The organism is Haemophilus parainfluenzae, from assembly GCF_014931415.1.
GTDB lineage: Bacteria > Pseudomonadota > Gammaproteobacteria > Enterobacterales > Pasteurellaceae > Haemophilus_D > Haemophilus_D parainfluenzae_AF.
Genome location: NZ_CP063121.1, coordinates 576,413 through 633,627 on the forward strand (window position 1 = coordinate 576,413; position 57,215 = coordinate 633,627).

Consider the following 57,215-nt stretch of genomic DNA (forward strand, 5'->3'; position numbering starts at 1 on the left):
GGTTTCACAATAAAAATGAGTGAACTTTATCCTTGGTTAGTGCCTACTTATCACAAAATTAGCCAAACTTTTAGCGAAGGTTTGGGGCATCATGCATTATTGATTAAAGCTGATCAAGGTCTCGGTGCTGAAGGTTTGTTTGAGGCTTTAACAAAACGCATTATGTGTCAAACGCCAGATAATGTACCTTGTGGCCATTGTCATGCTTGCCATTTAATGGCAGCGCACAGTCACCCTGATTTTCATGTTTTAGCCTCTCAAGAAGGCAAAGATATTGGTGTTGATCAGGTAAGGGCAATTAATGAGGTTGTCAGCCAACACGCGCAACAAAACGGCAATAAATTAGTATATATTCAAGATGCAGAACGTCTTACGGAAGCGGCAGCTAATGCATTGCTCAAAACCTTGGAAGAGCCACGTCCGAACACGTATTTCTTATTGCAAACAGAACCTTCCTCTTCGTTGTTAGCGACTATTTACAGCCGTTGCCAAGTGTGGAATGTGCCTTTGCCAACGGAAGCAGAAGCCTTAACTTGGCTTTCTTCTCAATTTCAGGCAGAAACATCCGAATTATTGACCGCACTTGCGATGAATTTGGGTCGTCCACTGTTAGCATTGGAAACACTTCAACAAGGATTAATTGAACAACGGAAGAATTTCCTACGTCAATTTTGGCTGTTTTATCGTCGTCGTTCGCCTTTGGAAATTTTGCCTTTCTTTGAAAAAGAACGCACCGTACAGCAAGTAGATTGGATCTTAGCGTTTTTAAGCGATGCCATTAAATACAAACTCGAAATACAAAGTGGCTGGCAAACACTTGATCTTAAAACAGGTGTAACTCAATTTGCAGACGAGCAAACAGCGCTTGGGTTATTAACCGCAAATAAAATTATGCAAAAAGTACGCTCGGATTTACTCACTATCAACGGCATTAACACAGAATTAATGTTATTAGATGGTTTGACAAAGTTAATTACCGACGTATTTAAGGACTAAATAAATTATGTTTATCGTAGATTCCCATTGCCATTTAGATGCATTGGATTATGAAAATTTACACAAAGATATTGCTGATGTAGTGGCTAAAGCCAATGCACGAGATGTGAAGCATTTATTGGCGATTGGCGTAACATTAAGCCGTTTTGAAAAAGCTTACCCTGAGTTAGCAAAATTTCCGAATGTGTCTTTAGCTTGCGGCGTGCATCCATTAGATCTTGAAGAAGAACCTTACGATGCCGAGCGTTTATTATGTTTATCCCAAGATAAAAAAGTGATCGCAATTGGCGAAATTGGTTTGGATTATTATTACAGTGCAGATAATAAGGCATTGCAGCAAACGGTTTTTGCCGATCAAATCAGAATTGCTAATGAAGTGGATAAACCCGTAATTATTCATACGCGTTCAGCGCCAGAAGATACTATTGCCATGTTGAGTGAGCACCATGCAGAAAAGTGCGGTGGATTAATTCATTGTTTTACGGAAACCTTGGATTTTGCGAAAAAGGCACTTGATTTAGGGTTTTATATTTCTTGTTCGGGTATTATTACCTTTAAAAATGCGGAAAGTATTCGAGAAGCCATTCGTTATGTACCAGCAGATCGTTTGTTAGTTGAAACGGATTCGCCTTACTTAGCACCCGTGCCTTATCGTGGCAAAGAGAACCAGCCTGCCTATACGCGAGAGGTGTGTGAATATGTGGCAGCGTTAAAAGGGCTGTCTATGGAAGAATTTGCACAAATTAGTACACAAAACTTCGAGCGTTTATTTAAAATTAATGTACAATAAATCATCGATTTAAATGAGAGAGTGTTATGCGTAAGTTTTTTAAATACTTTTTATTTTTAGTGGTCTTTGTTTTTCACGGCTTTATGTTTGCTGTGGTGGACTACGTTTTCCCACACTATGATGTAACGCGAGTAACGGGTGTGGAAGTGAAACGTGTGGATAAAGATGGTCCGATTACAAAATCGAATCCGGCTGATGGTCCAACGCGCGATGTGTATTTTATCAATACACAAAATGATGATGGCAAAATCATGGTGTATCGTAATGAAGATACCCGTTGGGGTTTTCCATTCTATTTCAAATTTGGTTCAGCGAACTTACAGGCTCAAGTTCAAGCCTTGGGTAATGAAAACAAATTAGTACAAATCAAGTATTACGGTTGGCGGATGACGATGTTCGATGAATATCGCAATGCCGTTGCGGTGAAAGAAATCAGTGGCGATGTGACACCAAGCCATCCGATTTTATCTTGGGTATTCTATGCTTTCTTATTAGTTACTCTTTTCCTTTCTATCCAATTTGTACGTGGCTGGTTCGACAGCGAAAATTAGCGTTTCTCAAATATGGGGCGTCATAGAACGCCCTCACAATTTAATAATAACATTCCTAACCTAAAAACCAGCGGTAAATTGACCGCACTTTAAAACCAATAAAGAGAACATTATGAGTTTATCTGCAGCGATTTTTATTTTAATCGTATTAATTATTGTCAGTGCAATCTTGTCATCAGCTGAGATTTCTCTCGCGGGTGCAAGACGCATTAAACTACAAACGTTGGCCAATGAAGGCAATATCAAAGCGGAGAAAGTTTTAAAATTACAGGAACAGCCAGGGCGTTTCATTACTGTAGTACAAATTGGACTTAATATGGTTGCCGTACTTGGTGGTGTGATTGGTGAAGCAACCATTAGTCTTCACTTACAGAGTTTTTTACATGAATACACCACGGCTGAATGGGTTGAGCCAGCCTCCTCTTGGATTGCCTTTTTCATGGTAACCATAACATTTGTTTTATTAGCCGATTTAATTCCGAAACGTCTTGCATTGATTAATCCTGAAGGTGTTGCGTTACGGACTATTGGCATTATGCAAGCCTTTATTTTCTTCTTAAAACCTATTGTATGGTTTTTTGATGGTCTTTCTAATATCTTCTTCCGTTTAATGGGTGTACCTACTAAACGTGAAGATAACATGACGCCAGAAGACATTGTGGCGATCGTAGAAGCGGGAGCCGAAGCGGGGGTGTTAAAAACACAAGAGCATTATTTGATTGAAAATATCTTTGAAATGCAAGAACGCACCGTGTCTTCAACCATGACGACTCGTGAAAATATCGTATTTTTAGACCGCACTTTCACCCGTCAGGAAGTGTTGAATACCTTATCGGCAGACTCTCATTCTAAATTAGTGATCTGTGATAATGGTTTGGATAAGATTTTAGGTTATGTGGAATCACATACCTTATTAACACTCTATCTTCAACAAGAAGTGGTAGATTTAACGGATAGCCGTTTATTGCGTAAAGCGTTATTTATTCCTGATACGTTGTCGTTATACGAAGTATTGGAATTGTTTAAATCCACGGGTGAAGATTTTGCCATTATCGTCAATGAATATGCACTTGTAATGGGCTTAATTACTTTGAACGATGTGATGAGTATTGTGATGGGTGAATTGGTTTCTAACGAAGAAGAACAAATAGTTAGCCGTGATGAAAACTCTTGGTTGATTGATGGGGCAACGCCACTTGAAGATGTGATGCGTGCTTTAGATATTGAATCTTTCCCAGATGAAGAAAACTATGAAACCATCAGTGGTTTTATGATGTATATGCTACGCAAAATCCCGAAAAAAACCGATTTTGTGTTATACGATAAATATAAATTTGAAGTCATTGATACCGAAAACTTCAAAATTGATCAAATTTTAGTTTCTATTGTCAAAGACAGCGGAGTGAGCAAAGAATCAGCGTAGTGCTAGGCGTTTCCTTGCTTAATCCCCCATTCTAAGTATAATTAACGGCGGTTTTAACCGCCTATAAATAAGGAAAATTTAATGTTTAAAAAAATCTTGGTATTCTTTGTGGCAGTAATGCTTGCAGGTTGTTCTTCGATTTCAGATATGACCTCTTACATTCCGTTTATGGGTAAAGACAAAAAGGTCATTGATTTAGATAAAGATAAAATCGACCAAAAATCTTACGCGGCAGCTTATGAAGCCACAGTGGCAACCTATAAAGATCGTGTAACGAAAAATTTCTTTGTGGATAATTTTGCAAGTGGTGCAAATGACTGGTATCTCGGTCGTATTGTGGTGCCAATCAAACAAATTCAAGATAAACTCTACACAGGTGGTCATGACTCTGATGTGTATGCTTACTACAGTGGTGTGTTGCATGCAGAGGCATTACAAACCAACTTCAGCCGCTTAAGCGCGAATTGTTGGCAAAAAGTGGATTCACCAAGTGTGACACAAGGGATCTACGATGCAATGCGTGATTTGCAAAAAGGCAAAGAGCGCGGTGAAAATGACACTTACATTTCCCAAGGTAGCGAAATGCTACTCAAAGCCTGTACCGGCCAATAATCAATTTGAGCTGTTGATGAGCGATCTCATCAGCAGCTTTTCTTTTTTTAAATCATCAATGTGAAGGAGCAAGAATGTTAGAACTTTCGGAAAGCAACATTCATTTAAATGCTACGGCAACAAATAAGCTGCAAGCTATTGAAATGGCTGCAAGTGCGTTAGAGCAAGCTGGCAATGTTGAACAAGGCTATTTGCAAGGGATGCTTGGACGTGAACAACAAACCTCCACTTTTTTAGGCAATGGGATTGCAATTCCACACGGTACATTAGAAACCCGTTCGATGGTGAAAAAAACTGGTGTGCAAGTTTTCCAATTTCCACAAGGTATTGAGTGGGGAGAAGGCAATATTGCTTATGTTGTGATTGGTATTGCTGCCCGTTCTGATGAGCATCTTGCTTTACTTCGTCAATTAACGCATGTTTTAGGTGATGAAGACACTGCGGCACAGTTAGCGACATTAGCAGATGTTGAAAAATTCCGTGCTATTTTGTTAGGTGAAAGCGATGCTTTTAGCATGACTGAAGAAACATTAAGTTTAGATATTGAAACCCAAAGTTTGCTCACCCTTACTGCTATCAATGCAGGCAAATTACAACAGCAAAGTGCGGTTGAAAATAGCTTTGTTTCTGAAGTAGTCTCCAATTCTGCTCTGCCACTTGGCAAAGGGTTATGGGTAACCGATGCCGTATCAGGTAACGTGAAAAATGCGTTGGCATTCAGTCGTGCGAAAACTATTTTTAATCATAATGGCAAAGCGGTGAAAGGCGTATTGACGATTTCTGCTGTCAGTGACCAAATCAATGAGACATTAGCACGTTTATTGGATGATGAAGTACAAAATATTTTATTAAGTGGTAATACGCAGCAAATTTTGACCGCACTTAATGGCGGTAAAGTGCCAGCTTCGCCAGCTACTCAATCTGAAGACCAAATCGCGACAGGTGCAGTGATTGGTACCTTTACTATTCGTAATGAACATGGCTTACATGCTCGCCCAAGTGCAGTGCTTGTTAATGAAGTGAAAAAATTCGCCTCCAAGATTACCGTACAAAATCTTACTCGAGAAACCGCACCGGTTAGTGCAAAAAGTTTAATGAAAATTGTGGCATTAGGTGTCACTCAAGGTCATCGCTTACGTTTTGTTGCTGAAGGGGATGATGCAAAACAAGCCATTGAAGCCTTAGGTAAGATTATTGCGAGTGGGCTTGGTGAAAGTGTCTCTGCTGTGCCACCAGCTGAACCAGATACCATTGAAGTGAGCAGTGAGCACGTACCACAAATTCACGAAGAAAAAACAGGTTTACCAGCCGATGCTATTGAAGCGGTATTTATGATTCGTAATGAACATGGCTTACATGCTCGCCCAAGTGCGGTACTGGTTAATGAAGTGAAAAAATACAATGCGTCTGTTGCGGTACAAAACTTAGATCGTGACAGTCAATTAGTCAGTGCGAAAAGTCTGATGAAAATTGTGGCGCTCGGTGTCGTGAAAGGTCATCGCTTACGTTTTGTGGCGAGCGGTGAAGAAGCTCAACAAGCGATTGACGGTATTGGTGCAGTCATTGAAAGCGGTTTAGGTGAAGGTAAGGAGTAAGTGATGGCAAAAGTAGCAACAATTACCTTAAATGCCGCTTACGACTTAGTCGGGCGTTTGTCACGTATTGAAATCGGCGAAGTGAATACCGTAGAAACCCTTGGTCTTTTCCCTGCCGGAAAAGGCATTAATGTTGCCAAGGTGTTGAAAGACTTGGGCGTAGATGTCGCGGTTGGTGGCTTCTTAGGTGAAGACAACGTGGGTGATTTCGAAACCCTATTTAAAAAACAAGGCTTAGAAGACAAATTTCATCGCGTAGCAGGTAAAACTCGCATTAACGTAAAAATTACTGAAACCGAAGCCGATGTGACAGACCTAAATTTCTTAGGTTATCAAATCACCCCAGAAGCTTGGCAGCAATTTACAGCAAATTCTTTAGCGTATTGCCAAAACTTTGACATCGTTGCGGTTTGCGGCAGTTTACCACGTGGTGTCAGTCCTGAATTGTTCGCGGATTGGCTTAATCAGTTGCATCAAGCTGGTGTGAAAGTCGTATTAGATAGCAGTAATGCGGCACTTACAGCAGGATTAAAAGCTAGCCCTTGGTTGGTGAAACCAAATCATCGCGAATTGGAAGCGTGGATTGGTCATCCGTTAAATTCTCTTGATGAAATTATTGCGGCAGCCAAAAAACTTAAAGCAGAAGGCATTGCTAACGTCATTATTTCGATGGGCGCGAATGGTTCTTTATGGCTGAGTGATCAAGCTGTGATTCAAGCTCAACCACCTAAATGTGAAAATGTGGTGAGCACTGTAGGTGCAGGCGATTCTATGGTAGCTGGCTTAATTTACGGTATTGAAAAAGGCTTGTCTCAAGCGGAAACCTTAGCGTTTGCAAGTGCAGTTTCCGCTTTTGCGGTTTCACAAAGTAATGTAGGCGTGAGCGATACCGCCTTGCTTGAGCCAATTCTGGCGAATGTCAAAATTTCTGTGATTGAAGGATAATGTAATGAATTTGTTTTTAACTCAATCTCCGCAAATTGGTGCGGCAAAAGCCTATTTACTTCGCCAAGCATTGAGTGTGGTAGCGAAAAAAGCCAATCATACTGTGGTTGAACAAGCCAAAGAGGCGGATTTAGTGATTGTTTTCGGATCTAGTTTGCCAAACTCTGCTGAACTTGTGGGCAAAAAAGTCTTTTTAGCCAATGAAGATGCGGCGATTGCTTCACCTGAAGTCACGCTGACGAATGCACTTAATCAAGCAGTGGACTATGTTCAACCGGCTCAAAGTGCGGTTGGATTTGGTGGCGTTTCTGGCGTTAAAAATATCGTCGCGGTGACAGCTTGTCCGACAGGGGTTGCGCATACCTTTATGTCAGCTGAAGCTATTGAAACTTATGCGAAAAAACAAGGTTGGCAGGTAAAAGTCGAAACGCGTGGTCAAGTGGGCGCCGGTAATGAAATTACCCCTGAAGAAGTCGCTGCAGCAGATTTAGTTTTTGTTGCAGCCGATATTGATGTGCCGTTAGATAAATTCCAAGGAAAACCGATGTATCGTACTTCGACCGGTTTAGCGTTAAAGAAAACTGCACAGGAATTCGACAAGGCATTTAAAGAAGCGAAAATTTATGAAGGTGGCGCAGCAAAATCTTCTGCGAAATCAGAAGAAAGCGGTGAGAAAAAAGGTGTTTATAAACATTTGATGACCGGTGTGTCGCACATGCTGCCGTTGGTGGTTGCCGGTGGTCTATTAATCGCGATTTCCTTTATGTTTGGTATCGAAGCCTTCAAAGATGAAACAATTTTCCATGGTATTCCAAAAGCCTTAATGGATATCGGCGGCGGTGCAGCATTCCACTTGATGATTGCAGTATTTGCCGGCTATGTTGCCTTTTCTATTGCAGACCGTCCGGGGCTTGCGGTAGGTCTTATTGGTGGTATGTTAGCCACCACAGCGGGAGCAGGGATTTTAGGTGGTATTATCGCTGGTTTCTTAGCGGGTTATGTGGTGAAAGGATTAAATGCCACCATTAAATTGCCGGCAAGTTTAACCTCCTTGAAACCGATTTTAATTCTCCCGCTCTTTGGTACCTTGATTGTTGGCCTTGCCATGATTTATGTGATTAACCCACCGGTTTCACAAATTATGACAACCTTAAGTGATTGGTTAAAATCCATGGGGGAAGTTAATGCGATGGTGTTGGGTGCGATTATTGGTGCCATGATGTGTATTGATATGGGCGGTCCAGTAAACAAAGCAGCTTATACGTTCTCCGTGGGAATGTTGGCCTCTCAAGTTCACACCCCAATGGCCGCCGCAATGGCAGCTGGTATGGTGCCACCAATTGGGATGGCGATTGCAACTTGGATTGCACGCAGTAAATTTACCAGAAATCAACGTGATGCAGGTAAAGCTTCTTTTGTCTTAGGCTTATGCTTTATCTCTGAAGGGGCATTACCGTTTGTAGCTGCTGATCCATTACGTGTGATTATTAGCTCGGTGATCGGTGGAGCAACTGCCGGTGCGATTTCAATGGCATTAAATATTTCTCTGCAAGCACCACATGGTGGTTTATTTGTGATTCCGTTTGTTTCTGAGCCATTACTCTACCTAGGTGCAATTGCAACGGGGGCATTATTAACCGGTGTGGTTTACGCGGTGATTAAACCAAAGGCGACAGAATAGCCAATTCTTTGATTAAAAAAGTGCGGTAATTTTTAACTGCACTTTTCATTTATCAGGTATAATTACAATGATTTAGGGAGAAATTATGGATAAATACAATAAACTCCGCATTGAATGGGATTGTCGTCGAGGTATGCTTGAGCTGGATAAAATCATCATGCCTTTTTATAAAGCGCATTTTGACCAACTGACTGACGACAAAAAAGATATTTTTATTCGTTTACTTGCCGCCACGGATTTACAACTTTTTTCGTGGTTTTTTAATGGCAGTCAATCAGAAGATGCTGAAGTGCAAGCGATGGTTGAATATATCCAAGATGTGCAGAAAACGAATGTCCGTTAATTTTTTTGAAATTTTTTATACATAAGGAACTTTTCAATTTTAACTCTGTCTGATAAAGCAACAATAGCTTGCTGTCTTGAATATATGAAGGCGTGTTAGACGTAGCATAGGAGATATATGGCTGAACAGCTAACAGATCAGGCTTTGGTAGAAAGAGTGCAGCAAGGCGATAAAAAAGCCTTTAATTTATTGGTTTCTCGTTATCAAAATAAAGTAGCCGGACTTTTAACCCGCTACATTTCTCATAACGACATTCCAGATGTTGTACAAGAATCCTTTATTAAGGCCTATCGTTCCATTGAATCCTTTCGGGGCGATAGTGCATTCTACACTTGGCTATATCGAATTGCCGTTAATACGGCAAAGAATTACTTAACGGCACAGGGGCGCCGTCCACCGAGCGAAGATATTTTGGCTGAAGATGCCGAAAGCTACGATGTGGGAACCCATCTACGTGATGTAGATACCCCTGAAAACGAAATGTTATCTAGCGAATTGGAAAAAGTGGTTTTTGATACCATTCACAGTTTGCCAGAAGATTTAAGAACCGCGATTACCTTGCGTGAGCTTGAAGGGTTAAGTTACGAAGAAATCGCAGAAATAATGGATTGCCCAGTAGGCACTGTACGTTCTCGCATTTTCCGTGCTCGGGAAGTGATTGAGAACAAAATACAACCGCTTATGCAACGTTAAAATAAAGTCGGAGTTTATAAAATGCAAAAAGAGTTACTTTCAGCCTATATGGATGGAGAAGAAGTCAGTGCCGAGTTGACGGAACAACTTTGTCAGGATAAAGATTCACAAGAATCTTGGGCGGCATATCACACCGTAAGAGCAGTTATGCGTAAAGAGTCACCAGTATTATTGGGTGCTGATTTTACCGCGAAAATGGCTAATTTAATTGAATTAGAAGAAGTAAAACACGTTGAGATTACTGTTTCTCAACCAACGCCAGAAGAAGCAGACAGCTTACCATTCGTGCAAAAATTAAAAGCATTCTTTGCACCAATGACACAAATTGCGGTGGCTGCGGGGGTGTGTTTAGTGGCTGTAGTAGGTGTGCAATCATTTAATGCGAAAAGCACGTCGGTTACACCAGAAAACCCTGTTTTACAAACCTTACCATTTAACAGTTCAGTTCAAGAAGTAAGTTACAACGCTCCGACCAAAGATGTAGCCACTTCAGAACAGGTTGAACAAAAAAATCGCCGTATTGGTACGATGTTACAAAACTATGAATTACAGCGTCGTATGCATGCAGATAGCTTAAATGTGGGTAGCAACCAAGCGAAATAATTACAGCAATTAATCGATAATTCACCACCTTAGGCGTGGTGAATTTTTTTATGGATCAATTGATTTATTTATGAAAAAAACGTTTCTCAAATTAACCGCACTTTTAGGCTTATTCTTGTTGCCTTTCACGGCATTTGCAGAAGAGCCAATTCAGTCATTAAATAAAATGTCGCAAGCCATGCGAGATTTAAATTATGAGATTGCTTTTGTGCAAACGACACCAACGAATATGGACTCGTTCCGCTATCGCCATATTAAGCAAGGGCAAAAAGTGTATGCGCAGTTGGTGACATTAGATGGTGAGCAACAAGAGATCATCCAGCGCGGTAATTTAGTCAGCTATTTCCAGCCAGGGTCACGCGCTTTCACGATTAACAGTGGTGAGATTGTGGATGCACTTCCGGCAGTGATTCGTACTGATTTTAGCAAGCTGAGTCAGAATTATGATTTTATTAAGCTTGGAAAAGACCGAATTGCAGGTCGATTTGTTGATACCATTCGTATTGTGCCAAAAGACGATTTTCGCTATCAATATCTCGTTTTCTTAGATGAAGAAAATGGTTTGTTATTGCGTGGCGATATGCTTGATCGAGAAGGCAAGTTACTTGATCAGTTCCGTGTGGTGACGTTATATATCGATGATCGTCTGCGTGGTTTAACCGATTACCTTAATAAGGTATCAGTGCCGCCACTTTTAAATGAAGGAAAGCAAGAATCATCGCTTTCAATCAATTGGAAAACTGATTGGTTACCACAAGGGTTTGATTTAATTCGCCAGAATCAAGATGTGATAGATGGTGAAGTGATTGAAAATGCGTTATTTAGTGATGGTCTTTTCACTTTTACACTTTATATCAATAAAGCTGATAGCACCGCTGCAAAAGAAAACACGTGGAAACAAGGGGCTTACACGATTTACAGTGAAGTCATAGGTGATAAAGAAATTACCTTTATCGGACAGCTTCCAATTGCTGCAGCTAAACGAATTGTACAAGGTGTAACATTCCTAAAATAATTCAGTAGCAGTGAGAAAGTTGCTATTTTGTTTCCCCTTGCTATACTTTCTTCACCTAATGGATTTTGATAGCTAAACCCCGTCCTGCGGGGTTTTGTTTTATCAAGTGCGGTCATTTTTCTTAAGGTTTTTACAATGAATAATCCCCTTCCTCTTCTTGGCATTACAGGTTACAGCGGTAGTGGCAAAACCACATTGCTGGAAAAATTGCTTCCTCAATTAATTAAAAAAGGCCTACGTGTTTCAGTGATTAAACACAGCCATCACAACGCTCATGTGGATAAAGAAGGAAAAGACAGTTGGCGCATGAAAGAGGCGGGGTCTGCGCAAGTTATTATGGCTTGTGATAATCGTTGGGCATTGATGACAGAAACCCCTCAAGAGCCGGTTTCATTAACCTATTTAAGCCAACAATTTGATTGTCATTTAACGGATTTAGTTTTGGTGGAAGGATTTAAACAAGAACCCATTCCAAAGATTCTATTGCATCGACAAGAGATGACAAAACCGTTGCCGGAATTAGACGAAAACGTGTTGGCTTTAGCAACAGATTATTCGCTTGAAACTGACCGCACTTTATTAGATATTAATCATATCGAACAGATCGCTGAGTTTATTTATCAATGGTGGAAAAAGACGCAGTAATAGAACGTCAGCATTATAAAGGGCTGACTTGGGTGGCTTCCATGGCTTTGTTTATGCAAAGCTTGGATGCGACTATTTTAAATACTGCCTTACCCACCATCGCAACAGATCTGCAAACCCCTGTCTTTGAAATGCAAATGGCGATTATCGCCTATTCTCTTGCCGTAGCCTTATTTATTCCTTTAACCGCTTGGGCAGCAGCGAAATTTGGTACGCTTACGGTTTTCCGCTCAGCTGTTTTTACCTTTGTATTCGGTTCAGTCGCTTGTGCGATGGCAACGTCTCTCGAGACCCTTGTGCTTGCACGGATTCTCCAGGGTATTGGCGGGGCATTTATGATGCCTGTCGCTCGCCTTGCGATTATTCAAACAGTACCGAAAAATCAATTAATTAATGCCTGGAATTTAATGGCGACAGCAGGACTCATCGGCCCGATTCTTGGCCCGATTTTAGGTGGTTGGCTTGTTGTACATACGTCATGGCATTGGATTTTCTTAATCAATATTCCTATTGGTATGTTAGGCTTCTGGGCTGCCGCTAAAGTGATGGGAAATCATAAGGGTAATGCGAATAAGTTAGACTGGACAGGCTTTTTACTCTTTGCATTTGGTTTAGTCGGTTTAACGCTCGGGCTTGATTTACTGGGCGAAAGTCACCGTGACAATATGACTACATATAGTGCATTGTCGATTGGTATTGCATTATTGGTGGCCTATTATTTTTATGCAAAAGGTAATGAACGTGCCATTTTGCCTTTATCTCTTTTCAATACAAGAACATTCCGATTAGGCATTGCAGCCAATATCTTTATCCGTCTTTCTGGTTCGGCTGTGCCGTTCTTATTGCCATTAATGTTCCAACTTTCTTTTGGCTATTCAGCTGAAGAGTCAGGCTGGTTGCTTGCACCCATTGCGTTAATGTCTGTCGTATTTAAACGTTTTATTGGGCATATCTTAAATATCTTAGGTTATAAAACCACGTTAATTTTATCGTCACTTTTAATGGCAGGCTCAACGGTTTCCATGTCATGGCTTGATACCTCATCATCAACGACGTGGATTATATGTAATCTGATGTGGTATGGTGCCTGCATGTCGATGATTTTTACCTCAATTAATACACTTACCGTTGGCGATCTATCACAGGCTCAAAGTGGTGTAGGCTCAACGGTACTAAGCATTGTGCAACAAGTGGGTATCGGATTTGGTATCGCTGTGGCATCTATTATTTTGACGTTATATCGTCAATTTATGGGTAACGACGGCGACGCATTACAACATGCTTTCAGCTATACGTTTCTGACGACTTCCATTTTTGCTATCGCATTAGTTTGGATATTGAGCTATTTGCACAAAACAGACGGGGATCATTTACGGAAAAAACGCTGATATTGAATGTCTTAGTCTAATTGGTTATAAGAAAGATCTTTTTCTTATTTCGTAAAAGTTTGATTTGCTTATATCTTAGGTGAAATTTTATATTCATGTTTGGGTGTTTCACCCGATTAAAGAAGGAAAACTTATGAAATTAAAAGCGACCTTAACTCTTATTGCTGCCAGTTTGTTTTTAGCAGCTTGTGATCAATCTGGTTCTGCGGCAAAAGAAAATGCGAAAGCAGAAACAGCAAAACCTTCAGGTAATAATACATTTGTGTACTGTACAGCGAAAGCACCACTTAGCTTTAGCCCCGCATTGGTAATGGAAGGCACATCTTACAATGCAAGTTCACAACAAGTGTATAACCGTTTGGTTGAATTCAAAAAAGGCTCTACTGATCTTGAGCCAGCCTTGGCTGAAAGCTGGGAGATCAGTGACGATGGTTTAACTTATACTTTCCATTTACGTAAAGGGGTGAAATTCCATACGACAAAAGAATTTACGCCAACACGTGATTTTAATGCGGATGACGTTATCTTTTCTTTCCAACGTCAGTTAGATCCTAACCACCCTTACCACAATGTATCAAAAGGGACTTATCCGTATTTCAAAGCAATGAAATTCCCAGATTTATTAAAATCAGTTGAGAAAGTGGATGACAACACCGTTCGTATCACCTTGAATAAAAAAGATGCGACTTTCTTAGCAAGCTTAGGTATGGACTTTATCTCTATTTACTCAGCTGAATATGCAGATGCGATGTTGAAAGCGGGTAAACCAGAAACGATCGATAACAAACCAGTTGGGACAGGTCCGTTTATTTTTGTGGATTACAAAACTGACCAAGCGGCACAATACGTAGCAAATGAAACCTATTGGAAAGGTCGTACACCGCTTGATCGTTTGGTGATCAGTATCGTACCAGATGCAACTACGCGTTATGCGAAGTTACAAGCGGGTTCTTGTGATTTAATTTTATTCCCGAACGTGGCGGATTTAGCCAAAATGAAAACCGATCCAAAAGTACAGCTTTTGGAACAAAAAGGTTTGAACGTGGCATATATCGCATTCAATACGGAAAAAGCACCATTTGATAACGTGAAAGTGCGCCAAGCATTAAACTATGCAGTGGATAAAAAAGCGATTATTGAAGCGGTTTATCAAGGTGCAGGCACTGCAGCGAAAAACCCATTACCACCAACAATTTGGAGTTATAACGACGAAATCCAAGATTATCCGTATGATCCAGAGAAAGCGAAACAGCTTTTAGCGGAAGCGGGTTATCCAAACGGTTTTGAAACGGATTTCTGGATTCAACCGGTGGTACGTGCGTCTAACCCAAATCCAAAACGTATGGCTGAACTTGTGATGGCAGACTGGGCGAAAGTTGGCGTAAAAGCAAATCCAGTCACATTTGAATGGGCTGACTATCAAAAACGTGCTAAAGCAGGCGAATTAACAGCTGGTATTTTCGGTTGGTCAGGCGATAACGGTGATCCGGATAACTTCCTTTCTCCGTTACTTGCAAGTGCTAACGCTGGTAACTCAAACTTTGCGCGTTTCAAAAATGCAGAATTTGATGCCTTATTAGATAAAGCGATTGGCTTAACGAATAAAGAAGAACGTGCGGCGCTTTATAAACAAGCACAAGTAATTTTCCATGATCAAGCACCGTGGATTCCAGTTGCACACTCAGTTGGTTTCGCACCACTTAGCCCTCGCGTAAAAGGCTACGTACAAAGCCCATTTGGCTATGATGCGTTTTATGGCGTGAGTGTTGATGGTAAATAATTAACGGACTATACTAGCCCTTGCAACTGCAAGGGCTTTTTGTTTTCAAGCAAAAGGAGAAAGAAAATGGACTTACATGATATTCGTGAGGATTATTGCAAACAGGCGCTTTCTCAGCATGATTGCGATCCCAATCCGATAAAACAATTTGAAAAATGGCTCAACGAAGCGATTACGGCTAAAGTCAATGAGCCGACAGGTGTTAATGTTGCGACGGTCAATGAAGAGGGGCGTCCAACAAGTCGAATGGTGCTGTTGAAAGAAGTGAACGAACAAGGTTTTGTATTTTTCACAAATTATCACAGCCGAAAAGGTCGTGCCATAGAACATAATCCTTTCGTCGCCCTGACGTTCTTTTGGCCTGAATTAGAACGTTCTGTGCGTATTGAGGGCAAAGCCGAAAAAATCTCGCCTGAACAATCAGATGAATATTTTGCAACTCGCCCTTACACTAGCCGAATTGGCGCTTGGGCCAGTGAGCAAAGTGCGGTCATTTCTAGCCACAAATCTTTATTAGCAAAAGCGGCACTGATTGCAGCAAAACACCCATTAAATGTCCCACGCCCGCCACATTGGGGCGGTTATCTTGTGATTCCTGATCGCATCGAATTCTGGCAAGGTCGCCCAAGTCGTTTACATGACCGAATTTGTTATTTATTCAATGATGGAAAATGGGAAAGAGAGCGGTTATCGCCATAAACTCCTTAAAAACATGCTAAAAAACAACCGCACTTTGATTTTGTAACCAAAGTGCGGTTTATTTTTACGTTATTTTTATTTGCCGATGATTTCGGCTAAATCAACTTTGCGGTTTTCGTAACGAGAACGAGTACATGCATCGGCAGTGGCGATAGCGGCACGAGCAGCTTCACCGGTGAGTAATTTTACAAATTCCTCAGTTGGTTCCATACCATGAAGAATGTCATTTAAATAACGCATTTCTTTTTTCATGATAGAACTCAACCAGAGCGGTGTACGTTTACCCGGTTTACCGTATTGAATCGCACCGTCCATTTCTGTGCTGTTGTAAATACGGGTACGGTCATCATCTTCTTCTTGAGTTTCGTGAATGAGGAAATAGGTGTCTTTTCCATCCACGCGAAGGGTGCCTTTGGTATTGTACATATCAAGTTTGATCGCGCCTTTTTCCCCTTGAATTAATACATAATGTTCACCCCAACGGAAAGCAGAGCCCCATTCTAGAACTGCGAAGCGATTATCATCGTATTCCATGGTGACAAAAATCATATCGTCTTCATCACCAAATTTTTCGCCTTTGTGTGCAACATTAGCTGCCGCCATGGTAACGGTTTTTGGCATGCCGCCCATAATGAATTGTACGCAGTCTAATTCGTGAATATGGTGGTATAAGTGACCGCCAGATTTTTCACGGATTTTTTTCCATGAAATGGTTGGTTGTTGTTCTTCCCAGCCGTTACGTGCGGTGTGACAATAAAGCACTTTACCGATCACGCCTTGATTGATTAATTCTTTGGCGTGGTGAACACCGTTAAAGAAGTTCATTACATGGCCAGCCATAAAGGTAACACCATTTTCTTCGCAAGCGCGCACCATGTCGTCACAGTCTTGATAACTTAAGGCGATTGGTTTTTCACAGAAAACATGTTTTTTGTTTTTCGCTGCTAGGATTACCGGTTCTTTATGTAAGTAGTTCGGGGTGGCGACAATTACGCAATCCACATTAGGTGAAGTGACTAATTCTTCAAGAGATTTTGCCGCTACGCATTGTAATTCTTTAGCAATGGTTTCACCATTTTCAGGGTCATATACCATGGTAATCTGTGCATCATCAAATTCATTCATGAAACGGGCTAAATCCGCACCAAAATAGCCAACGCCAACAACACCATATCGCATCATAATAAACTCCTTATTTTTTCACTGAGATTTGTTTTTCCGTTACCATGGATTGCTTCGCTGCTTCTGCAACTTCGATGGCTTCAGTTAAACATAGACTTAATGGGCTGGTTTTTCCTTGCGTTAAGTGCTCTACCACGCTTTGCACTTCGATTTCAGCAGCTCGGCTTAACCAAAGTTGGCAAGGTGCATGGGTGACATTATATTGCTGTGTGCCTTTGGCACTTTCACGTAAAGATAAATCAGCCTCAAATTCATCAAATAAATCAACGTGTTCTATTTTTCCATCTAGATAATTAAACGTGACACTCGAGGTAAAGAAATTGACTTCAATCACACCGTTTTCACCATGAATTTGAATGCCCCATTGGTGTAATCGATAAGCCGTGCCCATTTCGAGCGAACCTAACACGCCATTTTTAAAACGTAATAGTAACTGCAACACATCACGGCTATCTGGCGTATCTTGATGCGCTTGATTAGCCGCTTGAGCAAAGACCGCCTCTATATCACCCAATAACCAACAGAGTAAATCCAGCTCATGAATGAGGTGGAAAAGCTCACCGCCCGTAAGATTGGCATCTAATTTCCACCATTCTTTGTTTGGTAGATTTTCAATCCAACGCTGACGCATAGCACGAGCTACGGTAATGCGGCCTAATTTTCCTTGTTCTAAAGCCGCTTTTACTTTTAACATGCCAGGTAATGTACGTTCTAAATGGCCCACAAAAATGAATTTGCCTTTTTCTTCGGCAAGACGGCGTAAATGTTGGCCTTGAGAAGAGCTTAAGGTAAAAGGTGTTTCAATAAAGACATGACAACCCGCATTTAAAGCCAAAATAGCCGGAGAATAATGGGCGTAGTTTGGTGTGGAGATAACCACTAAATCAGGTTTGGTTTCAGCCAACATTTCTTCCACACTAAAAAAGGCTTGGCTGCCATATTGATCTGCAAGTTTTTGTGCAAGAGAAGGGTTGATATCGGTCACCGCAATTAAGTTTGCTTGAGCTTTATCAAATGCTGAAGCCAACTGAACGCCAAAAAAGCCACAGCCGATTAAGGCAATGTTTAATCCATTAGTTTGCATCATGCCCTCCTTGTTGTAAGCGTTGGCGAATACTTTGGAAATATTGCAAGATCGCGCGTTGCATGCGTACCAAATCATGCGCTTCCACGGCATCAATTAATTCACGATGTTGCATGGCTAATTTTTCAGGCGAAAGTATTGGTGGCGGTAGGCCTTTTTCTACTTGCTGATAAATTTGCCAAAACGCATCTAAATATTGAATCAGTAACGGGTTATTTAATGGTTCATAAAGTTTTAAATGAATGTGGTATTCATCTTTAGGCGAAAATTTTTGCTCACGGGCATTTTTTTCCATATTGGCCACTGATTTTTGCAAAAGTGCGGTCTGTTCTTGGCTAATTTTTCCCAACACCATCGGAGCAAAACCGTATTCTAAAATTTCCCGAATATCCAAAATATTAATCAGCTGATTATGATCATTATGCAAATTCAGTTGGGTGTGAAAGCTTAATCCGCGAATCATTGGCACAAGAGATGATTCACTCACAAAAGTGCCGACGCCATGGCGAATGTCTAAAATGTGTAGCGCCTCTAAAGATTTAATGGCTTCACGTAAACTGGAACGGCTCACACCAAGCTGTTCAATCAGCTCATTTTCTGTTGGCATCAAATCGCCGGATTTAAGATTTTGTTTGATGATGAGCGATTTGATTTTATCCTGCAAAACGAGACTTGCTTCTTTTTTACTTGTTTTTTTCATTTCTGTTCTCATTTTCTAATCTATTTTCTGAATTTGTGATCCAGCTCTCATTCTCTCTAATTGACATAAGACATCATACGTCTTATCTTTATTTATGCAAGCAGAAATTAGCAGTGATTTTAAATTCTGTGATCTATACCACAAAATTCTCAAATACAAGGAAGGGAGGTTGTTATGGCAACATCATTACCATGGTATAAAGAAGTCAGTCCTACGCAAAAAAAAGCGTTATTTGCGGCTTGGTTAGGTTATGTTTTTGATGGCTTCGATTATATGCTTATCACTTACGTGCTTTTGGATATTCAAAAAGAATTCGCCATGAGCACAACGGAAACATCCACATTATTACTTGCAGCGTTCGTCGCACGTCCATTAGGTGGGGCGATTTTTGGTAGCTTTGCCGATAAATATGGTCGTCGTTTGGCGATGATTGTTTCCATTGTTACGTATTCCGTCGGCACATTCTTGTGCGGTTTATCCACCAGTTATATTTGGCTTTTCATCTTCCGTATGATTATCGGTATGGGGATGGCCGGTGAATATGCGTGTTCTTCCTCTTATGCCATTGAAAGCTGGCCACAACATTTACGTACAAAAGCCAGTGCATTCTTAGTGAGTGGCTTCTCCATTGGTAATATTCTTGCTTCTCAAGTGATTCCTTGGGTGTCTCAAACTTATGGTTGGCGTATGGCTTTCTTCATCGGTTTAGCGCCAGTTGCCTTAGTTCTTTACGTTCGTCGCCATGCACCTGAAAGTGAAGAATGGGCGCAAGCAAAAGCGGCGGGTAAAGTGAATAAAGTTCCACTTACTGACCTATTCACTAAAAAACAATTACCAATCACCTTAATTATTTTCTTAGTTTGCTATTCAATTTTCTCCGTAAACTGGCCGGTAGTAGGCTTACTTCCACTTTATCTCAAAGAAAACGGCTATGCTGAAAATGTGAAATCACTGATGTTCTGGGCAGGCTTTGGTATCCTCATCGGTACCTTAATTGCTGGCTTTATCGGGGATAAATTGGGTGAGAAGAAAACCTTTGTATATAGCTTATTATTATCGCTTTTCTTCCTCTTCCCAGTATTCTATTTGCCAGAAAATAATGTATTAGCACTTGGAGCGTTGCTCTTCTTCTTACTTGCAACAAACTTAGGGATTGCCGGTTTAGTGCCAAAATATATGGCGACTTTCTTCCCAGCTGAAATGCGAAGCACAGGTATTGGTTTCATCTATAACTTCGCTGCGATTGGCGGTGGGGTGTCTCCTGTGATTGCCGCTGCACTTAGCGAAAGAGTGGGACTTGGTTCAGCCCTTGTGTATGTCACCTTATTCTGGACAATTGTCCTTGTTGCTCTCGTTGGATTAAGATTGCCAGAGCGTATTCAAGCTCGTATGCAACAATAAAAAACGAAAGCAAAACAGACCGCACTTTTAGGTGCGGTTTGTTGTTTATACAAAAATAGTTTGAAGCGCATCACAAATTTGTTAAAAATATGTTTCAATTTTCTCTGTTAAATGCTAATTAATAATCTCCCCTATCGTTTTATAGGAGATTGTATATGCAAACTCAACAAACCTTTCTCTCTAAATATAAAAGTCTCATTATTCTTGCCTTAGACTTTGTCTTCATGTTGGTGTTAATCAAAATACTGCCGTTTTCTGCTCAAGAGAATCGCGGGCTAGCCTTGCTGATTTTTATTGGGATTTTATGGTTAACGGAAGCCTTTAATATTACCGTGACATCCCTCATGGTGCCTGTTGTTGCTATTGGATTAGGCTTGATTAATACACAAAAAGCCCTTGCCCCATTCTCCACGCCAATTATTTATATGTTCTTTGGAGGATTTGTGGTGGCTGCAGTGCTGCAAATTCAGAATCTAGACAAGATTATTGCGAATTACATTATTCGTTTGGCCAAAGGAAACTTAAAACTTTCTATTACCTACCTTTTCACCGCAACGACATTCCTTTCCATGTGGATTAACAACACCGCTGTGGCGGCGATGATGTTACCGCTCACGATGGGCATGCTAAAAGGTATCAATGCAGAGAAAAATCATCGATTGTATGCTTTTGTCTTGTTAGGGATGGCATTTAGTGCCAGTATCGGTGGTATTGGTACATTAGTAGGAAGTGCGCCGAATGCGATTTTGGCGTCTCAAATTCAAGTGACCTTCACGGAATGGTTAGGTTACGGTTTCCCAGTGATGGTACTGCTTGTGCCTTCAATGATTTTTTCTTTATGGGTGATTTTACGTCCAGACTTTTCTGTGGAATTTAATCCGTCACTTGAGAAAGTCAGCTTTAATCGAAAAAATATCATTACTTTGCTGATCTTTATCGGTATGGCGATTATGTTACTTTTCAGTTCCCTCTTGAATCCATGGATTAGTGCATTTCTTGAGTTACCGAAAAAAATCGAAAACTTTGATACGGTGATTGCGCTATGCGTTGTGATCTTTATTTGTGTTTCAGGTGTCGCAAGTTGGAAAGAAATTCAAGAACGTGTTGAATGGGGCGTACTCGTTTTATTTGGTGGTGGTTTAACACTCAGTATCGTGATGAAAGATTCTGGCGCCAGTAAAATTATGGCGGATAGTATTGTTCAGTTCGTACAAACCAAACCACTTTGGGTACTTTGCTTTGTCATAACGGCATTTATTATTTTCCTCACGGAATTTACGTCGAATACCGCCAGTGCTGCATTGATTATGCCAATTGTGATTTCAGTGGCACAATCCATGAATTTACCCCCTATCGCTTTAGCCGCAATTATCGCTTGTGGGGCAAGTTGCGCATTTATGTTGCCAATTGCTACACCGCCAAATGCTATTGTATTTGCAACAGGCAATGTGAAACAACTTGATATGGCGAAAGTCGGTTTGATTCTCAATCTATTCTGTATCGCCATCATCGGCAGCATGACTTATTTTGTGTGGTTGTAAATGTGGTTAAAACTGACCGCACTTTACTAACCTATAAAAGCAAACCGCACGTTAAAGTGCGGTTTATTGTTTATCTCGAAATAACCTCTTTTGTGAAGGCTTCCATTTCGGCTTTACGCCATGGCGTTGAGAAGAAAATAGTATCTTTCAAACCAGATTCACTGTTGAGTGGACGAACACCGAATTCTTGGTTTAATTTCTGTTGTACTTCAGGTGAGGTAATCCAATGCACGAAAACAAGTGATGCGGCTGGGTTCGGTGCATTTTTTGCTACGGTTACAACATTACCACCACCAGGCATTCCAAATTTTGGTACATAGAATTTTAAACGGTCAGTAATTGCACCTTGTTTTTGCAAGCTGAACAAGTGATCTTGCCATGCGGAGACAATTACTAACTCACCGTCGTTTAAACGGGTTAAACTATCAGCATTCGAAGCGGTACGGATTAGCGCATCTTTTTTACTGCTGAACCAATCCCAGGTTTTCTTCCAATTAGCAATCTGTGCTTCATCGATTTTATCGGTACGATAATCATAATCACCATTGATGTACACTAAAGCTCGTTGAATGAAGGCATTACCCGAGCTACCACCATTTGGGTCAGAATAGCCGAATTTTTTGGGATTTTTATCAATATAGCTTTCCATATCAGCCCAAGATTGTGGCAATTCCTCTTCTTTAATTCGCATAGGATCATAAGCTAGACCGGTTTGATTACCCCAGTAACCTACAGCCATATCGCCTAATTCAACACCTTGTAAGTGGTGATTTAATTTATCGAAATTTGGTAAGTTATTGAGTTTTACAAGAATGTCATTTTTCGCTACGTTGCCTAAACGGTCAGCATTTAACACAACCACATCCATTTTGCCGGTTTCTAGATTTTTTTCAGCAATCAGTTTATTGATATTACCGTCCAAGGTGCCTTCAGGTACTTTGACTTTAATACCGTATTGATTTTCAAACTCTTTGACAAAATTACGGAATTGCGGCTGCAAATACCAAACGCTAACTGTCAATTTTCCTTCTTTTTTAGCGAGTTCTTCGATTTCACTCCAAGATTTACCACTTAAGTCTGTGGAAGCCGAGGCGAAAGTGCTGACAGCCAAGGCGGCAGCGGTAAGACCAATGGATAGAAGTTTACGGATATTTTTTTGCATAAGATGCTCCTTGTGAAAATTATGCTTTTCCTGTGGATTGAGAGAGATAATTCCCTTTCAACAATTTTTCGATAATCATCATCAAAATAATGTTTGGTACCAACAAAATAATCGATACAACGGCCGCATTCGGACGAATAAAAGAATAACCGAGGAAAGAATATAAAATGGTTGGCACGGTAATAAAGTCTGGTGAGCCGATAACGAAAGCGATAGCAAACTCTTCAATACTTTTCACTAAACAGAAGATAATTGATGCTAAAAAACTAGGTTTTAACATCGGCATATACACGTCTTTGAAAACGGTAAATTTAGATGCACCTAAGTCACGGCTAGCATCAATGAGGTCTTGTGGTACAGAAGAAAAGCCCGCGGATAAAATCCGAATAGCATAAGGTAACGAGAGTACAACATGCCCAATAACAATGCCGATGAATGGATTGTTAATATTTAAATCCAATAACATACGGCTAAAGAATAGGGCAATAATCATGCCTGGAATAACCAATGGAATCAGTGTTAATAATTCGGCTAATTTTTTACCTCTAAACTCCATACGTCCAAATGCATAAGCTGTTGGGAGAGAGAGTAAAATAGTGATCAGTGAAACCGTAGGCGCAATGGTATAGCTATTAAACATTGCTTCAGGTAAAGAGGTGGTTTCCCATACAATTTTCCAACGCTCAAAAGATAATGATTGAGGGAAAATATCTGGATAACTCCACGGTTTAGCGGGATCTACCAATGACCATAAACCTGCCATTAAAAAGGGTAGGAACAACCAAATAGAATTAGCAAGAATAAAGAACGTTAAGGAAATACGTGCGATTAATCGACCATTTTTCGTTGTGATTTGTACGGAACTACTCATTTGACTTCTCCACGTTTGACGGCTAATGGTTTAATCAATAATGACACGAGGATGGTGAAGAAGGCAGAGGTCAACATAATCGTTAATGCCATGACCGCACTTTGATTCCATTCTTCAAATTCATAGGCAGACATTTGCATTAAACGCGCTAAAGAATAGGTACTGCGAGGACCGGCAATGCTATAAAAGGCGAAATCACCGAGTGCGCCGATAAATATTAAAATAAAGGAAACTTGTACCGCACTTAAGGTCAGCGGAAAGATGACATAACGAAAACGTTGCCAAGGGCTCGAACCTAAATTTGCAGCGGCATCTAATAAATCGGTTTTCAACGAATTAACCGCGCCACCAATAAGAATTAAAGCAAAAGGAATGTTTTTCCACATTTGTAAAATTACTACCCCCCAGCCAAATTCGTCATTTTGTAGGGTTTTCGGTTCGTCCCAAATGCCTAAATAAACAAATACCTCATTAAGAATGCCGTGGTAAGAAATCATATTGACGAATAAAAAGGCGGCAACCAATCCAGGTACCAACATAGGTGCCCGCAAAATGGTGATGATTGTTACCTTGGCAGGCAATTTTTTACGCAACCACATAGCAATGGGATAAGCCACGATGATGGATAAAATCGCCCCTAATAAAGACACTTTTACGGAATAAATATACGAATTTTGGAATACTGGGCTATTTAATACGGCTTGCCAATACTCTAAACTAAATTGACTTTCTTCCCCGCCCATACTGTATAAACCAAGGCTTTGAGAGATGACAATGTAGAATGTAGACCCCATTAAAAATAGGATCGTACCTAAACCACTGCATAGCAATAACCATGCTTTTACATCATTTTTGAGACTTTTCATTTTACGGACTCCAAGAATTTAATTGCATGGCGGGGAATCGTAAAGGTGAGTTTATCGCTCAAATTCGGGCATTTTGTCAGTTGCAGACGTAATTTTTTCTCTTCATCATTACGTTTAATGATGCCTTGCACTTCCGTGATATTGCCCATAAAAGCGGTGTTGATGATATCTACTGTAATTTGGTTTTCCGCTTCCGTTTGTGCGTTTGGTAACAATTCAATGTCTTCTGGTCGAAAGCAAATATAAATTCGTTCAGATTCCGGTTTTTTCTCAGAAAATACGGTGAAATCGCCAAAAATAGAACTCACAGAATACAGGTTATCACCGATGTTTTTCACATTAGCTTCCGTGATATTGGCAATGCCAATAAAATCTGCCACAAAGCGGTTTTTAGGATGATGATAAATATCTTGAGGAGAGCCAATTTGCTCAATAGAGCCCTTATTTAACACGATGATTTTATCTGACATAGTTAGGGCTTCAGCCTGATCGTGAGTCACATAAATACTAGTTAAATTATATTGTTTTGAGAGTTGCTTAATTTCAAAACGTACACTTTCGCGTAATTTGGCATCTAAGTTAGAAAGTGGTTCATCAAATAAAATCACATCTGGACGAGTAACCATGGCTCTGGCTAATGCGACACGCTGTTGTTGACCTCCAGAAAGCTCATTAGGTAATTTCAATTTATGAAATTCTAAATCCATTTGCTTCAATGCGAGATCTAAACGCTGTTTTTGTTCTTCAATATCAATTTTACGTTGCTTTAAACCATAGCAAATATTGTGAGAAACGTTGAGGTGAGGGAAAAGGGCATAAGATTGGAAACACATGGCTGTATTGCGTTTTTCTGGAGGAACATTGTTAACATTTTTTCCTCTGATAAGGATTTCACCTTCGTCAGCCACATGAAATCCAGCGATTAATTTTAATAAGGAGGTTTTACCACAGCCACTTGGTCCTAATAAGGTGACAAACTCGCCTTCTTCAGCGGTAAAAGTAATATTATTTGCTGCGTAAAAGTCACCAAATTTTTTTGTAATATTTTTTATTTCTAACTTTGCCATTTTTACATCCTCTATTTGGCTATACAACTATAGAGGTAACCATAAAACACTTGGTTATTTTTTCAATAAAATAAAAATATTTTTTATGAATTTGTGATGAAGATCACTCATTTAGATAAAATATGGTTTTATTACATTTTAATAATGCGGAGGCGGTGTTTCTTCCGCTTGGCTGGCAATATTAGAAGGTTGCATATCTTTTAATTTGCCGGCGAGATAGCGGAGTTGAAGTTGAATTTTATCCATATCAAACTGTTGTTGAACTAATGCTTGGTTTAGCTCGTCTAAAAGTTGTTCTTGAAACGCAATTTTCATTTCAAGTTCAGCAATGCGATCTTCTAAAATTTGTTGATTTTGCATAAAATTTCTCTAATTTTTAAAAAAATGTTGTGAATTTGGTCAATACGATTTAACCTATTCGCTATTCCGTTTCTATTATAAAGGATCAAGCAAAATGTTGAAAATTCAAAAGCTTTCTCTTGCTGCACTTATGGTAAGTGCGGTTGTTTCAGGTTCTGTTTTTGCAGAAGATAAAGCAGCGCCAAGCGCAAGTGATGCGTCTTATGCTGTAGGTGCATTAATGGGTAACCAAGTAAAAGATTTAGTGGATGCTCAAAAAGAAGTCATTCAATACGACAATGCGCGTATTTTGGATGGTTTAAAAGATGCATTAGAAGGTAAAGTTGATGTTCGTAAAGACGAAAAAATTCAAAAAACCTTAGATGGCATTCAAGAGCAATTAGTATCTGCGGCGAAAGCAAAAGTAGAGCAACAAGCGAAAGCAGCAAAAGAAGAAGGTGATAAATACCGCGCTGAATTTGCGAAAAAAGATGGCGTGAAAAGCACCAAAGATGGCTTACTTTACAAAATCACTGAAGCAGGTAAAGGTGATGCAATTAAAGCAACAGACACTGTAAAAGTACATTACACCGGTAAATTACCAGATGGTAAAGTATTTGATAGCTCTGTTGAACGTGGTCAACCGGTTGAGTTTAAATTAAACCAAGTGATCAAAGGTTGGACTGAAGGTCTTCAGTTAGTGAAAAAAGGCGGTAAAATCGAATTAGTGATTCCACCTGAATTAGCTTACGGTAAACAAGGTGCTGGCGATGCAATTCCACCTGATGCAACACTTTACTTCGACGTTGAAGTATTAGACGTTAATCCTAAAAAATAATCCTTAATTTAACCGCACTTTGTCCAAAGTGCGGTCATTTTCCCTACCAGATTTGAAAAATGATACTAACCGATAGACAACCTTTCACTGATGAAGATCGTGCTATTTTGATTTCCTATAAAGCAGTAGTTGATGGCGTGAGCGCGTTGATTGGCAAGCATTGTGAAATCGTCTTACACTCTTTGGAAGACATTGAGCATTCCGCCATTTGTATCGCCAATGGGCATAATACCAATCGCCAAGTGGGTTCTCCGATTACGGATTTAGCCTTGAAATCTTTGCGTAATATGCAAAGTGAAAGTGTGTCTAAGCCTTATTTTACGCGTGCGAAAGGCAATGTGTTGATGAAGTCTGTCACCATTGCGATTCGAAATAGCAAACAACGTATTATTGGTTTACTTTGTATCAATATTAATTTGGATGTGCCGGTTTCTCAATTTATGCAGGCCTTTATGCCAACGCAGGAACAAAATGAAACCTCTTCCGTTAATTTTGCAAGTTCAGTGGAAGAATTGGTGGCACAAACGGTAGAAAAAACCATTGAAGAAGTGAATGCAGATCGCTCGGTTTCAAATAATAATAAGAACCGTCAGATTGTGATTTCACTTTACGAAAAAGGCATTTTTGATATTAAAGATGCGATCAATTTAGTGGCTGATCGCCTCGCGATTTCTCGCCACACCGTGTATTTGTATATTCGTCAAATCAAACAAGAGCAAGAGTAATGAACTATGTTCTCGCTGTGAAAAGTCCTATTTATGGAAAACAAGGGGCTTTTCTTGCCTATCAACTTGCCCAGGCTTTACTTGAAAAAGGGCATGTCATTAACCAAATTTTCTTTTTCCAAGACGGTGTGAGTAATGGCAATGGTTTAGTTTATCCTGCCAATGATGAATTTAATCTCACGCAAGCTTGGCAAGCCTTTTCAGTGCAACATCATATTCCTTTGCATTTATGTGTAGCCGCTTCACAACGTCGTGGTGTGGTGGATGCACTTACGGCAAAAGAGACTGATAAAACGAATCTGGCAGAAGGTTTTGAGATTACAGGCTTAGGTGAGTTTATGGCGATGGCATTAAAAGCAGATCGGGTGGTGACATTATGAAGCTTGCATTCTTATTTCGTACCGCACCGCATGGAAACGCGATTTCTCGTGAAGGTTTAGATGCTTTGCTCGCGGCAACAGCATTTTGTGATGAAGAGGAAATTGGTGTCTTTTTTATCGATGATGGCGTATTAAATTTACTTGATGGGCAAAATCCTGAGTTATTGTTACAAAAAGATTTTATCCGCACCTTTAAATTATTAGATTTATACGATATTGAACAGCGCTTTGTCTGCGCCGATTCGCTCGACCAATACAATTTACAAGCTGAACAACTTATTATTTCTGCTGAAAAAATTGACCGCACTTCGCTGATCAATAAACTTAGCCAAGCCGAAAAAGTGTTTACGTTTTAAGGAATATTATGCTTTATACCTTTTCTCAAGCTCATTATTCTGAGACAGAACTTCAACGTTATTTAACTGAAATCACGGAAAATGATGCAGTGGTTTTATGGCAAGATGGCGTGTTGCTAGCGGTAAAGTACGGGGAAATGTTTACCCAATGCAAAGGGCAATGTTTTATGTTGGGACAGGATGTTTTAGCCCGAAATTTAACCGCACTTTTGCCAGAAAACAATCAAGTGCGGTCAATTTCATTAACAGATTTGGTGGATTTAACTGCTCAATATTTGCCTCAAATCGCCTTATAGCGGGCGTTCTTTAGGTAACAAGAGCGGTAATACCATAACAGAATAAAGCGCCAAACCTGCTGCCATTAAGCAGGTAATTTCTAATCCTCCAGCACGTAACCATTCGCCAAATCCCATATCATTCACTAGCGTTGCATAAAAGATCCCCGTTACGACGGTATAACAAAATCCAATTAATACTGAAATTAATGCGATGGCTTTTACGTGATAACTCGCATAACGGTGAAATGCAGCCCAAAGTGTAATGAGAAAAGTCGGTACCGCAGCCACGATAAAGACGGTAACCGCTGAAGACTGAAATCCATCGGCATCATTGTTTGCGAACATTAGGCCAATAGTGCCGATAATTTGAATAATCAACGGTAAAAGAATAAATGCTTTAAGATATTTTTTCATGAGATGTCCAGTTAATAGAAAAACGGAAACATTGTATCAATCAAATGAAAGACAACCAATCTTTTCTCTATTCGGTTTTTATTACATCCACTAATGTGGGCTGAACGATTGAGGCATAATCTTGCGTGTTAAGAATAATGGAGCGTTCTAACGTACCTGCATTAAATGCCAATTCATCATAACGAGAAAGTAAGCTAGGATCAGCAATTAATAACAAATCAGGATGAAAGCTAAAAGGCGGAATTGCACCAAATACACAGTCAGTCAGGGTATCCACTTCTGCAGGGCTGGCAAGGGAAGCTTTAGTTCCGCCCAAATAGGCGGCTACTTTACTTAAATCAGATTGTTGATCGGCCGGCAATATAACCAATACCGCTTGTTTTACGCCATTCCCTTTTACTTTGCATACCAAGGCTTTTGCCCCTTGTCCTAATTCTGTGCCACGGATTTTAGCCACTTCCTCTGATTTTCCTGCAGTGGGATGTTCAACCATGCGATAGCGTGATTGATGCTTATCTAAAAGTGCGGTCAATTTTTCAAATGTTTTGACAGACATGAGAGATTCCTTCAATAGCGATGTTTTTAATCAGTTTAGCAAGGATTGATGTATGTGAAAATCAAAGAAAAAGAATTCATCTTTTGAGTCATATTTATTATGAGATAGACAAATACCTTTATGCCCCGTACTATGTTTCTTTTTCTTTGGTATCGATTATGACTCGAATTAATCTTGTTCCGCCTGAGGAGCTTTGTGATCAGCATCTTTTAGCTGAACATCGTGAATTAACCCGTATTCCTAATGCAGTAGCGAAAGGTAAATATCACTTAAAAGGACAGCCTGCGGAATATAAGTTAGGTGAAGGGCATGTGCGTTTTTTCTTTAATAAATTGGCATTTTTAAAGAAACGGTATGATGCATTACATGCGGAATGTAAAGCCCGAGGCTTTAACGTGCAGTATATTTGGAATGAAACATTACCCGATGACCCAAGTTTATGGTTGGACTATGAAGCCACAGAGGCGGCGTTACAGATTAATCGGGAACGTATTCAGGAACGAATGCCATTAAAGGCGAGATTTACACCGCATCTTTCAAAGAGCGGTCAAAAATAAAGGGGTTTTCACTTCCCCTGTGGGGAAATTATAGGGGAAGTGAATGGGGTTAAATTATTTATATTCAACCACGATATCGCTTTCGCTGACAGTATCACCATAAACTGGCAATAAGGTTTTTTCGTAAGCTTGTTTTAAACGACCATCTTTGCCTAAGGTTTGGATTTCGTTGTTTAACCAATTTAACAATTCAGGTGCATCTTTGCGAACAGCTGGTGCAATAACATCTTGATCACCAAAGTTTTTTACGCCTACGGTATAACCTGGATTTTGTTTTGCCCAAGCGAATAAGAAGGTATTGTCATTAGATAATGCATCACCACGACCATCACGTAAGGCTTCAAAGGTTTCTGTATTTTGTTCGAATTTTAATAACTTCACATCTGGATAGTTTTTGGTGAAGAAAATATCAGCCGTGGTACCTTTATCTACGATTAAGGTTTTGCCTTTTAATTGTTCAAGATCAGTAATGACTGAACCATCTTTTGAAACGACACCGAGTGCCACTTTCATATATGGATTAGCAAAATCCACCACTTCTTTACGTGCTGGAGTTACAGTGAAGTTGGCAAGAATGATATCAACTTTCTTAGAAAGCAAGTATTCTGCACGGTTTGCGGCATCCACTAAAACAAATTCCACTTTGTTTTCATCACCTAATAAATCTTTACCGATCGCTTTACCAATTTCAACATCAAAGCCTTGGCTTTTGCCTTGTGCATCAACATAACCAAATGGTGGTTTATCGCTAAATACACCAATGCGCACTTTGCCATCTTTTTGTATTTGTTCAAGGCTTGAAACCGTTTTTGCACCGTCTTTAGCCGGTTCTTTATCATTACATGCAGTTAAGCCAAATGCTAATGTGGCAGTAGCTAAAAGTGCGGTCAATGTTTTAAATGTTTTCTTCATAGTTTGTCCCTCTCGGTTCATAATTTAAGATATTTAAGAATGTTTTCGCACGATCCGTGGTCGGATTCGTGAAGAAATCTTCTGGTTTTGCTTGTTCAATGATTTGCCCTTTATCCATAAACACGATGCGATTAGCCACTTGACGGGCAAAGTTCATTTCATGGGTAACGATAAGCATTGTCATGCCGTCTTTGGCGAGGCCTAAGATCACATCAAGTACTTCACGTACCATTTCAGGGTCAAGGGCAGCAGTCACTTCATCAAACAGAATAATTTCAGGGTTCATGCAAAGTGAACGAACAATGGCAATTCGCTGTTTTTGCCCACCGGATAATTCACGTGGATAGGCATTTTTTCGATCATATAGGCCTACACGTTTAAGTAACTCATCGGCCTGTTTTTCAGCTTCTGCGCGATCGCGTTTTTGTACTTTTAAAGGGCCGAGTAAAATATTGTCAATCACTGATAAATGAGCGAAGAGTTCATAACTTTGGAATACCATCCCAATGCGTTGACGTGCTTTGACCCAAGGAATGTCTTTACCTAACTCTCCTGCATTTTGCAGCAAAATCTGACCGCTCTTTATTTCTTCTAGTCCATTTAGGCAGCGTAAAAAAGTACTTTTACCACAACCCGATGGACCTAAAATAACGACCACTTCGCCTTTCTCTATAGAAAGATTGATGCCTTTGAGGGCTTCTACATCACCGTAATTTTTGACGAGGTTTTTAATTTCTAATAACGCCATGTGTTTTCCTAATTAAAATTAACTTTCCCAACGGGTTTCTAAATAACGGGAAAATAAGGATAGCGGGTAACAAATCACAAAATATAAGCCGAAGATGACACCGTAAATCCAAAGCGCCGCCGATTGATTACTAAATAATGAATGCTCGATAATTTGTTGACCGACTTTTATCACTTCTACTACACCGATTAACATTGCCAAGGAACTGGTTTTTACCATGCGGGTAAAAAGGTTAATAGCACTTGGTGTCACACGTTTTAAACTTTGCGGAAGTAAAATGTACACAAAGGTTTGAAACGGCGTTAAACCTAAAGCGTAGGCTGATTCCACTTGATGTTTTTCAATGGAAGTCAATGCACCACGCACTAAATCACCCATTTCTGCCGTTCCCCAGAAAATAAACACCAAAATACATACAGAAATGCCATCTAAGTGAATATCAAACCATTTTGCCAAACCAAAATACGCGAGAAAAAGCAACGCTAATAATGGAATGATACGTATAAATTCTAAATAAAAACGGCAAATGGCTTTGATAATGGGATTTCTGCTTGTCATAATTACGCCAAAAATCACACCTAAAATACAGGCGAAGAAGACAGAAATGAACGCAATTTCAGCCGTCACCCATAAACCGTTGAGCAAGCGTTCAATGTTGCTACCTTGGAATAATAACTCAAGCCCCATATTTTGCTCTCCGAGTACGGCGTTCTAAATGACCGATGAACAGAGACATCGGTAATAGAATGATCAAATAAAACACCACTAATAAAAATAAGGCTTCATTGGTTTTGTAATCGAGCCCGATGACTTCTTTCGCTACAAACATCAGTTCGGCGACGGCAACGGCACTGATTACTGAGGTTTCTTTCATTAAGAACAAGCAATTTGCTCCGATTGCAGGGGTAGCAATCGCAAAGGCTTGTGGGAAAATCACATACCGAAAAGCTTGAAAAGGGGTTAAACCAATACTTAAGGCTGATTCAATTTGTCCTTTTGATACTGCTTCCAAACCACCACGAAAGGCTTCTGCCATATAGCTTCCACCTAAAAATGCGAGGCCGATAATGCCGCAAGTAAATCCATCTAATTTCAGACCAATTTTAGACAGTCCAAAATAGAGAAAAAACACTTGAATCAATAAAGGCGTATTACGAGAAAGCTCGATATAACCTTTTACTAGCCAAGTTAATGATTTGACTTTGTAGGTGGTAATCACAGCACAAATCACACCAATCACTAGCGACAATAAAATGCCCCAAAAGGCAAGATGAAGCGTCATCAGCGTGGCATGGATAAAACGTGGGGTGACACTTAAAATATAATCCCAATTCATTTCTTATAATTTAATCGTTAGCGTAACGATATAGTAAAAAATTTTGAAACGGTGAGAAAAGAATGGAAATTTATTACTTATAATGAAATGTAATAACAAGTAGGTTTTAAATGAAATAAGTGGTGGTTAGGAATAAAAAAACGGGGCTTTATTTAGCCCCGTCTTTGTTTATTTTAATCACGTTTCGCAATAAGTGCGGTTGGTTCTTCGTCTGTTTTTGGTTCGTCTTGTATTTCAGCCGGTTTATCCTGAATAGACATGGCTGATTTTAAGCTGTCCTGACGAATTTTTTCCGCTGCCACTTTGTCGCCAGCTTGTTCGAACACATAAGATGCCATCATGACATCATTTGGTTGAAGTTGAGTTGGGCAAGCAGTCACTTCTTTAAATGCTTCTGCTGCTTTAGCAAAATCGTTATTACGCACATACAGATAGCCTAATGCACGATTGAGGCAACAACGTTGGCTTTCATCGGCACGTTTTGCACGTTTTTCCACGAGTTTGAGCAGTTTGCTGTTATCTTCTGCTTGTAAACGAGTAATTTGCGTGCAAAGCTCGGGGCTGATTGGAGTGTTATCACCCAATTTTTTCATGATTTCAAGCGTGAATTCGTAAGCTGACTCATGATCGTTACAATCAATTAAACGCTGAATTAAAGCGGTTTTTAACTCTAAGTCATTGCGACGACGGCGTGGTTGAGCTTCCCACCATGCGAGCAAGCCTTCAACGCCTTCTTCATTCATTTTCTCATCTAACAGGCCATTTTCTGTTTCTTGTTGAAGCGCTTTAAATTCTTCAGCTGAGAATAAGCCTGAACCTTCGATTAAATCTAAGATGCCATCAAGTGCTTGATAAGCTTTAGAGCGGCTATAAATTTCAGCCGCAAGTTTTAAGACTTCTTTGTTGCGATCTGACATTTCAAGCAAGCTATCGACGGAACTACGCGCTGCCGGTAATTTATTTTGTTGTAATAAAATACGGGTACGGGCAATTTCGACTAATAGATTATCTGAGCCGGCAAGCTCCGTCGCCTCAATCAAATAACGGTTTGCGCTGAATTCATCACCGCGTTGTTGAGCAGCTTCTGCAGCTTTAATCAGATTCAATACTGGCTCTGCAGAATGTTTCGCATTTTTACCAATCAGTTTTTCTGCCTTGGCATAATCGCCTTCATTCATTTTCATCAAGCCTTCAAGAGTTTGACGTTGTGCTTTCACACGTTTACGGCGAGAAAACCAGTTATAGGTATTGCTACTTAAACGGAAGAAACGGGTAACAATCCACTCTAATGTATAAATCACTGCAAGTGCGACCACAAAGAGAATGACTAATGTGGTAAGTGACATTTCATACACGGTGTTTGCCGTTTCAACTCTGACATAACCTTGCTGACCGGAGAGGTAAGGCCCTGCAATCAATCCGGCAAGTAAGGCGATCATTAAAAAGAGAACTCTAAACATTATCTATCCTTATTGTTGGGGTTCAGTTGCCGGTTGTGTAGCTGGTGCTTCAGCGGGTTTTTCTTCCGCTTTTGGCTCTTCTGCTTTCGCTTCAGGTGCCGGTTTTACTTCTTCTTTTCTTGGTGAATTATCCACTGCTTTTTCTGCTTCGATTTCCACTTTTTGTACATCTAAAGGTGTACGGTTTAAGTATTTATCAAGCATGCTTAAGCTTTGTAATTGGCTTGGCACATCCACATAGATGGACAATTCAGATAATTCATCCACTGATTTTAAGAAGCTTTGAGTTACTTCAGCATTGGTATCAAAATAGCTACGAATCCAAGATGCGACGGCTTCTAAAGATTGTTTATAAAGCTCGTTTTGTTGACGAGGCACTGCCATAATCGCTAATTGTAAGCGTAAACGAATATTTTCACGCAAGTAGATATCTTGGTTTGGTGCTAATAATTCTTTGCGATCCGCACCATGTTTCGGTGAAATGCGGATAAAGTGATTCAAGAATGAAGTCGCACTTTTTTCTGCATTTTCCGCCCAGTCAGACAGGGAATCTGATAATTTTGTTGCATTTTGCTCATCACCGAAATTCACATCTAATACCGGTAACTCATCAACCGTATTAGCTAATTGCGATAATTTTTGCATGACCGCATTTTGATCCACGCCAGCTACGGAGAGAAGTTGTTTCAGATCTTGATTGATAGCACTGCGGATAGCCGCGGATTGTGAGTTATTCACTTTAGCAAGAGTCTCATCAGCGAGTTTTAAGAGTGAAACTGCTGTGTCCACGTCATTATCTAACACTAATTTACGCAATGCATTGTTGAGTAAGAAATCAGCTTCTGAGAATAACCAATCAGTAGGTTGTTGAGCATTAGCTTGTGCGCTCACTTTATTAATTTGTGATTGTAAGCCAACTAACTCATGTGATTTGGCATTGATTAGCTCTTCTACTTGCGCAATTTTGTTTTGCGTTGCTTTATTCGCAGACTCTAATTGAGCAAGCTGTGTAGTATCAAATTTTACTTCTTGAGCAGGTGCTGAAACCACCGTTTTATTATTGATTTGAGCTTCAAGTGCGGTCAATTTTTGTTGGAATTCATCCACTTGTTGTTGGCCAAAATAATAACCTGCACCACCCACGCCAAGTGCAATGAGAATAGCCAATAAACTTAATCCAGTACCACTTTTCTTCACAACGGTTTGTGTACGTGGCGCAACAGGCTCGCGATCTTCAGTTTGAATTTCCACTGCATCTGTTTCTTGGATTTCATCTGTCGTTTCAGGGGTTAATTTCTCTTTCGCCATATCTTTTCCTTAGTGAGAAAGGGGAGTTACTTCATTAAGTAAGGTATTAAGTAAACTTTGATTGTCCGCACCAGCGGAAACCACCACATTATGCCAACCTTGTTGTACTGCGACATCCGCAATGCGTTGACTTACCGTGACTAAACAGCAATTTTTTAGCCAATTTTGTTCATTTTCAGGCACAAATTCGATTAACGCCTGCAAAATTTCAAGGCTTGTGACCACAAGGGTTTGCACACCAGAACGAATACAAATACTGGTTTGCTCTTCGTTATTATAACTAATCGGTGTGCGTTGATAACATTCGACTGTATCAACAGTTGCACCGCGTAGTGTGGCTTGTTCGCGCAGTAATTCTCGTCCGCCGTTGCCACGTAGAATTAACAAGTTCTTATCTGTTAATTCTGTCATTTGCGGTAAATTTAGCACGCCTTCGGTATTTTCCGATGTGATTGGATAACGAACAGTGCATTCAGTTTGACAGGAAAAATGCTGTGCCGTTCTATGTCCAACTGTAAAGTATTGTAAATCTTGACGCCAGCTAAAGCCAATCTCTTTCAGGGTTTTATCCGCAAAATCGACCGCACTTTTGGAAACCAAAAACACATAATCACCACTTTTTAGCTGATTAAGTTTTGTCGGTAATTGAGCCAACTCAGCACCGGTTTCAATAGAAAGCAAAGGCAAATGCAAGGCAACCACACCGGCTTGATTCAGCTGGTCAACTAGGGCTTTCCCTCGTTCATCGGGGCGAGTGACTAGTACGGCCATGGTGATTTCCTATGCTGAATAAATCTTCGCCAGAATCTTATCGGCGCCTTGTGCTAGCAGTTGTTCTGCGATGCTCACGCCTAATGCTTCGGCGTTTTCAGCCGCACTTTTACCTTCTGCACGAATAATTGCGGAACCGTCCGTTTCCCCAACGAGTGCGCGCAGGAACACTTCGCCATTTTGCTTAATGGCATAGCCGCCGATTGGTACTTGGCAGCCGCCTTGTAAGCGGGTATTCATTGCACGCTCAGCCAAAACACAAATCGTCGTTGTGGCATCTGAAAGTGGAGCAAGTAGTGCTTTCACTTCTTCATCATCAACACGGCATTCAATGCCTACCGCACCTTGTCCAGCTGCAGGTAAAGATTGTTCTACTTCAATAAACGAAGCAATACGTTCTGCTAGTCCTAAACGAATTAAGCCGGCTGAGGCCAAAATAATGGCATCGTATTCGCCATTGTCTAATTTACTTAATCGGGTTCCCACATTGCCACGTAAAGAGCGAATATCAAGATCAGGGCGTAATTGTTTTAATTGGCATTGACGACGCAAGCTTGATGTTCCGACAATAGCGCCTTGTGGTAATTCATCTAATGAACGGTATGTATTAGACACGAAAGCATCGCGTGGATCTTCACGTTTACAGATCACACTTAACCCTAAACCTTCAGGAAATTCCATTGGCACATCTTTCATTGAATGGACGGCAATATCAGCACGTTTTTCAAGTAAAGCGTTTTCTAACTCTTTAACAAATAAGCCTTTTCCACCAATTTTAGCCAAAGGGGAATCTAAGATTACATCGCCTTTTGTCACCATTGGAACTAATTCAACAGAAAGTGTTGGGTGAAATTTCTCTAATTGATCTTTTACAAAATTCGCTTGCCAAAGGGCTAAAGGGCTTTGACGAGTCGCTATTTTTAAGGTTTTAAGTACTGCCATAAATACCGCTGATTTTAAATATAAATGTGCCCTATGCTACCATTTTTAGGGCAAAAAGTCAGATCATTTAAATTTTTGATTTCTGATGAGCTAAGTGGTACATTAATACCAGTTATATGGTCATAGGTAGGAAGCCTTGAAATACGATCTCACTCAAGCCCGAAAATGTATCGAAACTCTAGATAAACGTCGTTTTGATCGTGCATTGTTGGGCTCTGGTGATGCATTCCGACACATTGTCTCTTTGGTGCCGCTGCTGTTGCATCTTAATCATTCAGCTCTGCCGGGTTATGTGGAAGATGCCCCTGCAGGCATTGCCGATTTTATCCTTTCCAATTATCAGCAAAATTTTCTCTCAAAAGAACATCCCGAACTTGTCGAAGACGTGCAAAGTGCGGTCAATTCTGATGCTGTTTTTTCACCGATCTTAGGCATTTATGTGATGGGCAGTTTTGGCTCTATTAGCCAAACCTCAGCTTCGGATTTAGATATTTGGGTGTGCCACCAAGACGAACTGTCTGAACAAGATCAACAACGTTTGACAGAAAAAACGAAGAAAATTAGCCATTGGGCATCCACATTTAATGTGGAAATGCATTTTTATCTGATGACGCAAAAACGCTTCCGTAATGAGCGTTATTCCGATCCATTAACTAAAGAAAACAGCGGTTCTGCTCAATATATGTTGCTGCTGGAAGAATTTTATCGTTCTGCTGTACGCCTTTCGGGGAAACCATTATTGTGGCTCCACTTGTGGGTGGAAGATGAAAAACAATATGAAGCCGAAGTTGCGCGTCTAGTGGCAGAAGGTGAGCTTAATCCAAATGATTGGGTAGATTTTGGTGGATTGGGGCAATTCTCTGCCAGTGAATACTTTGGCGCAAGCTTATGGCAACTGTATAAAGGTATTGATTCACCGTATAAATCGGTGATGAAAATCTTATTATTGGAAACCTACGCCCAAGAATACCCAAATGCCCATTTAATTGCTCGTCAATTTAAAGAAGATTTACTATCCGGTCGCAGTACCGCTGCACACCATTTTGACCCTTATATCGCGATTCTAGAGAGAATTAGTCAATATTTGACCGCACATTCAGAATTTAAGCGTCTTGATTTTGTCCGTTCTTGTTTTTATGTGAAAGCCACAGAAGACTTTGCGTTATATCACGCGTCAAACTGGCGTATTTCTTATATGAAAATGATGGCTCAAGAATGGGGCTGGTCAAAAGAACGCATTGAAGAATTGGATCAACGTCCAAATTGGAAAGTCAAACGGGTGAAAGAAAGTCACACTAATTTAGTGACCTTCTTGATGATGAGTTATCGAAATCTAGTGGATTTTGCGCGTAAACATAAAATTAATTCTAGCGTGATTCCGCAAGATATTACGGTACTTTCTCGTAAGCTTTATACTGCATTTGAAGAGCTACCAGGTAAAATTACGCTACTGAATCCACAGATTTCGCATAATTTAGCAGAAGAGCACCTCACATTTATCGAAGTTCACGGTAATAAGAATTTTAAGGATGGGTGGTATCTGGTGAATCAGCCGCCAAATCATATTATGTTCTCGAAAGAACGCGTGATTGAATATGGGGAAAGTTTAAATAAAGTGGTCGCATGGGCTTATTTTAATCGCTTGCTAACAGCTGAAACGCGTTTACATCTAATTAGTCAAAATATCGACCAACTGACTTTACGTAATTTTGTTGCCGATTTACGCTTGTTTTTCCCGCATACCAATGGCCAAGCGCCTACAAATGAGGCGCTTTCGTCCCAATGTGAAATCCGTGATCTATTTATTGCAGTAAACTTAGTAAATGACCCAACTGCACAAGTGGAAGAACTTAAATCCAATATTTCCCCAAGTGATTTATTCAGTTTTGGTCAGTTAGAACAGAGTTTGGTCGGAAGCATTGATTTCACTTACCGTAACGTATGGAATGAAATTCGAACCTTACACTTTGAAGGGCAGAATGCGATTTTGCTTGCCTTAAAAGTGCTTTCTAATAAAATTGATCAGGGTGTAAATCAGCCGCGTTCTGTACAGGTTTTCTGTTACAGTAAACACTACAATCGTACGTTGCGAAACTTAGTGAGTGCGTTAGTCAATCGTTGTATTAGTATTCAATTGGGGGATAGTCGTCCAACAACCCATTCTCGTTTACGTGTAGCAGGGAAAAACTGGCAATTCTTTTTTGAGGAAAAAGGGATTAGTTTGCAACCTATTGAAGGCGGAAAAGAAAGTGCGGTCAATTTTGAGGACGTTTTACCGACTCAGTTGGAAGAAAAAGAAATTATTCCTGAAGCCCGTCGATACCCGCCTGAAATTGATTTATTTGCCAGTGAAGGTTTTTTACAGTTCTTTTTTGAAGATAATGTGGATGATAGTTTTAACGTCTATTTGTTAGATGAAAAAAATCGTCTCGAAATTTATCGTCAATGTGAAGGTTCGAAAGATGATAAAGTACGTGAAATAAATCAGATTTATCAATCGCTTGGTTCGAAAGATTGTGAAAATCCGTATAAAATGGTGCAACGGAATTTTAATTATCCTCAATTTTATCAATTGCATCCGACAGAAAGTGGCATGCGTATTATGCCGTTCAAATTTAAAAGCAAAAGGACTTGCGAATAGCTCAATCAAAACAAGCATTGTTTGAGGTAAATCAAATTTATCTGCAAATTATGCATTGGAAGATAGGCAAAATCCCGATAGAATCCTTCGTTCGAAAATCTATTGAGAAATAATCTAAGGCTGTGGACGTTTTCGCCTTCAGGCGATAGAATGTTCGTCCGCTTATCTCTTGGAGAATATGATGCAAGAAAAGTTAAAAGTATTAATTATCGACGACCATCCATTAATGCGTCGTGGTATCAAACAATTAGTTGAATTAGAAGAGCATTTTGAAGTCGTTGCCGATGTAGGAAGCGGTACAGAAGGCATTTCCATTGCGATTCAAGAATCCCCGGATTTAATCATTTTAGATCTGAATATGAAAGGTCTCTCTGGTTTAGATACCCTTAAAGGCTTGCGTGCAGAAGGTGTTGATGCACGAATTTTGATCTTAACTGTGTCTGATGCTAAAAATGATATTTTCACTCTCATTGATGCGGGTGCTGATGGTTATTTATTGAAAGATACTGAGCCAGATGTGCTACTTGAACAAATTAAACGTATTGCACAAGGTGAAGTGATTTTAAGTGATTCGATTAAAAATCTTCTTTTAGAACGCAAACATACTGTTGATCCAATGGATTCACTCACCGATCGTGAAATGGACGTATTACGTTTAATCGCAACAGGTTTATCGAATAAACAAATTGCAGGCCAACTTTTCATTTCTGAAGAGACGGTCAAAGTGCATATTCGTAATTTACTGCGTAAACTTAACGTGCATTCACGTGTTGCTGCGACTGTCTTGTTCTTCGAACGAAATGGTCGATAGTCAAGTTTCAAAACGTAAAAAAGTGCGGTCAAAATTGACCGCACTTTTTATTTATCTCGGCACACCCCGTAATAAAGGAATTGGCTCAAATGGCGCAACTGAGGTTGGCGCAGGAATATCATTAAAAATTAAGATAAATGGTTTAGGTGGTAAGATTTTTTCATTTCGCCACAAGCTTCCCATGCTGACTAATTGAATATCATCGGGTAAATTCTTTATTCCTGATTTTAATACGGCTACAGTATTTGGGCGAGGGTGTCCAATAGCAATGGCTGTGCCATGTTTACGCGCATATTGAATTGCACTTTGAAATTGGCGTTGAACATCTGCCAAATTATCACTGTCATCTAAAAACACATGGCGATCTAATACACGTACGCCTTGTTCTTTTGCTATTTTTCCCGCAACTGATTTTCCGATAGTACGGCTATCTAAAAAGAATAAATGCTGCTCGCGAAGTGCGGACATTAAATAAGTCATTAATGTGGCATCGGCTGTGGCTGCACTGCCCATATGATTATTCATTCCGATAGCATTGGGCACAATAGATTTAGCTTTTTTCACTCGCTCATTCACTTGCGCTTCAGACAAGCCTAAAGTCAAACCACCTTCTTCAATTTTAATATTGCTGACAGGCTGCATTGGCATATGAATAAGAATATCGTGATTTTGTGCTTTCGCTTCTTGATTGCGAATTTTGGCATAGGGCGCAGCAGGAATAATCGCAACGGAGATTTCTTTTGGCATGGCTAAAACCTCAGCATCTTCTTTCGGATGATAGCCAATGTCATCAATCACAATAGCTAGTTTGCCCTGTGCAAAAGTAAAAGCAGAGAAAAGTGCGGTTGAAAAAATGAGCGTATTTTTGACCGCACTTTGAAAGAATGCCGCCATTATTTAATCCACCCAGCTGGATTCACAGGCACCCCTTTACGGCTAATTCCAAAGTAAAGTGCCGGTTTAGAGAGCTCACCCGTATTACCTACTTGCGCAATGGTCTGTCCCGCAGACACCAGCTGACCCTGTTTCACAAATACCGCTTGGTTGAAACCATATAAGCTCAAGTCGCTGTCGCCGTGTTTCACAATCACCATATAACCATAGCCATTAAGATGACCCGCTAGAATGACACGACCACTTGCAATAGCTTTTACCGCGGTACCCGTTGGTGCGCCGATAACCATACCTTTCCAACGCACTTCTCCCGCTTGGATTGAACCAAAGGAATGCAATGTCGGACCGGAAACGGGACGACTGTATTGACGTGCAGCCGTACCTAAACCACTGGTGCTGTTAATCAACTTACGTTCTTGATCAGTTGGTTGATAAGGTTTTGAGGTCCGTTTTTCTTCCTCTTGTTTTTTCTGAGCAAGGGCTTCACGCTCACGTTGTTCTTGTTGGCGAGCGGCTTGTTCAGCACGTTGAATTTCTTGGCGAAGGGCATTTTCGTTCGCTTTCAACGTTTCCAATTTATTCTGATCTTTCGTTAAGTTTTTATTGAGTTCATTTAACGTAGATTGACGTTCTTGTTGTGCTTTTTGTAATTCTAGCTGTTGTTTCTTTTGCGTAGAAAGTTGCTCGCGATGGTTTTTTTGTTGCCCTGAAATCGCTTCGCGTTGTTTCGCTAAATTCTCTTGTGTCGCTTTCAGATTGTTAATCATATCAATGCGAACTTGGTTTAAGTGCTGATAATACACTTTCATGCGTTCCGCTTTTTTGGCATCTTCCGAAAGCATTCTTTCCAAGGTAGAAGGATTGACACCTGAGCGATAGATGGCATCTATTTGTTGCGCGAGCTTCGCTTTTTGCACACGCTCTTGCTTTTCTAATTGCTTGATTTGCTTTTCCGTTTCCGCCATTTGCTTGCGGATTTCTTGCAAACTTAATTCTGTTTCACGTAATTCACCGACAACGCTGTTAATTTTGCTTTCTTGATCTTTAAGACTGGCTTGGAGTTTAGCTTGTGCGCGTTTTTGCTCGGCGATCTTCGATTCTTGTTGTTTAATTTGTTTTTGAATTTGGTTGAGATCGTTGCCTTGCGCGAAAGATGAAAAGCCAAGCAGACCGCAAGCCAAAAGTGCGGTCAGTTTTGATAAGATTTTTTTTCTACGATTGCTTTGCTGCATACATCTAAACTTGAGAGAAATTAAGGGACGAATAAAGTTTAAATACTAGCATTATTTTTGAGTGGCTAAAAGTTTACAGGCGATTTTTTGCGAAAGATCAGTAAATACCGCCTTTTTGCTTTTAAACATAACGATTTTTTGCTATAAAAGAGCCATTCATTTTTTTATTAATACTTAGGAGATCCTTATGGAATTAGTATTCATTCGTCACGGTTTCAGTGAGTGGAACGCAAAAAATTTGTTCACCGGTTGGCGTGATGTGAATTTAACCGAGCGCGGCGTAGAAGAAGCAAAAGCTGCGGGTAAAAAATTGTTCGAGAAAGGCTATGAATTTGATATTGCCTTCACTTCTGTTTTAACTCGTGCAATCAAAACCTGTAACATCGTGTTAGAAGAATCTCACCAATTATGGATTCCTCAAGTGAAAAACTGGCGTTTAAATGAGCGTCACTATGGTGCATTACAAGGCTTAGATAAAAAAGAAACAGCAGAGAAATACGGTGATGAACAAGTTCATATCTGGCGTCGTTCTTATGATATTTCTCCTCCAGATTTAGATCCGAAAGATCCAAATTCTGCACATAATGATCGTCGTTATGCAAACATTCCGTCTGATGTTATACCAAATGCAGAAAACTTAAAATTAACCTTAGAACGTGCATTACCATTCTGGGAAGACCAAATTGCTCCAGCAATGCTTTCTGGTAAACGTGTTTTAGTGGTGGCACACGGTAACTCACTTCGTGCATTAGCAAAACACATCATCGGTATTTCTGATGCGGAAATCATGGATTTTGAAATCCCAACCGGTCAACCGTTAGTGTTAAAACTTGACGATAAATTAAACTACGTAGAACACTACTATCTTTAATTTATAAGTGAATTTCAAAGTGCGGTTAATTTTGACCGCACTTTTTGTTTAAGGAGAATAAAGGATGAAAAAATTACTCGCGGTGATTTTTGCCTTGTTACCTGTTTTGGCCTTTGCAGCATCGCCAAATCATACGGCAAAATCAACTCAAACTAAATCAGTGAAAACGGCAGTTAAAAAAGTGGAAGCCAAGAAAGCCACTACACCTAAAACCGTAGCTAAAACAGCGAAAAAGAAAGCTGATGCCAAAAAAGCAGAAGTGAAAAAGCCAGCTAAAATTGTTGAAGCGAAAAAAGCGGTAACGAAAAAAGAAAAAAGAAAAAATAAAACGACAAATAAAGCCGACAAAACAGAGCCGACAAAAACGAAAGGCAAACAGCCAGTAGAAAAAACTAAACAAACGGCGGTAAAAGACAAAAAGACGGTAGTGAAAAGCAAGCAAAGTGCAGTTAAAGAATCAGCGAAACCTGAAAAGGTGATGGCTAAAAAAACACCAGCAGTTAAAACTGAAGTGAAGAAAGCGGAGCCCAAAGCTGTTGAAAAAGTGACTGAAAAGAAAGTAGATGCTGTCGCACAAAAAACAGCCAGTATGGTGACAAAATCCGTCGTCGTACCAAGATGTAATGATTCAAAAGTTTTTGCGGTATTATCTGATGCCTTTAAAAAACAAGGTGCTGCTACTAACACCCAAATGACAGTGAAACAAATCTCGCAAGCCCGAGAAACGCAATCTTATCCACAACAAGGCATTCGCAGCTGTAATGCGATAGTGGAAACCAATGGCGTTAAATATGTTACCGATTACAGCATTATCTTGAATGATAAAGGCTTTTTCGTGCAAGTTGAAAACGCACAACCCGCTCAACGTTTCTAATCTTAACGTGCGTTATTTAAATGAAGTTGTTTAAATAACGCACGCATTTCTTCTTCATTCAAACAGCGATATTCACCGTTGCTTAATCCATCAAGTGTTAAATGACTCATTTGATAACGGATGAGACGCAATGTAGGAAAGCCGATATGTGCCGTCATTCGACGCACTTGTCGATTACGCCCTTCACTAATTTTGATCTCCAGCCAGCTCGTTGGAATACTTTGACGTTCACGAATAGGTGGGTTGCGAGGCCAGAGAAAATCTGGTTCTGAAATCAACCGCACTTTTGCCGGCTTCGTCATTCCATCTTTTAATTCAACGCCTTTGCGGAGTTTGTCTAAGTCGGACTCTTCAGGAATACCTTCCACTTGCACAAAATATGTCTTTTCAGTTTTAAACTTTGGATCTGCCAAGCGATGCTGCACTTCACCATTATTCGTTAAAATCAGCAGCCCTTCGCTATCACGATCCAATCGTCCTGCCGAATACACATTAGGAATAGCAATAAAATCTTTTAACGTAGCTCGGCTATTTTCATCGGTGAATTGTGTCAGTACATCAAACGGTTTGTTAAATAAAACAACGATTGTTTGTTCTAATGTAAGTGGCTTCGCTTTTGGCTTAAATGAACGAGTGGATTTTGCCGTTCGTTTGGTTGTAAATGAGCGAGAAGGGAAAGATTTAGACATATTATTTATTTAGTAAAAAGAGAAGGCGGATTTTACTCCGCCCTTTTATATTACCATTGATAGCGATAAACCGCTTGAATTGCATAAGGTTTATCGAAGTTTTTACCGTCAGCACGGCTTACTTCTAAACCAAAACGATGATTTGTAAATCCCGCATTTAAACCGACCGCACTTTCAAAACGTCCACGGCTGCTTGCAACATCAAGCGCATCCTTGCCGTAATGAATTTTACTGCTACGGTTTTTACTCGTAATCGCATTTACTTCAGCATAAGGTTGTAAATTCCAACCATTACTTAATGCAAAGCCTTTGGCTATACGTAAACCAATTCGAGAATACACAGAAGATAAGCTATCTTCATTCTCTTGTGATGAAATATGTGTCCACGCTAATTGTGCTTGCGGTGTGATTGTCCAATCGTTCGCAAGAGTAAAGCGTTTGCCTAATTCACTCGAAATCGTATAAGCGTTGTAATGGCGTTTTTCAGTGTGATTTGAGTTAGCGTGTAAACGGCTGTATTTCACGATGTTATCTACATAAATACCGTTATCTGCAAGGTAAGCTGCATATAAGCCCACGCTGTTGCTTCTTACTTTACCATCACCGTAATGACCATTGAAATCAACATTAGCTTGGCTACGACCAACAAATCCACCAACACGGAGGTTATCTGTTACAGCCGTATCAGCGCCCACTTGCAAGCTATGTACGTTTTGTTTAAAGCCAGAAGTTTCACTCTTACCAGTAGAAAGTGCGGCTAATTTTTGGCGAGAATTTACATTGCGAACCCATACATTGCCTTTTTCACCGTTTTTCACTTCGCCTAGACGTTGATGGATGCCACTTAAGTCATCTTCCACTAAAAGCAATTGTGCTTGGCGAAGAGAAACTTGAATATTTGATAAGTTTGTAAGCAATGGTTTTTTAGGGATCGATGTATAATCTGGCACATTTGGATTATTTGAGGCGGCGTTATTAGATCCAGTATTGTCTGGAACATTAGTTTCTACAGAACTCGTTGAATCTAATGCTTTCTGAGAATGCACTAACACCCAATTATTTCCTTCTTTTGTGAGGAAATATTGGTAAGCCCCTAAATCCACACGATTGTTTGGGTTAGTTAAGCTAAACGCCGCATTACCACCATTGGTTTCTACAAGTGTCACTTTGCCGTTATCAACATTTGCGCCTTGGTTAGTGACACCAATTTTATGATTACCTTCAGCTGTACCTTTGATAACGATTTTATCGCTTTTGTTTTCAGCGATATTCGTGTTTAGATTGAATGTGCCTGAGCCGGTGAGATTGCCACGAACAATGATACCTTGGTAGTTATCATTGGCTAGATTTACTACGCCATTATTAAGAACCAAATTAGTTAAACTTGTCGTTTGAACCACGCCATCTTCATCAGTGAAAGCTTTAGTTGTCCAATTGCTATTATTTAAGTTTAAGTTGAGCACGCTATTGCTGTCGGTAGTAGTAACTCCAGAAACAGTAGAATTATTAAAGGTTAGTTGGATGTTTTCTGTAAGGCTTTCTGTACCACTTAACTTGATGCTTTCAGCACCAGTGAGCGCAAAACCACTTATTGTTGAGTTATTAAAAGTCGCAGAGAAGTGGCTGTTGATAACTTCACCCACCCCAGATCTTAAACCAATGATTCCACCTTGAGGAATTGAAACATTGGAATTATTAACGATCAATTCTGGTCGAGCTTGATTCTCCGCTTCATATACAAAAATAGAACTATCATTGTTTGATGTTATATTCACATTGTTTAATGTTAATTTACTCTTCTGATTCAGAGCAAATGCCTCTAATATGGAGTCTTGGTTGTTATCACTTATCAAAACTTTTGAGTTTTGCATTGTTACTGTTGAATTATTTAACTCAAATAAATAGCCTGCTGAGTCTGCCTTGTTAGGATTAGTAATACTATAATTTCCACCATTGATTTCAGTTGTGGAATTGGTGATATTCATTACCGCAAAAGAATGGTGTCTATTTGCTGGAATAGATAGTGAAGCATTAACATTATTTAATTGTCCGCTTGAGTTTATCATTGTTACTGCAGATAGAGACCCCCATTCAGGATCATTTGTTGGACTGGTTGGATTAATCGAACATTGATTCAACATGGCTCCACTTTGTCCAGTAATTGTCACGCCATTACTATTACAAGCCACATCGGCTGCTAGAGCTGAATTTACCAATCCAAGAGCTGCAGCGACTAAACTCATTTTAAAAGTGCGGTTAAAAATTTTATTGTTTTTCATATTAATTCCTTGGGATTATAAAAAAAGCCAACTTATTGAATAAGTTGGCTTGAATTTTACCGATTTAATAATTAACCTGCAACTGCGATACGTTTCATATCTGTCATATAACCACGTAACTCTTGACCAATTAATTCAACTGGGTGGTTACGGATTGCATCGTTTACATCGCGTAAAGTGATGTTGTCGATAGCAACTGCTGGTGTTGGTTCACCTAAATCACCTTTTTGTAAGGTTGGGATGATTTCTTTAGCAAGAATTGGGGTTGCTACGTTAGAGAATAAGTAGTTACCGTATTCTGCAGTATCAGAAATGACCACGTTCATTTCGTATAAACGTTTACGCGCGATAGTGTTAGCGATTAACGGTAATTCGTGAAGTGATTCATAATAAGCTGATTCTTCATAGATACCGCTTGCCACCATCGCATCAAAGGCTAATTCAACACCTGCTTTCACCATTGCAACCATTAATACACCGTTATCAAAGTATTCTTGTTCAGAAATTTTGATGCCGTCTGCTTTTGGTGCATTTTCAAAGGCAGTTTTGCCAGTTGCTTCACGCCATGCGAATAAATCTTTGTCGCCATTTGCCCAGTCAGCCATCATAGTTGCTGAGAAGTGACCGCTGATGATGTCATCCATGTGTTTGTAATATAAGAAACCAAGGCTTTCTTTGATTTGCTCAGCAAGTTCAAATGCACGTAATTTTGCGCTGTTTGATAAGCGATCCATCATTAATGTGATACCGCCTTGTTTTAAGGCTTCGGTAATGGTTTCCCAACCGTATTGGATCAATTTACCTGCGTATGCTGGATCTTTACCGTCGGCAACTAATTTGTCGTAACATACGATAGAACCTGCTTGTAACATACCGCAAAGAATGGTTTGTTCACCCATTAAGTCAGATTTTACTTCTGCAACAAATGAAGATTCTAATACACCTGCACGGTCACCACCGGTTGCAGCTGCCCATGCTTTCGCAATTGCCATACCTTCACCACGTGGGTCATTTGCAGGGTGAACCGCGATTAATGTTGGTACACCGAAACCACGTTTGTATTCTTCACGCACTTCAGTACCTGGACATTTTGGTGCACTCATCACCACAGTGATGTCTTCACGGATTTGCTCACCCACTTCAACAATGTTGAAACCGTGTGAGTAACCGAATGCTGAATCTTTTTTCATTAATGGCATTACATCTGCCACCACTTTAGAGTGTTGTTTGTCTGGTGTTAAGTTGATCACTAAGTCTGCAGTTGGGATTAACTCTTGGTAAGTACCCACTTTAAAGCCGTTTTCAGTTGCACGTTGGAATGAAGCACGTTTTTCTGCAATCGCTTCTGGACGTAATGCATAAGAAATGTCTAAGCCAGAGTCACGCATATTTAAACCTTGGTTTAAACCTTGCGCACCACAACCTACGATAACGATTTTTTTGCCTTTTAAGTAGTTGCAACCGTCAGCAAATTCGTTGCGATCCATAAAACGACAACGACCTAATTGATCTAATTTTTCGCGTAAATTTAATGTGTTGAAATAGTTAGCCATTTTTCATCCTTTCTATGATGTTGATTAATGTGTATGAGGTTGTGTTTGAATATAGTTTTTTGTTGCGAAGTGGATTATAAGGTTTTTAGTCGTTGCGTAAAGTGATATTATTCGCACTTAGTGTTGCAATTTTTGCAATGCTATTTACTTTTAACTATACATATGAACTTTCAAGACCTCAAAATATTTCTTCATCTTGCTGATACACAAAATTTTGCTAAAACCGCTACGCAAAATCATATGTCACCATCCACGCTTTCACGCCAGATTCAACGCATGGAAGAGGAGTTAGAACAACCTTTATTTATTCGTGATAATCGGCAAGTACGCTTAACCGAACAAGGTGAGAAATTTCTGCAATTTGCGAAAGCAGAATGGCAAAACTGGCAACAGTTTAAGCGCCAACTGCGGGATAATTCAGCGGAATTAAGCGGAGAATTACGCTTATTTTGCTCAGTAACCGCTTCATATAGCCACTTGCCACAGGTGTTAGCCAAGTTTCGTACGCGTTATCCGAAAGTTGAAATTCAACTGACAACTGGTGACCCCGCTTCAGCGGTACAATTCATTCAATCGGAACAAGTGGATCTCGCTTTGGCGGGAAAACCGAATAATCTGCCGGCCGGATTAGAGTTTTATAAGATTGATGATATTTCCCTTTCATTAATTGCGCCTCGAGTCGCTTGTTTAGCCACACAATTATTACAAGAAGAACCTATCAATTGGCAGCAAATGCCTTTCATTTTGCCGTTAGATGGAATGGCACGTCAGCGTATCGAACAATGGCTACGTAGCAAACACATTAAACATCCCAAAATTTATGCTACTGTGGCAGGTCATGAAGGCATTGTGCCAATGGTGGCACTTGGTTTTGGATTAGCGATGTTGCCGGATGTGGTGATTGATAATAACCCTATGTCAAAAGACGTGTCTCGTTTAAATTTAGACAATCCCGTTGAGGCGTTTGATTTAGGTGTTTGTGTGCAAAAAAGAAATTTAGCGAACCCCCTAATTCGTGCATTTTGGGAGATGTTAGACTAAAATAATAAGCAGAATTAACCTAAGGATTTATTATGTTAAGAGGCATACTTATTTCACTTTTAGCCTCGCTTTTATTTGGCTATATGTATTATTTTTCCACGTTACTGAAACCGCTCAGTGGCACGGATATTTTCGGCTATCGAATGCTGTTTACATTCCCTTTCGTTGCCCTTTCCGTCATCATGTTTAAGCAAAAACAGGCATTAGTGGAACATATAAAACGCATCAAAAAACAACCGCTCTTTGCCCTTTCCTATATCACCTGTGGCGCATTAATGGGTTATCAAATGTGGCTCTTTTTGTGGGCACCCAATAATGGCAGCTCCCTAAGTGTTTCTTTCGGTTATTTATTGTTGCCAATTGTGATGGTGGCCGCAGGACGGATCATTTTTAAAGAACGAATTTCAACATTGAAATTCATTGCCGTGTTAATTGCAGCAGTAGGAGTGATCTCTAACATCATTTTAAAAGGCGGATTATCTTGGGAGGCCATTGTTATCTGTGTGGGTTACACCACCTACTTCTCGATACGAAAAGCCTTAAAAAATACCGATCTTGGTGCTTTTTGCTTAGAAATGATCGCATTATTGCCGGTTAGCGTTTACTTTGCCCTTCAAACTGATTTTGCCACCGTGCAGGAATCGAATCCTAATATTTGGGGATTATTGGTATTGCTCGGGCTCATTAGTGGTTCAGCATTGATTGCTTACGTGATTGCCAGCAATATGCTGCCGATGAATTTACTTGGCCTTCTAGGTTATGTTGAAACCATTTTGATGGTGATTATTTCATTTTTAATTGGAGAGGAAATGGATGCGGACAGCTATCCGTTATTCATTTGTTTGGTATTGGCGATGAGCCTGATTATTTTTGATGGCGTGTATAAACAGCGCGCAAAAGGAACAAACCATGTCGTTTAAAGAAATTAGCCCAGAACAAGCTTGGGAGATGATGCAAAATGGCGCCATGCTTGCTGATGTTCGGGACCCTCAACGTTTTACCTATTCCCATGCGAAAGGGGCGTTTCATTTAACTAACCAAAGCTTTTTACAATTTGAAGAACTGGTGGATTTTGACTCCCCGATTATCGTGAGTTGTTATCATGGCGTGAGCAGCCGAAATGTGGCGACTTTCCTCGTTGAACAAGGCTATGAAAATGTGTTTAGTGTCATTGGTGGATTTGATGGTTGGGTAAAAGCTGGTTTACCGATAGAAACGGCTTATTAGTATTTTTTGATTTAAAGTGCGGTGAAATTTACCGCACTTTTCTTCTTGTCTCGCTATTGCTTATCCACAATCGCTTTCAACATCGTGTAAGATTGAGCTTGTTTTTTCTCATCAAAAATATAGCTTACCGCCATAATTTCATCAAAATGTACCCGTTCACGTAGTTGCTTGAGTTGAAATTCCACGCTTTCAGGACTACCGATCAGTGAACAAGCAGTCATTTGTTCCACCACTGCGCGTTCTTGGTTGTAAATTGGGATTTCCTCGAAATCGACTGGTCCAAAGTGCGGTTTCTTTTGAGCATGCATTTGGGCTTTCCAAACGTCTTCTTCTGATGCCATTGGTGGTTGTAAATTTTGTTGCGCGTTAGTCACTACGTTTAAGAAAAATAGTGTTTGTGTTGTCGCCAGTTGTCTCGCTTCTTTATCGGTTTCGGCAACGATCGCGTTCACACCTAAGATGACATAAGGCTCAGCAAGATAGGTCGATGGTTTGAAGTTTTTGCGGTAAATCTCCACTGCCATTTCCATCATACGTGGTGCAAAGTGTGAGGCAAAGGCATAAGGCAAGCCAAGTTCTGCCGCAAGATACGCGCTTTCGGTGCTGGATCCCAAAATATAAAACGGTATATTCAAGCCTGCGGAAGGGTACGCAGAAACCGGGTTGCAATCTTTAAAGTAACCGCGAAGTTCCGCAATTTCCGCAGGGAAATCTAGGCTGTTTCGTCCACGACGAAGAGCTGCAGCCGTTTGCATATCCGTTCCTGGCGCACGCCCTAAACCGAGTTCAACACGGTTTGGATAAAGCGTCTCCAGTGTGCCATATTGCTCTGCTACCACATAAGGCGAATGATTCGGTAACATCACGCCACCTGAGCCAACGCGCAGGGTCTTCGTATTGGCTAGCGTATGCTGAATTAAAAGTGCGGTCGCAGAACTCACCAAATTTTTCATATTATGATGCTCAGCAATCCAATAGCGTTCAATGCCGATGTTTTCAGCATGTTTTGCAAGATTGACCATAGACTCAACGGCTTGCAAATAAGTTTGCCCTTCCCGAACGGGGGCAAGATTAAGAATAGAGAGCTTCATTTTATTTCCTCATGATTGATTTGTGAGCGTTATTATACTTGGTTTTTCTGGCAGAAATATCGATAAAATTGGAATAGGCTGTTCCGAGAAAAGGAAAAATATTGCAAAATAAGCACAAATTCAGATGTATTCGAAAAAATGATTGTATTTAATAATATTTCCCTAAAGCGCGGGCAAACCGAATTGCTCGAGAATGCCACGGCAACTATTAATCCGAAACAAAAAGTCGGTTTGGTAGGTAAGAATGGTTGCGGTAAGTCTTCTCTTTTTGCCCTATTAAAAAAAGAATTAACGCCAGAGGGCGGCGAGGTCACTTATCCATCTAACTGGCGGGTATCTTGGGTGAATCAAGAAACGCCAGCATTGGATATTCCCGCCATTGATTATGTGATTCAAGGGGATCGCGAATATTGCCGTTTGCAGCAGGAACTTAATGAAGCCAATGAACGTAATGATGGCCATGCAATTGCGCGTATTCACGGGCAATTAGAAACCTTAGATGCTTGGACAATTCAATCTCGCGCGGCTTCCTTATTGCATGGTTTAGGTTTTAACCAAGAAGAAATCGCTCAACCGGTGAAATCCTTCTCTGGTGGTTGGCGGATGCGTTTAAATTTGGCGCAAGCATTGCTTTGTCCATCGGATTTATTATTACTGGATGAGCCAACCAACCATTTGGATTTGGATGCAGTGATTTGGTTAGAACGTTGGTTAGTGCAATATCAAGGCACCTTGGTACTAATTTCCCACGACCGTGATTTTCTCGATCCAATTGTGACGAAAATTCTTCATATCGAAAATCAGAAGCTCAACGAATACACGGGCGATTATTCTTCCTTTGAAGTGCAACGGGCAACCAAACTGGCACAACAAACGGCGATGTATCGTCAGCAACAACAAAAAATTTCCCATTTACAAAAATATATCGACCGTTTTAAAGCCAAAGCGACTAAAGCTAAACAAGCACAAAGCCGCATGAAAGCCTTAGAGCGCATGGAACTAATTGCACCGGCTTATGTGGATAATCCTTTTACTTTTGAATTCCGTCCTCCACTATCCTTACCGAATCCTTTAGTGATGATTGAGCAGGCGAGCGCAGGTTATGGCAGCGGTGAAAGTGCGGTAGAAATTTTAAGTAAAATTAAACTGAATTTAGTACCGGGTTCGCGCATCGGTTTGCTCGGGAAAAATGGTGCAGGTAAATCAACCCTAATTAAATTGTTAGCCGGCGAGCTCACCGCCCTTTCTGGTACAGTGCAATTAGCTAAAGGCGTGCAACTTGGCTATTTTGCTCAACATCAGCTTGATACGCTACGTGCAGATGAATCCGCTCTCTGGCACATGCAGAAACTCGCACCAGAGCAAACGGAGCAACAGGTACGGGATTATCTTGGGAGTTTTGCGTTTCATGGTGATAAAGTTAACCAAGAGGTGAAAGCCTTTTCTGGTGGAGAAAAAGCTCGTTTGGTGCTTGCACTGATTGTTTGGCAACGTCCAAACCTATTACTGCTCGACGAACCAACCAACCATTTGGATTTGGATATGCGTCAGGCATTAACCGAAGCGCTGGTGGATTACGAAGGATCTTTGGTGGTGGTTTCTCACGATCGCCACTTACTACGTAATACCGTGGAAGAATTCTATTTGGTACACGATAAAAAAGTGGAAGAATTCAAAGGCGATTTAGAGGATTATCAAAAGTGGCTGAGTGAACAAAATAGCGCACAAGAAAATAAATCCTCGGAGAAAAACGACGACAATGAAAATTCCATGCAAAACCGCAAGGAACAAAAACGTCGTGAGGCTGAACTTCGCCAACAAACTGCGCCTCTTCGTAAACAAATCTCTCAATTGGAGGAAAAAATGAATAAACATGCCTCTAAACTTGCGGAGATTGAAAACCAATTGGCAGATTCCGAACTCTACAGCGCGGAAAATAAAGAAAAATTGACCGCACTTTTGGCACAGCAAGTAGAGATGAAAAAAGCCTTGGAAGAAGTCGAAATGGATTGGTTAGCGGCCCAGGAAGAATTGGAAGCAATGCTACAAGCATAGGGACAGCGTATGAGTCAAAGTCTTTTCCAACACACAAAACACGAAGAATATTGCCCACAATGCGGCGCACCTTTGCAAATGAAACAGGGCAAAAAGGGTCTGTTTTTAGGTTGTACCGCATATCCCGCCTGTGATTATTTGCGTCCACTAAATAGGGTGGAACATAAGGTGTTGAAAGAGCTTGACGAAACCTGCCCGCAATGTGGCAATCCACTCCAACTCAAACAAGGTGCCTTTGGCATGTTCATCGGTTGCAGCCATTATCCCGATTGTGATTTTGTGGTGCATGAGCAACAGGATGAAGAACAATCCATTGACTGTCCGGAATGCCATAAAGGGCATTTAGTCGCCCGTCGCGGACGACAAGGGAAAATCTTTTATGGTTGCGATAACTTTCCCCATTGCAAATTTTCCTTACCGGCAAAACCCTATGCCATGCCTTGTCCACAATGCCATTTTCCACTTGCGCTATTAAAAAGTGAAAATGCCGAACAGCAAGTCTGGCAATGCGCGAATAAAGGCTGTCGACATATTTTTGAGAACGAAAAATGAATGTAGAACAAATTGCCGCCCGTTTAATGCAAGACGAAGTCGTTGCCTATCCTACTGAGGCTGTATTCGGTTTGGGATGCAATCCGCTAAGTGAAAGTGCGGTCAGAAAATTGCTTGATTTAAAACAGCGTCCGATTGAAAAAGGCCTTATTTTAGTCGCGCCAAGCTTGCATTTTTTGCAGCCTTTTGTTGATTTTCCCTGTTTATCTAACGAACAGCTCGCACGCTTACAGGCACAATATGAACATCCAATCACCTGGGTAGTGCCAGCAAAGGCAGAAGTCCCACATTTTCTGACGGGGCAATTTGATAGCATTGCGGTGCGTTTATGTACTCATCCTGCCGTCAAAGCCTTATGCGAAAAAACAGGCTTTGCTCTCACCTCGACCAGCGCCAACTTAACTGGTAAATCACCTTGCCGCAGCGCAGATGCCGTGCGTTCCCAATTTGGGGCAGATTTTCCCGTACTTGATGATGCAGTCGGCCAAGCACAAAATCCATCGGAAATTCGCGATTTGCTCACAAACCAACTTTTCAGACAAGGATAAGATATGCAGCACTATGCCGTTTGGGGCAATCCGATTGCCCAAAGTAAATCTCCGTTAATTCACAGCTTATTTGCCACACAAACCCAGCAAACGATGGAATATGTTGCCAAATTAGGTGACCTTGACGATTTTGAGCAGCAATTACAGGCCTTTTTTGCTGCAGGAGCGCAAGGTTGCAATATCACCGCACCATTTAAAGAACGCGCCTATGCGCTCGCTGAAGAACATAGCGAACGGGCAAAACTGGCAGAAGCCTGTAATACACTAAAAAAATTATCTAACGGCAAACTCTATGCGGACAATACCGATGGCATTGGTTTAGTGACGGATTTACAACGCTTAGATTGGATTCAGCCACAACAACGTATTTTAATTTTAGGTGCCGGCGGGGCAACCAAAGGGGTCTTACTCCCCTTATTGGAAGCACAGCAGCAGATTGTCTTGGCTAACCGCACCCTAGAAAAAGCGCAACAACTGGCAGATAAGTTCAAGCCTTACGGCACAATTGAAGCTGTCGCAATGGATGCGATTCCCGCGCAAACCTACGATTTAGTGATCAATGCAACTTCGGCCGGATTAAGCGGACATACCGCCGCTGTTGATGCCTCAATCTTATCAGAGGTCCACGCCTGTTATGACATGCAATATGCCAAAGGTGGTGACACGCCTTTTATTGCCTACTGTAAATCCTTAGGTCTGAATAATGTCAGCGATGGTTTTGGTATGTTGGTGGCGCAAGCCGCCCATTCATTTTATTTATGGCGTGGGGTGATGCCCGATTTTGTCGCAATCTATGAACAACTCAAAAAGGATATGGCATGAGTACAAGATGCCCTTGGGTAGGCGAACTTCCGATTTATATCGACTACCACGATAAGGAATGGGGCAAGCCACAATTTGATAGCCAAAAGCTGTTTGAAAAGATCTGTTTAGAAGGGCAACAGGCGGGGCTTTCATGGATTACCGTATTGAAAAAACGCGAAGCCTATCGGGCTGCGTTCCATCAATTTGATCCTGCCAAAATCGCGCAAATGACCGCACAGGATATTGATCGTTGCATGGAAAATGCCGGACTTATTCGCCATCGGGCAAAACTGGAAGCCATTGTGAAAAATGCCAAAGCCTATTTAGCCATGGAAAAGTGCGGTGAAAATTTCAGTGATTTTGTGTGGTCGTTTGTGAATCATCAACCGATTATTAATGATGTCCCCGATATTTCTGTGGTGCCCGCTAGAACTGAAATCTCAAAAGCAATGTCAAAAGCGTTGAAAAAACGTGGTTTTGTCTTTGTTGGGGAAACGATG

General features: G+C 40.5%; 61 protein-coding genes (2 of these 61 running past the window's edge). 37 read left to right on the forward strand and 24 right to left on the reverse strand.

The genetic code is table 11. The annotated features are described in order from the left end of the window. The 17 genes from tmk to pdxH form a co-directional block, all read left to right on the forward strand. Positions 1–13, forward strand: the final stretch of a protein-coding gene (gene tmk / locus INP93_RS02835; RefSeq protein WP_197545078.1) for a dTMP kinase. The gene continues 614 nt to the left of window position 1, outside the view; the window shows 13 of its 627 coding nt (coding positions 615–627); its start codon lies beyond the left edge, outside the window; its stop codon occupies positions 11–13. Between the two features lie 2 nt (positions 14–15). Next, positions 16–996, forward strand: coding sequence for a DNA polymerase III subunit delta' (locus tag INP93_RS02840; protein WP_049373749.1), 981 nt, complete (start codon positions 16–18; stop codon positions 994–996). 7 nt (positions 997–1,003) lie between these two features. Continuing rightward, positions 1,004–1,786, forward strand: a complete 783-nt coding sequence (locus INP93_RS02845; protein ID WP_049373748.1) for a YchF/TatD family DNA exonuclease — start codon at positions 1,004–1,006, stop codon at positions 1,784–1,786. 26 nt (positions 1,787–1,812) lie between these two features. Continuing rightward, positions 1,813–2,337, forward strand: a complete 525-nt coding sequence (locus INP93_RS02850; RefSeq protein WP_049371396.1) for a DUF1523 family protein — start codon at positions 1,813–1,815, stop codon at positions 2,335–2,337. A 112-nt stretch (positions 2,338–2,449) separates the two neighbouring features. Further along, positions 2,450–3,760 (forward strand): polyamine export protein PaeA, encoded by a 1,311-nt coding sequence (paeA, locus tag INP93_RS02855; RefSeq protein ID WP_197545080.1) that lies wholly within the window; start codon positions 2,450–2,452, stop codon positions 3,758–3,760. An 81-nt stretch (positions 3,761–3,841) separates the two neighbouring features. Further along, complete coding sequence (locus INP93_RS02860) at positions 3,842–4,372, forward strand: HI_0449 family lipoprotein (protein WP_197545081.1); 531 nt, start codon at positions 3,842–3,844, stop codon at positions 4,370–4,372. A 74-nt stretch (positions 4,373–4,446) separates the two neighbouring features. Further along, a complete protein-coding gene (fruB, locus tag INP93_RS02865) occupies positions 4,447–5,967 on the forward strand; it encodes a fused PTS fructose transporter subunit IIA/HPr protein (protein ID WP_197545082.1) in 1,521 nt (506 codons plus the stop codon). Positions 5,968–5,970: 3 nt separating this feature from the next. Next, complete coding sequence (fruK, locus tag INP93_RS02870; RefSeq protein WP_197545083.1) at positions 5,971–6,912, forward strand: 1-phosphofructokinase; 942 nt, start codon at positions 5,971–5,973, stop codon at positions 6,910–6,912. 4 nt (positions 6,913–6,916) lie between these two features. After that, positions 6,917–8,593, forward strand: coding sequence for a fructose-specific PTS transporter subunit EIIC (locus INP93_RS02875; RefSeq protein WP_197545084.1), 1,677 nt, complete (start codon positions 6,917–6,919; stop codon positions 8,591–8,593). Positions 8,594–8,678: 85 nt separating this feature from the next. After that, positions 8,679–8,936, forward strand: coding sequence for an FAD assembly factor SdhE (locus INP93_RS02880; RefSeq protein WP_049364214.1), 258 nt, complete (start codon positions 8,679–8,681; stop codon positions 8,934–8,936). Positions 8,937–9,053: 117 nt separating this feature from the next. Continuing rightward, entirely contained in the window at positions 9,054–9,629 is a 576-nt protein-coding gene (gene rpoE / locus INP93_RS02885; protein ID WP_014064431.1) for an RNA polymerase sigma factor RpoE, read from the forward strand. Positions 9,630–9,650: 21 nt separating this feature from the next. Then, entirely contained in the window at positions 9,651–10,232 is a 582-nt protein-coding gene (locus INP93_RS02890; protein ID WP_197545085.1) for a sigma-E factor negative regulatory protein, read from the forward strand. Positions 10,233–10,302: 70 nt separating this feature from the next. Then, positions 10,303–11,247 (forward strand): sigma-E factor regulatory protein RseB, encoded by a 945-nt coding sequence (gene rseB, locus INP93_RS02895; protein ID WP_049373739.1) that lies wholly within the window; start codon positions 10,303–10,305, stop codon positions 11,245–11,247. A gap of 135 nt (positions 11,248–11,382) precedes the next feature. Further along, the gene (mobB, locus tag INP93_RS02900) at positions 11,383–11,892 is read left to right on the forward strand and encodes a molybdopterin-guanine dinucleotide biosynthesis protein MobB (protein WP_197545086.1); all 510 of its coding nucleotides are present in this window, start codon (positions 11,383–11,385) and stop codon (positions 11,890–11,892) included. Beyond that, a complete protein-coding gene (locus INP93_RS02905; RefSeq protein WP_197545087.1) occupies positions 11,871–13,280 on the forward strand; it encodes an MDR family MFS transporter in 1,410 nt (469 codons plus the stop codon). The genes mobB and INP93_RS02905 overlap by 22 nt, the downstream gene beginning before the upstream one ends. A gap of 133 nt (positions 13,281–13,413) precedes the next feature. Then, entirely contained in the window at positions 13,414–15,060 is a 1,647-nt protein-coding gene (locus INP93_RS02910) for an ABC transporter substrate-binding protein (protein WP_111387644.1), read from the forward strand. 66 nt (positions 15,061–15,126) lie between these two features. Further along, the gene (pdxH, locus tag INP93_RS02915; RefSeq protein ID WP_197545088.1) at positions 15,127–15,759 is read left to right on the forward strand and encodes a pyridoxamine 5'-phosphate oxidase; all 633 of its coding nucleotides are present in this window, start codon (positions 15,127–15,129) and stop codon (positions 15,757–15,759) included. A 75-nt stretch (positions 15,760–15,834) separates the two neighbouring features. Here the strand turns inward: pdxH and INP93_RS02920 are convergent, their stop codons facing one another. The 3 genes from INP93_RS02920 to INP93_RS02930 are packed head-to-tail and all read right to left on the reverse strand — an operon-like array spanning position 15,835 to position 18,725. Next, positions 15,835–16,941, reverse strand: coding sequence for a Gfo/Idh/MocA family protein (locus INP93_RS02920; protein ID WP_197545089.1), 1,107 nt, complete (start codon positions 16,939–16,941; stop codon positions 15,835–15,837). 10 nt (positions 16,942–16,951) lie between these two features. Beyond that, the gene (locus INP93_RS02925; RefSeq protein WP_197545313.1) at positions 16,952–18,025 is read right to left on the reverse strand and encodes a Gfo/Idh/MocA family protein; all 1,074 of its coding nucleotides are present in this window, start codon (positions 18,023–18,025) and stop codon (positions 16,952–16,954) included. Beyond that, positions 18,015–18,725 (reverse strand): FadR/GntR family transcriptional regulator, encoded by a 711-nt coding sequence (locus INP93_RS02930; RefSeq protein ID WP_049373731.1) that lies wholly within the window; start codon positions 18,723–18,725, stop codon positions 18,015–18,017. The genes INP93_RS02925 and INP93_RS02930 overlap by 11 nt, the downstream gene beginning before the upstream one ends. Positions 18,726–18,899: 174 nt before the next feature. On the opposite strand from INP93_RS02930, the gene INP93_RS02935 reads away from it, so the two are divergent. Further along, the gene (locus tag INP93_RS02935; RefSeq protein ID WP_111387635.1) at positions 18,900–20,126 is read left to right on the forward strand and encodes an MFS transporter; all 1,227 of its coding nucleotides are present in this window, start codon (positions 18,900–18,902) and stop codon (positions 20,124–20,126) included. 155 nt (positions 20,127–20,281) lie between these two features. Beyond that, positions 20,282–21,667: an SLC13 family permease gene (locus tag INP93_RS02940; protein WP_111387633.1), complete on the forward strand. Its 1,386-nt coding sequence runs from the start codon at positions 20,282–20,284 to the stop codon at positions 21,665–21,667. Positions 21,668–21,737: 70 nt separating this feature from the next. Here INP93_RS02940 and INP93_RS02945 read toward each other — a convergent pair whose 3' ends face one another. The 5 genes from INP93_RS02945 to INP93_RS02965 form a co-directional block, all read right to left on the reverse strand. Then, a complete protein-coding gene (locus tag INP93_RS02945) occupies positions 21,738–22,829 on the reverse strand; it encodes an extracellular solute-binding protein (protein ID WP_178165121.1) in 1,092 nt (363 codons plus the stop codon). A gap of 19 nt (positions 22,830–22,848) precedes the next feature. Continuing rightward, on the reverse strand, positions 22,849–23,700 hold the full coding sequence (locus INP93_RS02950; protein ID WP_197545090.1) for an ABC transporter permease: 852 nt from the start codon (positions 23,698–23,700) through the stop codon (positions 22,849–22,851). After that, positions 23,697–24,566, reverse strand: a complete 870-nt coding sequence (locus tag INP93_RS02955) for an ABC transporter permease (protein ID WP_197545091.1) — start codon at positions 24,564–24,566, stop codon at positions 23,697–23,699. The genes INP93_RS02950 and INP93_RS02955 overlap by 4 nt, the downstream gene beginning before the upstream one ends. Continuing rightward, complete coding sequence (locus tag INP93_RS02960) at positions 24,563–25,633, reverse strand: ABC transporter ATP-binding protein (RefSeq protein ID WP_197545092.1); 1,071 nt, start codon at positions 25,631–25,633, stop codon at positions 24,563–24,565. Before INP93_RS02960 ends, INP93_RS02955 begins: the two co-directional genes overlap by 4 nt. Positions 25,634–25,771: 138 nt before the next feature. Beyond that, the gene (locus tag INP93_RS02965; protein ID WP_005699194.1) at positions 25,772–25,993 is read right to left on the reverse strand and encodes a SlyX family protein; all 222 of its coding nucleotides are present in this window, start codon (positions 25,991–25,993) and stop codon (positions 25,772–25,774) included. 94 nt (positions 25,994–26,087) lie between these two features. Here INP93_RS02965 and fkpA point away from each other — a divergent pair, with 94 nt between their 5' ends. The 5 genes from fkpA to INP93_RS02990 are packed head-to-tail and all read left to right on the forward strand — an operon-like array spanning position 26,088 to position 28,567. After that, positions 26,088–26,810, forward strand: a complete 723-nt coding sequence (gene fkpA / locus INP93_RS02970; RefSeq protein WP_193451744.1) for an FKBP-type peptidyl-prolyl cis-trans isomerase — start codon at positions 26,088–26,090, stop codon at positions 26,808–26,810. Between the two features lie 59 nt (positions 26,811–26,869). Beyond that, positions 26,870–27,535: a helix-turn-helix transcriptional regulator gene (locus INP93_RS02975; RefSeq protein ID WP_080970241.1), complete on the forward strand. Its 666-nt coding sequence runs from the start codon at positions 26,870–26,872 to the stop codon at positions 27,533–27,535. Continuing rightward, positions 27,535–27,915 carry a sulfurtransferase complex subunit TusD gene (tusD, locus tag INP93_RS02980; RefSeq protein WP_197545093.1) on the forward strand — a complete coding sequence of 127 codons (381 nt, stop codon included), beginning with the start codon at positions 27,535–27,537 and terminating at the stop codon, positions 27,913–27,915. Before INP93_RS02975 ends, tusD begins: the two co-directional genes overlap by 1 nt. Next, positions 27,912–28,271: a sulfurtransferase complex subunit TusC gene (gene tusC / locus INP93_RS02985; protein WP_111406891.1), complete on the forward strand. Its 360-nt coding sequence runs from the start codon at positions 27,912–27,914 to the stop codon at positions 28,269–28,271. The genes tusD and tusC overlap by 4 nt, the downstream gene beginning before the upstream one ends. 8 nt (positions 28,272–28,279) lie before the next feature. Continuing rightward, positions 28,280–28,567, forward strand: coding sequence for a DsrH/TusB family sulfur relay protein (locus INP93_RS02990; protein WP_197545094.1), 288 nt, complete (start codon positions 28,280–28,282; stop codon positions 28,565–28,567). Here the strand turns inward: INP93_RS02990 and INP93_RS02995 are convergent. After that, positions 28,562–28,963 (reverse strand): HI_0559 family membrane protein, encoded by a 402-nt coding sequence (locus INP93_RS02995; protein WP_197545095.1) that lies wholly within the window; start codon positions 28,961–28,963, stop codon positions 28,562–28,564. The genes INP93_RS02990 and INP93_RS02995 overlap by 6 nt on opposite strands. A 67-nt stretch (positions 28,964–29,030) precedes the next feature. After that, a complete protein-coding gene (locus INP93_RS03000) occupies positions 29,031–29,519 on the reverse strand; it encodes a YbaK/prolyl-tRNA synthetase associated domain-containing protein (RefSeq protein WP_197545096.1) in 489 nt (162 codons plus the stop codon). A gap of 158 nt (positions 29,520–29,677) precedes the next feature. Here INP93_RS03000 and INP93_RS03005 point away from each other — a divergent pair, with 158 nt between their 5' ends. Continuing rightward, positions 29,678–30,076: a pyrimidine dimer DNA glycosylase/endonuclease V gene (locus INP93_RS03005; RefSeq protein WP_049365152.1), complete on the forward strand. Its 399-nt coding sequence runs from the start codon at positions 29,678–29,680 to the stop codon at positions 30,074–30,076. Positions 30,077–30,130: 54 nt separating this feature from the next. Here the strand turns inward: INP93_RS03005 and INP93_RS03010 are convergent, their stop codons facing one another. From INP93_RS03010 to hemC, 8 genes are all read right to left on the reverse strand, one after another. After that, positions 30,131–30,988, reverse strand: a complete 858-nt coding sequence (locus INP93_RS03010) for a cysteine ABC transporter substrate-binding protein (protein WP_054420144.1) — start codon at positions 30,986–30,988, stop codon at positions 30,131–30,133. Further along, positions 30,972–31,736 (reverse strand): amino acid ABC transporter ATP-binding protein, encoded by a 765-nt coding sequence (locus tag INP93_RS03015; protein WP_005699182.1) that lies wholly within the window; start codon positions 31,734–31,736, stop codon positions 30,972–30,974. Before INP93_RS03015 ends, INP93_RS03010 begins: the two co-directional genes overlap by 17 nt. A gap of 18 nt (positions 31,737–31,754) precedes the next feature. Further along, positions 31,755–32,423, reverse strand: coding sequence for an amino acid ABC transporter permease (locus INP93_RS03020; RefSeq protein ID WP_111315383.1), 669 nt, complete (start codon positions 32,421–32,423; stop codon positions 31,755–31,757). Next, on the reverse strand, positions 32,413–33,072 hold the full coding sequence (locus tag INP93_RS03025) for an amino acid ABC transporter permease (RefSeq protein WP_049364192.1): 660 nt from the start codon (positions 33,070–33,072) through the stop codon (positions 32,413–32,415). Before INP93_RS03025 ends, INP93_RS03020 begins: the two co-directional genes overlap by 11 nt. Positions 33,073–33,245: 173 nt before the next feature. After that, complete coding sequence (locus INP93_RS03030) at positions 33,246–34,532, reverse strand: heme biosynthesis protein HemY (RefSeq protein ID WP_197545097.1); 1,287 nt, start codon at positions 34,530–34,532, stop codon at positions 33,246–33,248. 9 nt (positions 34,533–34,541) lie between these two features. Beyond that, positions 34,542–35,840: a uroporphyrinogen-III C-methyltransferase gene (locus INP93_RS03035; protein ID WP_197545098.1), complete on the reverse strand. Its 1,299-nt coding sequence runs from the start codon at positions 35,838–35,840 to the stop codon at positions 34,542–34,544. Between the two features lie 9 nt (positions 35,841–35,849). After that, positions 35,850–36,611: a uroporphyrinogen-III synthase gene (locus INP93_RS03040; protein ID WP_197545099.1), complete on the reverse strand. Its 762-nt coding sequence runs from the start codon at positions 36,609–36,611 to the stop codon at positions 35,850–35,852. Positions 36,612–36,620: 9 nt separating this feature from the next. Then, positions 36,621–37,553: a hydroxymethylbilane synthase gene (gene hemC, locus INP93_RS03045; RefSeq protein WP_197545100.1), complete on the reverse strand. Its 933-nt coding sequence runs from the start codon at positions 37,551–37,553 to the stop codon at positions 36,621–36,623. Positions 37,554–37,689: 136 nt separating this feature from the next. Here hemC and INP93_RS03050 point away from each other — a divergent pair, with 136 nt between their 5' ends. Then, positions 37,690–40,194 carry a class I adenylate cyclase gene (locus INP93_RS03050; RefSeq protein WP_197545101.1) on the forward strand — a complete coding sequence of 835 codons (2,505 nt, stop codon included), beginning with the start codon at positions 37,690–37,692 and terminating at the stop codon, positions 40,192–40,194. Between the two features lie 181 nt (positions 40,195–40,375). After that, entirely contained in the window at positions 40,376–41,005 is a 630-nt protein-coding gene (locus INP93_RS03055; protein ID WP_070583745.1) for a response regulator, read from the forward strand. Positions 41,006–41,056: 51 nt separating this feature from the next. Here INP93_RS03055 and INP93_RS03060 read toward each other — a convergent pair whose 3' ends face one another. Then, entirely contained in the window at positions 41,057–41,899 is an 843-nt protein-coding gene (locus INP93_RS03060; protein ID WP_197545102.1) for a divergent polysaccharide deacetylase family protein, read from the reverse strand. Then, on the reverse strand, positions 41,899–43,131 hold the full coding sequence (envC, locus tag INP93_RS03065; RefSeq protein WP_197545103.1) for a murein hydrolase activator EnvC: 1,233 nt from the start codon (positions 43,129–43,131) through the stop codon (positions 41,899–41,901). The genes INP93_RS03060 and envC overlap by 1 nt, the downstream gene beginning before the upstream one ends. A gap of 187 nt (positions 43,132–43,318) precedes the next feature. Here envC and INP93_RS03070 point away from each other — a divergent pair, with 187 nt between their 5' ends. Then, positions 43,319–44,002 (forward strand): 2,3-diphosphoglycerate-dependent phosphoglycerate mutase, encoded by a 684-nt coding sequence (locus INP93_RS03070; protein WP_049369960.1) that lies wholly within the window; start codon positions 43,319–43,321, stop codon positions 44,000–44,002. A 64-nt stretch (positions 44,003–44,066) separates the two neighbouring features. After that, on the forward strand, positions 44,067–44,876 hold the full coding sequence (locus INP93_RS03075; RefSeq protein WP_197545104.1) for a hypothetical protein: 810 nt from the start codon (positions 44,067–44,069) through the stop codon (positions 44,874–44,876). Positions 44,877–44,878: 2 nt separating this feature from the next. On the opposite strand, the gene INP93_RS03080 is transcribed toward INP93_RS03075, so the two are convergent. From INP93_RS03080 to ilvC, 3 genes are all read right to left on the reverse strand, one after another. After that, the gene (locus INP93_RS03080; RefSeq protein ID WP_197545105.1) at positions 44,879–45,565 is read right to left on the reverse strand and encodes an rRNA large subunit pseudouridine synthase E; all 687 of its coding nucleotides are present in this window, start codon (positions 45,563–45,565) and stop codon (positions 44,879–44,881) included. A gap of 50 nt (positions 45,566–45,615) precedes the next feature. After that, complete coding sequence (locus INP93_RS09685; protein ID WP_232087615.1) at positions 45,616–47,844, reverse strand: autotransporter outer membrane beta-barrel domain-containing protein; 2,229 nt, start codon at positions 47,842–47,844, stop codon at positions 45,616–45,618. Positions 47,845–47,915: 71 nt separating this feature from the next. After that, the gene (ilvC, locus tag INP93_RS03090; RefSeq protein WP_197545106.1) at positions 47,916–49,397 is read right to left on the reverse strand and encodes a ketol-acid reductoisomerase; all 1,482 of its coding nucleotides are present in this window, start codon (positions 49,395–49,397) and stop codon (positions 47,916–47,918) included. A 162-nt stretch (positions 49,398–49,559) separates the two neighbouring features. On the opposite strand from ilvC, the gene ilvY reads away from it, so the two are divergent. The 3 genes from ilvY to glpE are packed head-to-tail and all read left to right on the forward strand — an operon-like array spanning position 49,560 to position 51,665. Beyond that, positions 49,560–50,438, forward strand: coding sequence for an HTH-type transcriptional activator IlvY (gene ilvY, locus INP93_RS03095; RefSeq protein WP_197545107.1), 879 nt, complete (start codon positions 49,560–49,562; stop codon positions 50,436–50,438). Positions 50,439–50,470: 32 nt separating this feature from the next. Continuing rightward, a complete protein-coding gene (gene rarD / locus INP93_RS03100; protein ID WP_197545108.1) occupies positions 50,471–51,358 on the forward strand; it encodes an EamA family transporter RarD in 888 nt (295 codons plus the stop codon). Then, positions 51,348–51,665 (forward strand): thiosulfate sulfurtransferase GlpE, encoded by a 318-nt coding sequence (glpE, locus tag INP93_RS03105; RefSeq protein WP_197545109.1) that lies wholly within the window; start codon positions 51,348–51,350, stop codon positions 51,663–51,665. The genes rarD and glpE overlap by 11 nt, the downstream gene beginning before the upstream one ends. 53 nt (positions 51,666–51,718) lie before the next feature. Here the strand turns inward: glpE and INP93_RS03110 are convergent, their stop codons facing one another. Continuing rightward, complete coding sequence (locus INP93_RS03110; RefSeq protein ID WP_005699151.1) at positions 51,719–52,756, reverse strand: LLM class flavin-dependent oxidoreductase; 1,038 nt, start codon at positions 52,754–52,756, stop codon at positions 51,719–51,721. Positions 52,757–52,894: 138 nt separating this feature from the next. On the opposite strand from INP93_RS03110, the gene INP93_RS03115 reads away from it, so the two are divergent. The 5 genes in view from INP93_RS03115 to INP93_RS03135 are tightly spaced (at most 9 nt apart) and all read left to right on the forward strand, a layout consistent with a single transcriptional unit that may run on beyond the window. Further along, positions 52,895–54,811: an ABC transporter ATP-binding protein gene (locus INP93_RS03115; RefSeq protein WP_197545110.1), complete on the forward strand. Its 1,917-nt coding sequence runs from the start codon at positions 52,895–52,897 to the stop codon at positions 54,809–54,811. A 9-nt stretch (positions 54,812–54,820) separates the two neighbouring features. Beyond that, the gene (locus INP93_RS03120) at positions 54,821–55,363 is read left to right on the forward strand and encodes a DNA topoisomerase family protein (RefSeq protein WP_197545111.1); all 543 of its coding nucleotides are present in this window, start codon (positions 54,821–54,823) and stop codon (positions 55,361–55,363) included. Beyond that, positions 55,360–55,911 carry an L-threonylcarbamoyladenylate synthase type 1 TsaC gene (gene tsaC, locus INP93_RS03125; RefSeq protein WP_197545112.1) on the forward strand — a complete coding sequence of 184 codons (552 nt, stop codon included), beginning with the start codon at positions 55,360–55,362 and terminating at the stop codon, positions 55,909–55,911. Before INP93_RS03120 ends, tsaC begins: the two co-directional genes overlap by 4 nt. 3 nt (positions 55,912–55,914) lie before the next feature. Then, the gene (aroE, locus tag INP93_RS03130; RefSeq protein WP_197545113.1) at positions 55,915–56,733 is read left to right on the forward strand and encodes a shikimate dehydrogenase; all 819 of its coding nucleotides are present in this window, start codon (positions 55,915–55,917) and stop codon (positions 56,731–56,733) included. Beyond that, positions 56,730–57,215 carry the 5' portion of a DNA-3-methyladenine glycosylase I gene (locus INP93_RS03135; RefSeq protein WP_197545114.1) on the forward strand. The gene runs 66 nt beyond the window's last position, so the window shows 486 of its 552 coding nt (coding positions 1–486); its start codon is at positions 56,730–56,732; its stop codon lies off the right edge, out of view. The genes aroE and INP93_RS03135 overlap by 4 nt, the downstream gene beginning before the upstream one ends.

Bases quoted from the DNA above. Each gene is read 5' to 3' on its own strand.
- INP93_RS02840 (WP_049373749.1), top strand. From the start codon at position 16: ATGAGTGAACTTTATCCTTGGTTAGTGCCTACTTATCACAAAATTAGC.
- INP93_RS02845 (WP_049373748.1), top strand. From the start codon at position 1,004: ATGTTTATCGTAGATTCCCATTGCCATTTAGATGCATTGGATTATGAA.
- INP93_RS02850 (WP_049371396.1), top strand. From the start codon at position 1,813: ATGCGTAAGTTTTTTAAATACTTTTTATTTTTAGTGGTCTTTGTTTTT.
- paeA (WP_197545080.1), top strand. From the start codon at position 2,450: ATGAGTTTATCTGCAGCGATTTTTATTTTAATCGTATTAATTATTGTC.
- INP93_RS02860 (WP_197545081.1), top strand. From the start codon at position 3,842: ATGTTTAAAAAAATCTTGGTATTCTTTGTGGCAGTAATGCTTGCAGGT.
- fruB (WP_197545082.1), top strand. From the start codon at position 4,447: ATGTTAGAACTTTCGGAAAGCAACATTCATTTAAATGCTACGGCAACA.
- fruK (WP_197545083.1), top strand. From the start codon at position 5,971: ATGGCAAAAGTAGCAACAATTACCTTAAATGCCGCTTACGACTTAGTC.
- INP93_RS02875 (WP_197545084.1), top strand. From the start codon at position 6,917: ATGAATTTGTTTTTAACTCAATCTCCGCAAATTGGTGCGGCAAAAGCC.
- INP93_RS02880 (WP_049364214.1), top strand. From the start codon at position 8,679: ATGGATAAATACAATAAACTCCGCATTGAATGGGATTGTCGTCGAGGT.
- rpoE (WP_014064431.1), top strand. From the start codon at position 9,054: ATGGCTGAACAGCTAACAGATCAGGCTTTGGTAGAAAGAGTGCAGCAA.
- INP93_RS02890 (WP_197545085.1), top strand. From the start codon at position 9,651: ATGCAAAAAGAGTTACTTTCAGCCTATATGGATGGAGAAGAAGTCAGT.
- rseB (WP_049373739.1), top strand. From the start codon at position 10,303: ATGAAAAAAACGTTTCTCAAATTAACCGCACTTTTAGGCTTATTCTTG.
- mobB (WP_197545086.1), top strand. From the start codon at position 11,383: ATGAATAATCCCCTTCCTCTTCTTGGCATTACAGGTTACAGCGGTAGT.
- INP93_RS02905 (WP_197545087.1), top strand. From the start codon at position 11,871: ATGGTGGAAAAAGACGCAGTAATAGAACGTCAGCATTATAAAGGGCTG.
- INP93_RS02910 (WP_111387644.1), top strand. From the start codon at position 13,414: ATGAAATTAAAAGCGACCTTAACTCTTATTGCTGCCAGTTTGTTTTTA.
- pdxH (WP_197545088.1), top strand. From the start codon at position 15,127: ATGGACTTACATGATATTCGTGAGGATTATTGCAAACAGGCGCTTTCT.
- INP93_RS02920 (WP_197545089.1), bottom strand. From the start codon at position 16,941: ATGATGCGATATGGTGTTGTTGGCGTTGGCTATTTTGGTGCGGATTTA.
- INP93_RS02925 (WP_197545313.1), bottom strand. From the start codon at position 18,025: ATGCAAACTAATGGATTAAACATTGCCTTAATCGGCTGTGGCTTTTTT.
- INP93_RS02930 (WP_049373731.1), bottom strand. From the start codon at position 18,725: ATGAAAAAAACAAGTAAAAAAGAAGCAAGTCTCGTTTTGCAGGATAAA.
- INP93_RS02935 (WP_111387635.1), top strand. From the start codon at position 18,900: ATGGCAACATCATTACCATGGTATAAAGAAGTCAGTCCTACGCAAAAA.
- INP93_RS02940 (WP_111387633.1), top strand. From the start codon at position 20,282: ATGCAAACTCAACAAACCTTTCTCTCTAAATATAAAAGTCTCATTATT.
- INP93_RS02945 (WP_178165121.1), bottom strand. From the start codon at position 22,829: ATGCAAAAAAATATCCGTAAACTTCTATCCATTGGTCTTACCGCTGCC.
- INP93_RS02950 (WP_197545090.1), bottom strand. From the start codon at position 23,700: ATGAGTAGTTCCGTACAAATCACAACGAAAAATGGTCGATTAATCGCA.
- INP93_RS02955 (WP_197545091.1), bottom strand. From the start codon at position 24,566: ATGAAAAGTCTCAAAAATGATGTAAAAGCATGGTTATTGCTATGCAGT.
- INP93_RS02960 (WP_197545092.1), bottom strand. From the start codon at position 25,633: ATGGCAAAGTTAGAAATAAAAAATATTACAAAAAAATTTGGTGACTTT.
- INP93_RS02965 (WP_005699194.1), bottom strand. From the start codon at position 25,993: ATGCAAAATCAACAAATTTTAGAAGATCGCATTGCTGAACTTGAAATG.
- fkpA (WP_193451744.1), top strand. From the start codon at position 26,088: ATGTTGAAAATTCAAAAGCTTTCTCTTGCTGCACTTATGGTAAGTGCG.
- INP93_RS02975 (WP_080970241.1), top strand. From the start codon at position 26,870: ATGATACTAACCGATAGACAACCTTTCACTGATGAAGATCGTGCTATT.
- tusD (WP_197545093.1), top strand. From the start codon at position 27,535: ATGAACTATGTTCTCGCTGTGAAAAGTCCTATTTATGGAAAACAAGGG.
- tusC (WP_111406891.1), top strand. From the start codon at position 27,912: ATGAAGCTTGCATTCTTATTTCGTACCGCACCGCATGGAAACGCGATT.
- INP93_RS02990 (WP_197545094.1), top strand. From the start codon at position 28,280: ATGCTTTATACCTTTTCTCAAGCTCATTATTCTGAGACAGAACTTCAA.
- INP93_RS02995 (WP_197545095.1), bottom strand. From the start codon at position 28,963: ATGAAAAAATATCTTAAAGCATTTATTCTTTTACCGTTGATTATTCAA.
- INP93_RS03000 (WP_197545096.1), bottom strand. From the start codon at position 29,519: ATGTCTGTCAAAACATTTGAAAAATTGACCGCACTTTTAGATAAGCAT.
- INP93_RS03005 (WP_049365152.1), top strand. From the start codon at position 29,678: ATGACTCGAATTAATCTTGTTCCGCCTGAGGAGCTTTGTGATCAGCAT.
- INP93_RS03010 (WP_054420144.1), bottom strand. From the start codon at position 30,988: ATGAAGAAAACATTTAAAACATTGACCGCACTTTTAGCTACTGCCACA.
- INP93_RS03015 (WP_005699182.1), bottom strand. From the start codon at position 31,736: ATGGCGTTATTAGAAATTAAAAACCTCGTCAAAAATTACGGTGATGTA.
- INP93_RS03020 (WP_111315383.1), bottom strand. From the start codon at position 32,423: ATGGGGCTTGAGTTATTATTCCAAGGTAGCAACATTGAACGCTTGCTC.
- INP93_RS03025 (WP_049364192.1), bottom strand. From the start codon at position 33,072: ATGAATTGGGATTATATTTTAAGTGTCACCCCACGTTTTATCCATGCC.
- INP93_RS03030 (WP_197545097.1), bottom strand. From the start codon at position 34,532: ATGTTTAGAGTTCTCTTTTTAATGATCGCCTTACTTGCCGGATTGATT.
- INP93_RS03035 (WP_197545098.1), bottom strand. From the start codon at position 35,840: ATGGCGAAAGAGAAATTAACCCCTGAAACGACAGATGAAATCCAAGAA.
- INP93_RS03040 (WP_197545099.1), bottom strand. From the start codon at position 36,611: ATGGCCGTACTAGTCACTCGCCCCGATGAACGAGGGAAAGCCCTAGTT.
- hemC (WP_197545100.1), bottom strand. From the start codon at position 37,553: ATGGCAGTACTTAAAACCTTAAAAATAGCGACTCGTCAAAGCCCTTTA.
- INP93_RS03055 (WP_070583745.1), top strand. From the start codon at position 40,376: ATGCAAGAAAAGTTAAAAGTATTAATTATCGACGACCATCCATTAATG.
- INP93_RS03060 (WP_197545102.1), bottom strand. From the start codon at position 41,899: ATGGCGGCATTCTTTCAAAGTGCGGTCAAAAATACGCTCATTTTTTCA.
- envC (WP_197545103.1), bottom strand. From the start codon at position 43,131: ATGCAGCAAAGCAATCGTAGAAAAAAAATCTTATCAAAACTGACCGCA.
- INP93_RS03070 (WP_049369960.1), top strand. From the start codon at position 43,319: ATGGAATTAGTATTCATTCGTCACGGTTTCAGTGAGTGGAACGCAAAA.
- INP93_RS03075 (WP_197545104.1), top strand. From the start codon at position 44,067: ATGAAAAAATTACTCGCGGTGATTTTTGCCTTGTTACCTGTTTTGGCC.
- INP93_RS03080 (WP_197545105.1), bottom strand. From the start codon at position 45,565: ATGTCTAAATCTTTCCCTTCTCGCTCATTTACAACCAAACGAACGGCA.
- INP93_RS09685 (WP_232087615.1), bottom strand. From the start codon at position 47,844: ATGAAAAACAATAAAATTTTTAACCGCACTTTTAAAATGAGTTTAGTC.
- ilvC (WP_197545106.1), bottom strand. From the start codon at position 49,397: ATGGCTAACTATTTCAACACATTAAATTTACGCGAAAAATTAGATCAA.
- ilvY (WP_197545107.1), top strand. From the start codon at position 49,560: ATGAACTTTCAAGACCTCAAAATATTTCTTCATCTTGCTGATACACAA.
- rarD (WP_197545108.1), top strand. From the start codon at position 50,471: ATGTTAAGAGGCATACTTATTTCACTTTTAGCCTCGCTTTTATTTGGC.
- glpE (WP_197545109.1), top strand. From the start codon at position 51,348: ATGTCGTTTAAAGAAATTAGCCCAGAACAAGCTTGGGAGATGATGCAA.
- INP93_RS03110 (WP_005699151.1), bottom strand. From the start codon at position 52,756: ATGAAGCTCTCTATTCTTAATCTTGCCCCCGTTCGGGAAGGGCAAACT.
- INP93_RS03115 (WP_197545110.1), top strand. From the start codon at position 52,895: ATGATTGTATTTAATAATATTTCCCTAAAGCGCGGGCAAACCGAATTG.
- INP93_RS03120 (WP_197545111.1), top strand. From the start codon at position 54,821: ATGAGTCAAAGTCTTTTCCAACACACAAAACACGAAGAATATTGCCCA.
- tsaC (WP_197545112.1), top strand. From the start codon at position 55,360: ATGAATGTAGAACAAATTGCCGCCCGTTTAATGCAAGACGAAGTCGTT.
- aroE (WP_197545113.1), top strand. From the start codon at position 55,915: ATGCAGCACTATGCCGTTTGGGGCAATCCGATTGCCCAAAGTAAATCT.